The organism is Rheinheimera sediminis (genome assembly GCF_004005375.1).
Classification (GTDB): domain Bacteria; phylum Pseudomonadota; class Gammaproteobacteria; order Enterobacterales; family Alteromonadaceae; genus Pararheinheimera.
In genome coordinates, this window is record NZ_RZUF01000005.1 from 57,672 (window position 1) to 115,342 (window position 57,671).

The following is a 57,671-nucleotide window of genomic DNA, read 5'->3' on the forward strand; positions in this document are numbered from 1 at the left end:
GCTGCAACAGACAAGGTGATGCGTTTATCCCGTAACGTTTTATCTAATAAGCGAATTTTCTTGGTTCTATACCTATTAATTTCGGCGGTGATCACTGAAAGTTTTTCTCCCTGATAGACCAGCCTACCTGAGCGCCAGGCCAGCACATCATCAATATCAAAGGCTGTAGCGTTGCTAATGACACCTTGTTTGTCAGCCCGCACCATCTGCCCGGCGTTAATTTTTCTCAGAGCAAGCTGAGGCTCAGACTGAGCATTGGCGTACGATTTAACATCCACTATGCCATGAGTCACTGATACGGTAACTCCTTCATCATCAGAGTTCAGGTCAAACGCCGTGCCTACAGCTGTTGCTGTTGCGTTGCCAGCTCTGACCACAAATGGCCTGGATGGATCTGGGGACACATCAAAATAAGCTCGCCCTTTCAGTAAATTCAAGCTTCTGGCATGCTGATTAAATGATACTGTCAGACTGGAATCTGCAGACAATACGACTTTGGAGTTGTCCTCCAGAGTGATGGTGCGTGTTTGTGCGATATGGCTTACATAGCGAGTGGTAGCAAACTGTGTATCTTGTTCAAACCACCAGACTGCAGTGCTTGCGATCAAAACCAGACTTGCCGCCAGAGCTGCGAACCTATTGCGCATTGCGGCCCTTGGTTGAAGCTGAGGATGCTCCACCTCAGGTTCAGCATTCAATCCCGAGCTGAGCTCGACCTGTTCAGCCAGAGGTAGCGAACACAATCCGATATCACGCCATAGCTGTTCGGCATCTTTGTAGGCTTGCACATGCTCTGGTGACTGAGCTAACCAGGCACGAAAAGCAACTTTTCCAGCCTCGCTAACCTGACCTGAGTATAGATAGACTAACCATTCATCGGCAGCGTCAATTGGATCGGCACTATTCTCAGCGGGGAAAGGTAGTTCTTGTTGTAGAGTCATTCGAATTAACCTTCACCGACAGATTTTTTAGCCAACTCTTCACGTATGATTGAGAGCGATTTTTTCAATTGTCTGGATATGTCAGCCTGACTCCAGCCGGTTTGTTCTGTGATTTGCTCGTAACTTTTGCCTTCGATACGACTCAGGTAAAGTATCTTTTTCTGTTTCTCGGACAACAGTTCAATCCCTTTTATTAAATGCAGGCCACTTTTCTCTGCAGAATAGATGCGTTCAGGCGTCATTTCTTCCACATTTTCCGAAAATAAATGCAATTCTTGCTCAATAAACTTTTGACTAGTGGCATGAGCCCGCACATCCAGTAGCGCAAAATTGACCGCTACTGTATATAAAAAAGCTTTTAGGTTGAGGATAGAATCAAGGTTTTCCAGCTCCAATAGCCGCGCAAAAGCTTTGTGGGCAATTTCTTCAGCATCTGCTGCATGCTTGCCATAGCGGCGCATTAACCAGCCACACAAGCTATGATGATGCTCCCGATAGAGAGCTTCGAGTTGTTTTTTTCCGCGTATTTTAGCCAGGTCTGTCACAACCCCTGTGATACCAGAAGTGCTTTTATTGTCGATTAAAGCCCCTGAGCTATGGTATTCGCTGATGTATTTCATTGTATTCCACGGGGGTTAAGATTAGGTTTAGCCTTTCGGCTATTCGTTACCTTCTAAGTACTTGCCGCGCGCTTATCTTGCGCCGCAAATCTAATTCAAAAATCAATCCAGCTTAAGCACCTAACCATGACCGAGCGCTCCGCTAACAAGGCCGCACTATAAAAACTTTTACTTAACTTATTTATGAAGTTTTTGTGAAGCTTGTGCCACAACTGAAAAATCCGGGGGACTTAAACATCAAGAGCCTGACATACCAAGCCAGAGCTAAATTATTTCTGCGCCAGGCTTTGCGTATGGATACCGACATCAGGTTAATTTAAAGGTTTGGAAACACTAAATGAAACATAGAACAACAGCTAATTCAGCGCTGGCCACCACCAGACAGCTCTCGAAGATATTCAAACTCTCATTACTTGCATCGGTAGTTGCAGCCGTAAATACCTACGCAGCAGAGGCGAGTGCCACTGCCGGAGATGACAAGACTATTGAGAAAATATCAGTCACAAGCAGTCGCATTATTGATGACGAGTCTGGTGCACTATTAGATAAAAAGTTAAGTGTTGGTGTAAACGCCATCATGTCGGCTAAAGCCATTATGGAAAGGCCAGGCGGCAATATCACAGACATACTATCCACCTTACCTAGTGTGACGGCTTATTCGGATATGGGCAAAGGCCAGGCAGCCACAGGTGAATCTGAGTTTTTGTCAGTCCGGGGCATAGATTCAAGCTATAACGCCTATTTGATGAACGGCATGCGTATGCCTCAGGCTGACTCTTCTACCCGAGCCATTTCAATGAAAATGATTGCGCCTTACGGCTTAAGCTCAGCGCGCATTGCAAAAACGCCAATGGCAGAAGACCCAGCTGACGCTATTGGCGCCATAGTGGAAATTAACACGCCAACAGGTTTTGAAAAAGGAGACGACTATCGCAACTTTACCGGAGGACTGAACTATTCAGAATTAGCCAACGACAGGGACTTTGATGCTACAGGTCACGTCGCTCAGTTTGAATTTGCCAATCTATACGGCGATGACCAGGACACTGGCTTTTACGGCACTATCTATCATGAAACGCGTTATGCTGCAGGTGAGACACTGGAAGCCGTTTATACCCAAGCGCATCAATCAGAAAAAGATGTGACTGACTGGAGCACTCTGCAGCACGGCCTCGTCGCTAAAGAGCTAAGGTTGGATTTTTATGAAACTGCCATCGAACGCTTTGGTGGAAATTTTTCCCTCGATCAAAAGCTGGAAAATGGTGATTTGTATTTACGAGCCAACTACGGCCATTACACAGCGGAAGGCTCTGATTCACAGCGTAAACTTTATATAGATTCGTCAACATTTGATAATCAAACAGGATTTTACACAGGTAAAACTGCTGGCTCCAATGGCTACTTCCAGCTACGCGATCAGGAAGCTACATTGGCCAACGTCCAAACTGGCGGTAACTGGATAATTCAGGAAAATCTGAACTTAGCCTATAACCTCTCGTTCGGGGATAGCGAAGTAAAAACTCCAAACTATATTGAAGGTAGTTTGTACAGCCAGAAGTATGATGGTGCCTTGAGTTTTGATTTATCAGATCCAACAAATCCGCAAATCAATTACAGCTCTGAGCAATTAAGAGCACAACTTACAGACCGGGATGCAGCACGATTCCGCAAAACTCAGGGCGGCGATGCGGCGGCCAAAAACACCATGTATGGTGTAAAACTGGATTTAAGCTATACACCTGGTGGCTTTTTCGATGAAATCAAAACTGGTGTTGATTACAGTGTGTCTGACAGAGACCAATATGACCGTCCTCTGGTACATGACAATGGCAATTACTCTATCCCAACACCTGATGGGAAACCCGGTGGTAGCTCAAATCCACAGGGCCCTTACGCCTCGCAGATTGCAGGCCAGGACATTAATTTCGGTAACGGTGTTTTCAACAACTTCCGGGTTTATGACCGCAGCTACTTTGAAAATTACATGCTGCCTGTGGCATTCACTGACGTCTTTACTGAAACAGGAGCACCAAACCCGGGGGCTTACACCCAGGATGATTGGAACCGCAAGACAGTTTACGGCACAGAAACCATCAGCGCGTTTTATCTCCAATCTAAGCATGAGGTGATGAATTGGAGTTTCGCCACTGGTATACGCTACGAAAATACCGACTTTGAAGAGTCACATTGGTTATTGGATCGAGACAATCATCGTTTTATCAGCGACAGCAACAGCTACGGCCAGTATTCACCGAACTTAAACATCAGCTATCGTCCAACTGAAGATCTGGTCTATCGCTTTGCGGCCCGCCGCAGCTTCTCTCGGCCGGCCTTTTCGCTTATTGCCGGACCGGAAAGTTACAGTTATAACGACAATACAGACCAGATTAAAAAAGTCACCCGCTCCAATCCGGATCTGAAACCAACCACGGCGAATAACTACGATGCAAGCATAGAATGGTATCCAACAGATACATCTGTTATGGAAGTGGCTGTGTATCGTAAGGACTTCAACAACTTCATCTATACCGCCAGCACCACAGGAGGAGTTCCTCCGGCAGAATACGCTGATAACCTACAAGATGGCGTCACCTACGAAATGCCAGCGAATGGCAAAGGTGCAACATTAAAAGGCATAGAAACTCATACACGCTATAAGTTTCCGATGAATGGCAGCGTTTTTGATGGTTTTGGTATTGATGCAACTGCGACCTTTCAACATAGCACTGCCGAAAGCTCTGAAAGCAATAGACCAGGCGAAACCGCTTTACCCCGCTCGCCAAAACAAATGTACAACTTCCAGTTGTTCTACCAGGGTGATGAAATATCTACTGGTTTAACCTGGCAATATATTGGTCGTCAATTACTGAGCTTAACCAGTGATAAATTAGATAAATACTTACAAGCACACCAGCAATTAGACTTGAACGTGACTTACCGCCAGGACGACTGGTCAGTCACAGCACAAGTGCAAAATTTGCTTGATGATGAAGCCTTTTATAAAACTCTGGGGACAAGTAAAGACTATATGGGTAGTCAGGATGGTGGCGGTAACGGCTCCTATGTGGAAACAGGCCGCACCTTAAAAGTATTCGCCTCTTATCAATTCTAAAAGCAAAAAGGGAACAATGCTGCATTGTTCCCTTTTTTATGACTCAGAGAAACACAGCTGTTTCATAAGAAAACCAAAGAGGAACGAAAGTGAAAATGACCAAACTTAGCACCTACCTGCTATTCGGCTTGCTGCCCAATTTAATCAGCTGTGCCACACCTCAAGCACCTGCAGAACAAGGACACTGGATAAAGGGAGACATGCATATTCACACCGCTTTGTCCGCAGATGCAAAATCTTCGTTGTCTCAGGTATTGTCTGCAGGCTTTGAGCAATTTGATCTCGACTATATGGCCATCTCAAATCATCTGCGCAACAACAGCAGAGATAACTTTGGTCGGGAAAACATTCATTTGCTGTTTTCAGATGCGATCGCAACATATGAACTGCCAGAGCTCCAAGGTATGCAAAAAAACTTTGCCAACAAGCTCATCATCAGTTCATTTGAGTGGGATGCGCCTACCCATGAACATATGAATATAGGCAAACTGAGTTTTGGCGATGATTTCGAACAGACACTGGAGTTTACCCGCTATTTTGAATACCGCTTTGGAGCGAAAAACACCCTGCATGATTTTCCCGCCGAGGTCATTGAGGCCTTCGAAAAACAAGGAGTACCCAGGCAAAACAGGACCCATCAGGATGCCATAAGCGCACTTAGCTGGTTACAGCAACATCATCGTGATTCCAGCTACGCCACACTCAACCACCCAACACGTTATGCGACAAGTTACAAAATAAGCGATATCCGCGAATTTAATGACGCAGCGCCTGATGTTTTATTTTTAGTCGAAGGGATGGTGGGAAATCAGTTTAACGGTGAGCGAGGCGACTACAGTAGCGCAAGTCGATCGGGTTTACTTGGTGGCACAGATCCTTTCGTAGCTGAGCTTGGCGGTAATTGGGATGCTTTACTAGGTGAAGGGCGCCACCTCTGGACTATCGCCAATTCCGATCATCACTTCAAAATTTCACTGCCCTACAGCAGCGGCTACTTTCCGGGTGAGTATGCCAAAACCTATGTATGGTTGCCTGAAAATTCGCAGCAGCCCTTGCAAAAAAAAGCCTGGCTACAGGCCCTTAAAAGCGGCAACAGTTTCTCCGTTTTTGGCGACTTGATTAACGCGCTCGACTTTCATATTTCCAGCAAAACGAATAAGGCCACTATGGGGCAAAGCTTAACTATCCAACCACAACAACGCATCGAAATAACTATACGATTCAAGCAGCCTGGGCATAATAATCAAGAGACACAAGTGGGTAATGGTCGGTACGAGGGTACTGTACCTAAACTACACCATATTGACCTGATTGCCGGCGATCTTGGTGAAAAAGCGCAGCCAGAGACCCCAGCCTATAATCAGCCCTATAACCCTACTACAAAGGTCATTCATTCTTTCACTGCAGAAGAATGGCAGCTCGATAGCGAGGGGTACTACGTGATGCACTTTACCATGACAGCAACACGCGCTCAGTATTTCCGACTCAGAGGAACCAACCTTGATTACAACGAAAAAGGCCTGACTATTGATGGAGAGCCTCAACCTTCAGCGGTCATCAAACTCGACAACACAGGTGGACGCGCTTACTACCAGCGCATCAATGAGCGAAACTACAAGGACCTATGGTTTTACTCCAATCCTATTTTTACCCGTTTAGAGTAAAAGAATAATCAGAGTTCAAGGCCAAACTCTTGAGGTGAACAAAAGTCAGCCTAGGTTAACCAAATTAGATAGAGATTGCAGAGTTACGCACTACTAACTCAGGCTCAAATACGTTTTCTACTGCAATATCTTTGTTGTATAGATTTTTCAACAGCCACAAAGCGGCCATCTTGCCCATTTCATGAATAGGGTTATTGACTGTGGTCAATTTAGGCGATACGTAACGGGCAAAGGGAATATTGTCGTAACCGACAAAAGACAAGTCCTGCGGAATTTTCATACCCCGCTCCAGGCAAACCGAGATAGCGCCAGAGACCATTTGATCGTTGGCGCAGACCACTGCAGTAAATTTTTTGTCCAGACTGAGCAAGTAGTTCATGCCGTCTACACCGCTGTCTTCTTTGTAATCTCCCTCAAAACACAAAGCAGGATCAAAAGATACACCCACTTCGGCCAAAGCTCTTTTATGCCCCTCCAAACGCTCTATTGCATCGTGTTTTTTCGCAGGGCCGGAAATATAGGCGATATCGCGGTGCCCTAACTCAATCAGATGCCGGGTCGCCAAATAACCACCCAGTTCATTGTTCAGGTAAATACAGCAATCGCTGATTTCAGCTATGTATCTGTTGATTAGCACTATAGGAGTTGAGCTCTGGCTCAATTTAATCAGGTATTCGTCTGAGATAGCTTCAACATCGAGGATCAGTGCGTCGCAGCCTTTACTCAGCAGAAACTCCACACTATCAATTTCCTGTGCTGCATCACTATGACCCACAGCAATAATGACATGGCGGTTGTCCGCTCGCAGTGCAGCTTCAATTTCAGCCATCATAGGGCCGTAATAAGGACCATCTAGTTGGGAAACTAAAACCCCAACACTATTGGAGCAATTTGACGCTAAAGACTGAGCAAAAGTGTTGGGTCTGTAGCCCAGTTCAGCCATAGCGGCTAGCACTTTTTGTTTGGTCTTTTCACTGACATTGGTGTTTTTATTCATTACTCTGGATACAGTGGCCAGAGATACACCTGCAAGCTGAGAAACGTCGTAAATAGTCGCCATAAATAGTGCTGTCACTTCTGGTTAAGTCTAAGAAATTCGGGAGCTACAGAGTAATTCAGCAAAGACTAAATTGCTCTGTAGTCCGTCATATTATCAGCTTTTATTCTGCAGCTCTCTTCAATTCCAGGGTAATTTCATCAACTTTTTGCGTATTTAGCTTATAAGCACCCATGGCAAAAGCCACAATCAACGACCCTATGGCCGGATACAAACTAAAAGCCAGTAAGAGTCCTGCTTTGGTTTCTTCGGTTTGAGCCACATCCGCCTGATAGCCCATACCTGCCAGCAACCAACCGCCTAAAGCTCCACCTATGGCTATGCCCATTTTGATAAAGAAGATAATAGAGGAATAGACCATACCAGCACTACGAACCCCAGTAAGCCATTGGCCATAATCCACTGTGTCAGCCATTTTCGCCCAGAGCAGCGGTGTTCCAGTGTTGAATACTAAATTCCACAGTACATACAAACCTATGGCCACAGTGACATTGTCTGCTGCGATAAAATAGCTGCTGGCACAAAGGGCTGCGGCTAAAATCTGTATGCCAATATAAAGTTTCACCTTGCAGTAACGTTTGGCCAGAGGCTGCGCAATAATACAGCCCACCATACTGCCAAGCATACCCAAAGTGATAAACAAGGTGATGCTATCCGGCATGTCCAGATAGTACTTCACATAATAAATCGCCAGCGTGGTGCGAAGTACATAACCACTCAGCAGACATAAGGCTACTAGTGCAAGAACACGCCATTGATCGTTTTGCCATAGCTGACGAAAGTTATCCATGTAGCTGCGGCTGACCGCTTCTTGAGGTGGGTTGACTCGTTCTTTAGTGCCATAAAAACAAGCTAAAAACATCAGCACGCCTAAAACACTCATCGCCATTATCGTCAACTGATAACCTTTGGCTTTATCGCCCTGACCAAAAAACTCTACCAAAGGTAACGTTAAAGAGGTCACCATCAAACCACCTAGCATGGCAAAGACAAAACGATAGGACTGGACCGATACCCGCTCTTTAGGATCTGCGGTTAGTACAGCGCCTAAAGCGCAATAAGGGATATTAATGGCTGTATAGACCAGCATCAGTAAGGTGTAGGTGACAAAGGCATAGATCATTTTGCCTTCTTCGCCAAAATCAGGGGTGGTAAACGCCAATACACTGATCAAGCCAAAAGGCAAAGCAAACCAGAGTAAGTAAGGCCTGAACTTGCCATATTTACTTTGAGTACGGTCAGCAAGAGCCCCCATCAAGGGGTCTGTTACCGCATCAATTATACGGACCACCAGAAACATGGTGCCGACAAAGGCAGGCGAAATGCCGTAGATATCGGTATAAAAAAACGTCAAAAACAACATAACGGTCTGGAACACTATATTGCTTGCCGTATCCCCGAGGCCGTAAGCAATTTTCTCCTTTACACTAACCATGTCAGGCGCTTCCTATAAAGTGTTGATTTGAAATTATTGTTTTTTATAACTTAACGATTACTTATTAAATTTTTATACGCCAGACCGCTGTTTTTCACAGTTCTTTGCTGGCTGTTGTAGTCGACATAGACAATACCAAAACGCTTTAAGTAGCCTTCAGCCCACTCAAAGTTGTCCATTAAACTCCAGGCAAAATAGCCCTGAATATCGACACCTTGCTCAACCGCCTGATGCACTGCATTTAAATGCGTTTGGTAATAAGACAAGCGCAGTTGATCATCAACCTCACCATTGTCCAGTTGATCAGCAGCAGCAGCTCCATTTTCAGTAATATAAACCGGAGGCAGTTTATAGTTCTGATGCAAAGACACTAACAGATCGGTAAAAGCTTGAGGGTAAATTTCCCAGCCTATGTCTGTTTTAGGCGCGCCTACCATGTCGACTTCAATAAAGTCGCGGCCTTCAGCGGCTTTATACACAGTGCGGGTATAGAAATTAACGCCTAAAAAGTCTAGCGGCGCTTTAATAATGTCAAAGTCACCTGCTTCAATCACTGGCTTGTCTTCATCCGCCAGCAAAGCGAATGAATCCGGGTAAGCGCCATCAAATACCGGTTTGATATACCACTGGTTAAAGTATTCGTCGGCAAGCTGGGCCGCTCTTATATCTGCCGCGCTGTCGGTCAATGGATAAGCTGGAGTGAAGTTCAGCACTAAACCATTCATACTAGTTGGGCTATTTTTCTGCAGTACCTGCATAGCCAAACCATGCGCTAGTAGTAAATGATGTGCTGACTGACGGCCATAGGCTTTTTTAGTTAAACCAGGCGCATGAATACCAGCCTCATAACCTAAATAGGAGCTGCAAAACGGCTCATTTAAGGTGGCATATGAATAGACTCTGTCACCAAAGGCTTTACTTAACTTGTCAGCATAATCCTGAAACAAATAGGCCGTGTTGCGATTCAGCCAGCCTCCCTGATCTTCAATATGTTGAGGTAAATCCCAGTGGTACAAAGTGACAAAAGATTTAATATTTTTTGCTTTCAGTTCATCCAGTATACCTATGTAAAAATCTACACCTTGCTGATTCAGGCTGCCGTCTTGATTCATTACCCTTGCCCAGGCAATAGATAAACGATAGGCGTCGACACCTAAGGAGCTGATCAGAGCGATATCGTCACGCCACAAGTGATAGTGATCACAGGCCAGGTCGCCGTTGGAGCCATCTTTGACTTTACCTGGCGTGGCGCAAAAGGTATCCCAGATACAAGGCAGACGAGACTCAACTCCACCTTCAATCTGGAAGGACGATGTAGCCACACCATAAGTAAATTCTTTCTTTAACAATCTTGAGCCTTTTGGCAATTCATAGTTCATCGTTATCTTCTTTTCATCTTTAAAATAGGAGGGTAAAAGTGTTATCTGTGCGACTAAAACAGCAATGTAATCGCTTCCATCTTTATTTTTGTTAAAGCCATACTCAGTTCCTTTTCAGCTGGTGTCACACAGGTTCCGGATTTATACGAAATCGACAAACATATTGGCAGTTAAGCGCCCTGTGACAGCAGAGCTGTCTATATCTGTATTGATATCCACCAAAGTCGAATGCAGTAAATGACCTGGGTAAATGATCAGTCTGTTGGCCTGGTATGGGATCTGGTGGTACAACTCATAATGCTCATTCGTTTGCACCTGATAACGCTGAGGTGGCGCGCCATGATTATCAATAAACCGCTGAGCAGACTGAAAATATTCTTGCCGTCTTTGATCCGTAACCCGTTCAAACCCAGTGGGCTTATGGCGGAAAAAGCCAGTACTGCCATGAGGCGAATCATTCAGGTAATGCAACAGCGCAAAATAATAAGGGGCACTGGTATCAAAATGTGGCATACATTGCAGCGGAGCAAGACTATGTTCTGGCTGGGTAATCAGTGCATAAAACAGCATTTGCGGTTTTAAACGCAACTTTTCAGGCACCTGATACACCTGATAAATCAGCTGGTATAACGCATTTAAACTGGCTGCGACATAGGCTTTTGGTAAAACAGCACGCTGGCCGGGGTAATAAGTCTCGCTCTGCTGAGTAAAGCAACTCTTCAAGGCATACTGGCGCACAGCTGATAAATCCAATGCAAAATTATCTATCATAATCAATGGTGTTTTCTCCTGCCCAAGATAAATAATTTCGGGCCGGATGGCGGTATTGACCTGATAATTCAGCGCGTCCATCATCGCCTGCTCAGACCAAAGACGACTTGCAGTAATGCTGAATAAACTCCTGATGAGTCGGGAATTGACTCACGGTGCGTCTCACATTGTGTTTAATGCTCATCAGGAAATCGTTTAATTCAGAATCCGGCATTAAATCGACAATAGGGTGGTACTGCTGCGGCATTAAGCCCTGGCCAATCAGCACCTGCAACCAGGAACTTTCGCCAAACAATTCCTGTGCAAACTTGTAGACTTTACCAGATTGTTTAAATAGCTCCATCCGGTGAGTCAGCGTCTCAGGAATATCCATATTTTTGCAGTAACGCCAGAACCTGGTGTCTGTTCGCTCTGTGGCTTTGTAGTGCAGGATAATAAAATCGCGGATATTATCCATTTCAATTTTGGTTTGACGGTTAAACTCAGCCACATCAGCAGAGACTATGCCGTTTGATGGAAACATCTGCAGCAGACGAATAATACTGCGGTGGATCAGGTGGATACTGGTCGATTCTAAAGGCTCGAGAAAACCACTAGATAAACCAATGGCCACACAGTTTTTATTCCAATGCTGGCGGCGGGTGCCGGTTTTAAATTTAATCAGCCTTGGCTCAAACAGCATTTCCCCTTCGACATTGTCGATCAGAGTTTGTTTGGCTTCAGCTTCTGTCATAAATTTACTGCAAAACACCAGACCATTTCCCACCCGACTTTGCAGTGGGATTTTCCATTGCCAGCCTGCGCCGCGGGCAATGGCTCTGGTGTAAGCCAAAGGTTCCTGCGTGGTTTTGGTTTGTACTGCATAAGCACTGTCACAAGGCAGCCAGTGACTCCAATCTTCAAAACCAGTGTTCAGCGTTTGTTCGATCAACAAAGCCCGGAAACCAGTGCAATCGATAAATAAATCGCCTTCCACCAGCTCGCCGGACTCAAGCAATAACGCACTGATAGCGCCATCCATATGCTGCTGTACTTCACGAATTTTGCCTTCAATACGTTTGATTCCGTGCTGCTCGGACAAACGGCGTAAAAACCCGGCATACAATGAGGCATCCATATGATAGGCATGGTTCAGGTCTTGATTTGGCATCACCGCAAAACGGCCCTGACGAGCACCTAAATGCTCAACGCAATAGTCACCTATTTCAGTGGCTATGCCTTTTTGCCTGCCTTTGACCCAAAAATGCTGAAAACCACAAGCCCAGCAATCTTTGCCTAAAAAACCAAAGGAGTGAATATAGTCTTCGCCTAGTGTTTTCCAATTTTCAAACTGAATACCCAGTTTAAAAGTGGCATTGGTAGCGGCCATCACTTCGGATTCTTTGATGTTCAGTAAACGGTGAAAGATATGCAGCGTAGGGATAGTGGCCTCACCAACCCCCACAGTGCCAATATCATCAGACTCGACTAACACCACTTCGAGGTTTTTGCCAAGTAACTTGGTCAGGGCCACAGCCGTCATCCAGCCTGAAGTGCCACCTCCTGCTATCACTACTTTTTTAATTCTGTTCTGCTCGTTGTTCATAGACTTCCCCTGTTGCCTGACACTATTTTTGTTTTAGCTTGTGGTCAGCGTTTTAATTTATTCAATAAATCAGCTCTGATCTGACGGGCATTTAACTCATCCAGTGGCTTGGTCAGCATGTTTAAAGCCTCTGGCTGAATATGCTCCTGCGAGACATCGTCATGCTCAAAAATATAGTAATCAAAAATGGCTTTCCAGGCCTGGCGCTGGGCTTTTGGCAAACTACGTAAACTCAACACTGCCATAGATAACGCATTGTTTGGCCGACCTAAAAATGCAGGAGTATCACGCCACCAGTGGCTGATCAGCACATTAAAAGCATCCTGAGCTTCAACATGGTGCCACCACATACTCGGGATAAATAACAGATCACCAGGTTCAAGCTGAGCAATCTGAGCATGCTGTAAGGCTTCGGCAAACTTAGGAAAACGCTCAAAATCGGGCGCGGCAAAATCCACCATACTGACATCCTGCCCCCCTGGAGCAAACTCCATAGGACCAGGGTACAAGTTACCAATTTGCTCAGGAGGAAATAAGGTGAAAACGCGGTGCCCTACTGCATTACAGGCCAGATTTTGTGGGAAATCATAATGAGCTGCGATGCGGGATCTATTGCCAAGCCAGACACTGGTCAGTGGAGTAATACCCTCCAGCTGTAAAGAATTGTGCTGTGCTAAGCCCGGAAACCAGTTATTGATTTCGGTCGACCCCATGTAGTAGGTAGGCGCATTATCCTGGCTGTTTAATGCAAAAAGGCGGTCCAGCAACTGATTAAAATCAATTTTACCGCCTTGATAGTTAAAGCCATTTTGTGCTGCGTTATAGAATACTCTGCCCTGATGTTCTGGCTCTATATAACAGGCGCTGACAGGAAGGCCCTGGTAAAACTGTCGTAAATAATCTGCGGCAGAGGCGTCGGATAGCAAACCCGCTTTGACTAAAGGCCAATCTTTACACAAGCCTTTGAATATGATCGGGGAATCAGCAGCGTGAATAAAGCTCAATACATCAGCTAAGCTCAATCCCTGCAGAGTTTTTACTTGTGCTAATGACGTTGTGCTTTGCATTAGGATTCAGACCTTACTCAAACTGCTTGTTTTTTAACTGCAGTAAATGACGGATGTTCGCCTGAGAGGCTATCGCCATATAAATCGCCTGCAAATAGCCTTTTTGATGCAGCTGACTCAGAACTTCTGGCGATAATGCCGCCAGATTATCTTCATGGATAGTGTAGAAACCTGCCAGCTGTTGCTTCTGACCATTACTGAAGGTCAAATCCAAAGTGAAGGATTCAAGCAACTGATGCTCAAGTAACAAGCCGATAAAGGCTTTGCTATCGAGCATGCCAAAATGAATAGTTTCCAGCATGCTGGCTACTTCATCCAGATAAGGGCTATTACCACCAAAAGGTAAAAATAAGCTTTCGCCTTCAGTGCTGCTGACTCGTGGATTATTCAGGTCGATATGAATAACACGTTGTGTTCTTTCCATACCGTCTTCACGCACCTGCTGCTGACCAATCAAGAAAGGCTGGCGTCTGAGCATCAATGGTACATAGCAGCCCCGCCAGTTATCCTGCTGCAAAAACAGGTTTTCCTGATCCTGAAAACCAAAAAGGGTCACGGCAAAAAACTGATTACTCTGGCTGTCTTTATGAAAAAAAATCGGATAGTGGGCCTGAACTGTACGAAATTCTTGAGGAAAAGTGACGGCGAACCAGACCGCATCGCCATATTGTGCGCCTCTGGCTGTTATCACCTTCAGCTCTTTGTGTTCAACACTGTTTAGTAAAACATTGTGACTCATATTGTATCCCGGTCTGTTGTCTGTATTTTTTAGTTTTAGTTTGTCTGGAGCATGCGACCCGAAATCAGGACCGCACTTTATTACTTATTCATAGGGCAGAATTGATCAAGATATAGCATCTTCATCTAAGGTTGAAGATGCTGATGTAGCTATGGGCCATATCCTTATGGCCCAGTCTAAGTTTAGAAGCTGTAACGAGCCCCCAGACTGTAACGGGCGCCAGACTCAATCAGACTCAGTACCTGCTCTTTGGCACGACCATGCACACGAATATGTTCATCTGTGATGTTCAGCGCTTCGACAAAAACAGTTAAGCCTTCCACTTGTGGTAAGTCATAGCTGACTGACATATCAATTTGATGGTACGCCTCAGTGTATTTCGGATGAGCACCAGTATCATGACCTCTGGAATTCAGGAACTGATCACGCCAGTTATAGGCGATACGAGCCTGAAAACCATCCATCTCGTAAAACAGAATGGCGTTGGCGGTGTCACTTAAACCAATCAGAGCAGGCTGATCCTGTAACAGGAAGTTATTATATTGTGTTTCGCTGTCTACCATAGTGTAGTTCGCAATAGCACCAAAACCTGTTTCACCAAAAGCGTGCTGAACCGCAAATTCCCAGCCATCTATAACTTCAGAATCAGTACCGTTGGATGGAGTATTGATATCAAATATCAGGGCTTCATCTTCACCAGCAACACCATCAATAGTTTTGTTGGCTACATTGACACCAGGGGCATTTGGATAATTAGCAAAAATCCAGTTACGAATTGCACTTGCGTCATTACCAACGGCAGCTACAGCTTCATCATATTTTTTACCATCCACAGGGTTAGGAATGCTATAGATGGTCGATTTAACAATGGCGTTGCTGATAAAGTTACTGGTATCTTTGCGGAAATAACCTAAAGAAACGTAACTGGCTGGTGCGTAGTACCATTCAGCCGAAAGGTCGATATTTTTTGATTCTAAAGGCAACAAGCTAGGGTTACCTGAATTACCACCACCACCAGCGCGGTTGGCTATAGTGGCCACCACTGTCCCCCCCTGAATGGCAACGTAATCAGGACGACCTATGGTTTCGCTGTAGGCAGCACGTAACATTACATCATCCACTACCTCGATGTTGAAGTTCAGGCTAGGTAATAGATAGTCGTAATCACCGCTTTTTGTCTGGAATTCGCGCTGTCCACTGGCTTGCAGTACCACTTCAGTATCGGCAACCCAACGAGCACCGTTGTATGATGCCACTGCTGAAGTTGAAGTGACGTCTGTTTGCTCGTAACGCACGCCGACATGAAGATCGTACGGCATGCCAGAGATTTCATTTTCATAGTTGTACTGCACATAAGCAGAACGTGACTCTTCCTTAGTGTAACGGTTTACGTCGCTGTCATAGTCAGTGGAAGGGCAGAAGTTGGTGCCGCAGTCACCGGCGCCAACAAAACCAGCTGGTGTATACAACTGTTCAGCTCTGGCACGCACAGTATTGAAATCCCAGAAGAAAATAGTATCCAGAACTTCAAAATCACGATCAGGCATTAAGGAAAAATCACCTTTACCTGCATTAAATTTGTCATGGATGGTACCAGCAGGGAAGTAGGAATCATCAAAATCGCCCGCTTGACCAACGCCACCCCAATCGTTACGTTGTACATTGACAGATTTTGAGTGGTTGTCGACATTTGTGATAGCAATGCCAAAATCTATACTGCCCGCGTTTTCAAATACATATTCGCCATCAAACTGATACTGATCAATTTCAGACTTGTTGGTCGAATTACCGAACACGCTGCCTGTGACTATCATATCGGAAGGACGAACAGCATTACCGCCTTCCACCGCCAACAATGGTAAATCACCGGTAAAATCTGTAGCAGCACTCTGACGGATAAAAGCCGCAGTACTTAAAGTATTGCTTGAACCTAACTCATGGTTTGGCTTGAATTCAGCATCTGATTGGTGCGCATCAAAACTCAGTGTTAAGTTGTCTGTTGCTTGCCATTCCAGATTCAAACCCAAAGAACCACTTTGGTTACGCACACCATAATCACCAGCCCCCATAGACAAGTCTGCAGGACTATTACCATAGTCTTCTGAATAAATCAGCGGTGATGATACAGGGCCATCTGTCCAGACGCTTTGTGAAGGCACATAGGTATACCAGGCAGACACATCATTGTATTGAGTGTCTATATCATTGCGCATGTAGGTATAGTCTAAGGATGCGGTCAAATTGTCAGTAGGAGCATATTGCAGCACTAACTGGCCGTTGGTGCGGGCGCGTTGCTGCTCTTCAAATTTGTAAATGGTGGTTTGTGGCACAGAATACACATCACTGGCACCAGGACGATTTACCTGATTATCATTGGGGATACTACCCCACTGACCTGAAGTGATATCGACTGAACCTGGAAAACTGCGCCAGCCCGTACCTACGTTGGCCTGCTGGCTGCCACTTTCACGCTCCTGATAACTGGCAGATACTAACACGCCAAACTTATCATCATTAAAAGTGGTAGAGTACAAAGCTGCTAATTCCGGAGTAGCACTGCCTTCTTCGGTTGATCTGTCATCAACCATAGCCGCACTGAATACGGCTTTTTCGCCGCCAGCGTTTAAAGGTTTTAAGGTTTGAACATCAATAACAGAACCTATGCCACCAGTAGGATTCGCAGCAAAACTGGTTTTATTGACTTCAACACCGCTGATGGTGTCCGCAGAAATATTGGCGAAATCAAAAGAACGCGAGCCTGTAGTCACAGGCATTTGACGGCCGTTCAGCGTCACTAAGTTAAAATCCGGACCGAAACCACGGACAGAAACTCTGCTGCCTTCACCGTTGACACGGTCAATAGACACGCCGCTGATACGTTGCAGTGATTCTGCCAGGTTGGTATCAGGGAATTTACCTATATCTTCTGCTGAAATGGCATCCACAATACCAGTGGATGAACGTTTGGTATCCATAGATTTAATCAGACTACCGCGAATACCTGTGACGCTGATCACTTCAATTTTTTCTTCAGCTTTAGCGTTTTGCTCCTGAGCGTCATCCGCAAAAGCAGGCATAACAACGCCTACTCCAAGCACTAATGACAGACTGGTGGCGAGTCTGGTCTTTTTGAATGTTTTGGATTTCATCTTAGTTCCCTGTCGACTGTTTTTGGCTTTTTACTTTTTTAAGAAAATGATTGGTACGCCTGGCAGCTAGCTGAACTACTCCCCAAAACCAACTGTAAGCGCTTACACAAACTTAGGTGATTTTTTTTAACTCGTCAATACAGAAAAACTAATTCTTGCAATTTGGTTAAAAAACAGTTGGCAATAAGCGCGTTATCAGTTAAAAATGAAACCGCTTACAATTGCTTTATGGCAGGGTTGATCAAAGTGTTGTGCTTTCCTTGCTTGAGATAATGCAATGTGCATTTAAAACAATAATAAGCAAATCATAGATTTGCATTCCGGAGCTTTAGATAAAGCCCGGAGGACACGGGGATAAATCATCAAGCACTCATTAGGGCCTTTGTATGTTTTTACGGCTACAAGGTTCTGATTTGCCTGCCAAGCCCCGCCGATCAAAACGCTGCTGATACCTTTTAAAGCTCCGACTTTCAGGCGGACAAGGACACAAAGACAGACAGCGCTCAACAGGACGAACATTATGTTTAGATTTACACCATTGGCGTTGTTATGCAGTGCAGCCCTTGTGACAACCCTATCTGGTTGCGGCCAACAAAATACGGCTACTGAGAAAACGGCAGAAGTCAAAGTGGCTCCGGCTGAAGGTCTGGATCTGTGGCCAGAATTAAAAAGCCCTTTAGCCAACCACGAGTCAGAACAAAAAATACAACAACTGCTGTCCGCTATGACCATAGAGCAAAAAGTAGCTCAACTGATCCAGCCGGATATCCGCTGGATGACTGTAGAAGATATGCGTCAGTATGGTTTTGGCTCCTATTTAAATGGTGGTGGTGCTTATCCAAAGGACAATAAAAAATCCACTGCAGCAGATTGGGTAGCTTTAGCTCAGGCCTATTACGATGCAGGCGTGGACTCAAGTAAAGATGGCAGCTCTATTCCACCAATTTGGGGCACAGATGCTGTACATGGCCATAACAATGTATTTGGCGCTACCGTCTTTCCACACAATATAGGTTTAGGTGCCGCCAACAACACAGAATTAGTGGAAGCTATAGGCAAAGCCACAGCAGTGGAAGTGGCTGCCACTGGTATCAACTGGATATTTGCACCTACAGTGGCTGTAGCCAGGGATGACCGCTGGGGTCGCAGTTATGAAAGTTATTCGGAAGACCCAACTATTGTGAAAGAGTTAGGCGCAGCATTGGTCAAAGGTATTCAGGGCAATGTTGGCTCTGACTTTATGCACAACGGCCGCTTAATAGCCACAGCGAAGCATTATCTGGGGGATGGCGGCACTGAAAATGGTAAAGATCAGGGCAACAACCTGAACACCGAAGCCGATTTAGTCCGCTTACATGCTCAGGGTTATATCAGTAGCCTGAATGCAGGTGTGCAAACCGTGATGGCCACCTTTAACAGCTGGCATGGCGAGAAAATACATGGCAGTCACTATCTGCTTACTACTGTTTTAAAAGAGCGTATGGGGTTTGATGGTTTAGTGGTGGGAGACTGGAACGGTCACGGCCAGATTCCGGGCTGCACCAATAATAACTGCGCCGCGGCAGTCAATGCAGGTGTGGATATTTTAATGGCACCGGAAGACTGGAAGCTACTGTATCAAAATACTCTGGCTCAGGCCAAAGCCGGTGAAATATCTGCTGCTCGTTTGGATGACGCTGTCAGCCGTATTTTAAGAGTGAAAATCCGTGCGGGTTTATTTGAACGCGGCAATCCGGCGCAGTCGGAACTGGCTGGTAAATCAGAACTGATAGGCCATGCTGATCATCAGGCTATTGCAGCCCAGGCCGTGCGTGAATCTTTAGTAATGTTGAAAAACAACAATCAATTGCTGCCTTTAGCACCTCAGCAAAAAGTGCTGGTAACAGGCGATGGTGCCGACAATATTGGTAAACAAAGTGGTGGCTGGACTTTAACCTGGCAAGGTACAGGCAACACCAATGCCGATTTCCCGAATGGGCGCTCCATTTATTCAGGCATACAGCAACAGGTTGAAGCAGCTCAGGGCTATGTAGAATTAAGCGTCGATGGCAGTTATCAGCAAAAGCCTGACGTTGCTATTGTAGTGATAGGTGAAAACCCATATGCCGAATTTGACGGCGATATCCGTACTCTGGATTATCAGGCTGGTAAAAATACCGATCTGGAATTACTGAAAAAACTCAAAGCGGACGGCATTCCTGTAGTCACTGTATTTTTAACAGGTAGGCCTTTATGGGTGAACCCTGAATTAAATCAGTCCGATGCTTTTGTTGCGGCCTGGTTGCCGGGTACTGCAGGTCAAGCGGTGGCTGACGTTTTATTTAAAACTCAAGCTGGTGAAATTCAGTATGATTTTAAAGGAAAACTGCCATTCTCCTGGCCTAAAAATGCGGATCAATCCCCGTTAAATCAAGGAGATAGCAACTACGATCCGCTTTTTACCCTGGGTTATGGTCTGACCTATCAGGACAACACCACTATCGCCAATGATTTATCCGAACAAATCAACAGTGCAACCAGCGCCAGCAATGAGAGCTTAAGTTTATTTGAGCGCCGTCCGGCTTCAGGTTACAGCCTGTTGCTGCAGGATGAACAAGGTATGGTCACAGTCACAGGCAACAAAGCCAAGAGTACCGACCAAAGCCTGAGCTTAGCCGCAGTGAACTGGCAAAAGCAGGAAGATGCCTTATTGCTCGACTGGGCTGCGAATTCAAAAGCTAAGTTGGTGCTGCAGGCTGCAGTGCCACTGGATGCCAGTGCTTATGGTCAGTTGGTGGTGGATATGAAATGGAGTTCACCACCAACAGCAGCTGTGACTTTAGCTCAATCCTGTGGTTCAGGCTGTGGTGGCACTTTGGATTTGGCACCACTTATCAGCGGCAAAGCAGCTGGCCAGTGGCACAAAGTAGTGATTGATTTAAGCTGTTTTGCTGCCAAAGGCGCAGCACTGAATCATCTACAGCAGCCTTTTGTATTACACAGCGAAGCAGCTTATCAGTTAAGTATTTCCAATATCCGACTGACCCCTGCCACAGCAACGGCCGATCTGAGCTGCCCTGCGGCTCAATAGTTTTTAACCAGACCAAATAATAATAAAGGCCGTCAACCGACGGCCTGATGGGGAAGAGAATGCAAACGATTCACAACACAGAAATAAAGGGTTCCAGCGCACCAATCAGCAGCTGGGCTCTGCCAACCTTAACGTTTTTATTTTTTATCTGGGGCTTTATTACTTGTCTGAATGACATTTTAATTCCGCATTTAAAAGCCGTCTTCGACCTGACCTACACTCAGGCCATGTTGATCCAATTCTGCTTCTTTAGTGCTTATTTTGTGGTGTCTTTACCTGCAGGAGCCTTGATTAATAAGCTGGGTTATCAAAAAGGCATAGTGATAGGTTTAGCTATTGCTGGTTTTGGCACGCTGAACTTTATTCCGGCAGCAAGCTTTCACAGTTACGCCTGGTTTTTAGCGGCTTTATTTGTGCTGGCATCCGGCATTACTATTTTGCAAGTGGCCGCCAACCCTTATGTCACAGTACTGGGCAATCCAAAAACCGCCTCCAGCCGATTGACCATGACGCAAGCTTTTAACTCTTTAGGCACTACTGTCGCACCTATGATTGGCGCGGCCTTGATCCTCAGTCAGCTCGACAGCACCGAAGGCGCAGACGCAGTACAACTGCCTTATCTGGTGCTGACCATTGCCTTATTTGCGGTAGCTTTTATCTTTTCACGGCTGAACTTACCTGTAGTTGAAAACACCACTGCGGCAGAAAAAATTTCCATTAAAGCCCTGCTGCCATACAACCATTTATGGCTCGGTGCTTTAGGCATATTTATGTATGTTGGCGCTGAAGTGGCTATAGGTTCAGTGATGGTCAACTTTATTGCTCTGCCTGAAATTACCGGGCTGCCGATCGCCGAAGCAGCTCACTATGTAACCTGGTATTGGTTTGGCGCTATGATCGGCCGTTTTGCCGGTGCTGTGTTGATGCAACGTATTAACCCAGGTTTATTGCTGACCATTCACGCTGTTGCCGCCATACTGTTGCTGGTGCTGGTCATTACAGGTCAGGGTCAACTGGCGTTATTTGCACTACTGCTTGTAGGTGTTGCCAACTCCATTATGTTCCCAACCATCTTTAGTCTGGCGTTACATGGCTTAGGAAAATACACCAGTCAGGGTGCAGGTTTATTGTGTCTGGCGATAGTGGGCGGTGCTTTAGTACCGGTTGCTCAGGGCATGTTAGCCGACTCATTTGGTTTGGCTTTGTCTTTTATCTTGCCAGTATTTTGTTACTTCTATATCTGCTACTTCGGTTTACGTAGTCGCAAAGTAACCAGTTAAGGCGCAAGCCGGGGCAAGGCAGTTGTTTTCCCGGTTTGGCCTTGCCTGTTTTAACCTCTCAGGCTGAGCTAAACCTCAGCCTTTTTTTGATTACTATGCTCAGACATCAACAGGTCTTCTGCTGTTTTCCTGCGGAATTTACTTAATGCCAGATACACAGCTGGCGTGCTGTAGAGCGTCAGCAACTGACTGACCAGCAAGCCACCTACTATGGTAATTCCTAAAGGCTGGCGTAACTCTGAGCCTTCGCCCATACCAAAGAGCAGAGGCACAGCGCCCAACAAAGCCGCAAAGTTGGTCATTAAAATAGGACGCAAACGTTGCGCTGCCGCCAAAGCGACCGCCTCTTTCGGCGATAAGCCGAGATCTCGTTCAGCATGCAAGGCAAAATCGACCAGTAAGATAGCGTTTTTCATCACTATACCTATCAGTAAAAACAGCCCCAGCAAAGCTATCAGGTTAAAGTCGGTGTTACTGACATACAGCGCCAGCAGAGCCCCTAAACCAGCACAAGGTAAGGTCGATAAAATGGTGATCGGCTGGATGGTACTTTCATACAACACGCCAAGCAGCAGATAGACAGTGAGAATCACGCCAATAATCAACCACAGCTGATCGCCGGTTTTAAACATAGCGTTACGCTGATCTTCACCATTGATGGTATGAATACCGCTGGGCACCATAGCCAGAGCCAGCACCCGATCAATAGCAGCCGATGCCTGTTGTGCAGTCACTCCAGGAGCCAAACCATAACCTATGCCCACAGAAGCAAACTGACCATCGCGGCGAATACGATCATTGGCCAGACTGTACTGATAACTGGCAATACTGGATAAAGGCACCCTACTACCGTCTGCCGTCACTAATTGCAACTGCTTTAATACTTCAGGCTGAGCTGTGTAGCCTGGGCTAAGCTCCATCACCACCCGATATTGATTCATCTCATCGTATAAAGTGGCCACCTGCCGCTGCGAAAAAGAGTTATTCAGTAAGGTGGCAATAGTACGCATATCGACACCTAAGCGCTGCGCCGCTTCGCGGTCTATCGTCAGCGAGATTTGCTGTGCATCTTCACCACTGGGCGTGTCCACATCCACCAGCTCTGGCAGTTCCTGCATTTTTTCGGCGACTTGTTTGCTCCATTTGCGCAGCAATTGCAAATCACCGGATAACATCAATAGTTCATAGTCGCTGCGGCCAAAAGGCGAAGACAATCGAATATCCTGATCGACATTTAAAAACACCATGCCACCTGGCACTTTAGGCGCCGTAGCACGAATACGATCGACCACTTGCTGGGCTGATATTTTACGCTCTGCCAAAGGTTTTAACCGCACCCGCATCCAACTGTTGCTCAAACCTGTATCACCGCCACTGGAGCCAGTCACGTCGGCTATAGCAGGATCTTTTAAGATGTGCTGGCGAAAGGCTTTTATTTTCGGCTGCATAATCTGAAACGAAAAACCATCGTCACCACGGACAAAGCCGTTTAGCTGGCCAGTATCCTGATTCGGTAGCAAACCTGTAGGAACCTGTTTGTACAACCAGGCATTAGCAGCAAACAATAGCACCAAAGCAGCCAAAAACCAGCGGTAATGACTTAAGCTCCAATTCACACTCTGGTGATACTTGTACTGAAATCTCTGGAAAGCTCCGGCCTCTCTTTCTTCCGGCTTTTTAGCTTTAAGCAACAGCGCTGACAGACTCGGAGTCAGGGTTAACGACACCACCAGGCTAATGGTCATAGCAGCAGCCAGAGTGATGGAAAACTCACGGAATAAACGCTCGACCAAACCACCCATAAATAAAATCGACAGGAAAATAACCACTAAAGCCAGGTTCATCGCCAACAAGGTAAAACCCACTTCAGATGCGCCTAGTCTTGCCGCGGCTAAAGGCGTTAAACCGCGTTCTATATGGCGTTTTATATTTTCCACCACCACTATGGCGTCATCCACCACTAAACCTGTCGCAACAATGAGTGCCATCACAGACAAGTTATTCAGCGAAAAATCACAGAGATACATCACGGTAAAGGAGCCAACCAAAGACACAGGAATAGCCAGACTTGGGATCAAAGCGCTACGCAGGCTGCCTAAAAAGGCCCAAACGACCAGTACCACTAATACCACAGCAATCAACAAGCTGATTTGAGCTTCAGTTAAAGTGGCGCGTATCACCGGACTGCGGTCCATCACCACAGCTAAATCAGCGTCTGCCGGTATCAAGGCCCGCAGCAAAGGCATTTGCTGATAAATAGCATCTATGGTTTCAACAATATTGGCACCGGTGCGACGACTGACCAGCAATATCACCGCGTTTTTATCGTTATGAAAACCTGCGCTGTAGCGATTTTCGGTGGAGTCAGTCACCAAAGCCACATCAGATAAACGAATAGGAGCGCCGTTGACATACTTCACCACTAAAGACTGATAATCCGAAGCCTGACGCAAGGTTTGACTGGTTGCCAGTTGCCAGCGCTGATCGTTGCTTTCCAATACCCCCAAAGGCACAGCAGCGTTTGCACCGCTGATAGCAGCGCGCACCTCATCCAAAGCCACCCCATAGTGAGTCAACATGCCAGGATTGAGCTGCACCCGTACAGCAGGCAATGAAGCCCCTGTTACTTCCACTTCGCCCACACCGTTAATAGCGGCCAATTTTTGCGCCAATACAGTAGAAGCGGCATCGTATAAAGCGCTGGATGCGAGGTGCTCAGAACTCAACGCCAGCGCCATCACAGGAGCTTGTGACGGGTTAAATTTACGGTAACTTGGATTACGGGGCATACCGGATGGCAACTGGCTGCGGGCTGCATTAATAGCAGCCTGTACTTCCCGGGCCGCTTCATCTACATTGCGGTCCAAATCAAACTCCAGTCTGATCTGCGTTGAACCTTGATTACTGCTGGAGCTGATACGGTTGATACCTGCGATACTACCCAAAGCCCGCTCCAGCGGAGTCGCCACAGTAGAAGCCATACTTTCAGGGCTGGCACCTGGTAAACTGGCAGTGACCACTATCATAGGGAAATCGACAGCAGGCAGAGGCGATACCGGCAATAAACGCCAGCACAACATGCCCAGCAACAAAATAGCAGTGGCAATTAAGCCACTGGCGACAGGGCGCTGAATAAAAGGCTGAGCTAAATTCATAGCGTTTTCGCCTCAGCTTCGATCTGGTTTTCTTTGTGGCCTTCTTTGCTACCCTCTTTGCCACTGAAGTGACGGTCAAACCACAAATACACTACGGGTGTAGTAAATAGCGTCAGCACCTGACTGACCAATAAACCACCCACCATCACCAAACCTAAAGGCTGGCGTAATTCAGCACCTGAACCGCTGGCCAACAACAATGGCACTGCACCAAATAACGCCGCCAGAGTAGTCATTAAAATAGGTCGGAAACGCATTAAAGCCGCCTGATAAATAGCATCTCGTGGTGACAAGCCCTGATTACGCTGCGCATCCAGGGCAAAGTCGACCATCATAATGCCGTTTTTCTTCACTAACCCTATCAGCAGCACTATGCCGATCACCGCTATTAAATCCAGCGGCTGATTAGCAATCAGCAACGCCAGCAAAGCGCCCACAGTGGCTGAAGGCAAAGTCGACAATATGGTGACCGGATGAATTAAGCTCTCGTACAAAATGCCCAACACTATATACATAGTGACCACAGCGGCCAGCACCAGCCAAAGCGTATTACTCAGCGACGCCCTAAAGGCTTCAGCAGCGCCCTGGAAAGTCAGTTCCACTTCGGCAGGCAGTTGTAATTGCTGCTGCACTTCTTCAATAGCGGCTACTGCTTCACCCAGCGAATAACCTTCTGCCAGATTAAAAGACAAAGTCACGGACGGGAACTGGCCCTGATGGTTAATCAGTAACTTAGCAGGTCGTTGTGTCACTTTTGCCACAGCAGATAAAGGCACTGGAGTGCCAGAGCCTGAGCTGATGTAGAGTTTATTCAGCGCATCAACGCCCTTGATCTGATCCGGGTCTACTTCAAGAATGACCCGATATTGATTGGCCTGAGTAAATAAGGTCGTTACCTGCCGCTGGCTGTAAGCACTTTGCAGTACAGTACTGATTTGCGACACATTAATACCTAAACGGGCAGCGGCTGTGCGGTCTATGTCGATATAAGCCTGCAGGCCCTGTTGCTGTAAATCATGGGCGACTTCAGATAATTCAGGCCGTTGTTGCAAAGCTTCGACTAAATCCGGTAACCACTGATTCAGTACCTCCTGATCCGGCGTGGTTAAGCTGAATTGATACTGAGTCCGGCTGACTCTATCCTCGATACTCAATTCCTGCACCGGCTGAAACCAGCCTTTAATACCAGGTACAACCTGAACTTGTTGCTCCAGCTGGCGGATCACCTCCATAGCAGACAACTCTCGTTCACCATGTTGCTTCAGATTGATTTGAATACGGCCACTGTTAATGCTGGTATTGCTGCCATCCACCCCAATAAAAGACGACAAACTGCTGACATCCGGATGCTGCAGAATATTTTCTGCCAGTTCCTGCTGGCGTGAAGCCATAGCCTGAAACGAGATATCCTGAGGTGCTTCTGTCACTACCTGGATCACACCACTGTCTTGCAATGGGAAAAAGCCTTTGGGTACAGCAAGATACAACAGAGCTGTTAAAGCTACTGTCGCCAGCATACTGAACATAGCTAAGGTTTGATGACGTAACACCCACTGCAAACAACGGCCATAAGAGGCAATAATGCGGTCCATCAGGCCATTTTGATCATGATGTTCCGGCAGAGTTTTTAATAAACGCGCGCAGAGCATAGGGGTCAGCGTTAAAGACACCACTAACGAAATCAGAATGGCCACAGCGAGAGTTACAGCAAATTCAAAAAAGAGCCGGCCGACCACATCTGCCATAAAGAGCAGAGGGATCAGCACGGCAATCAGCGAAAAGGTTAGTGAAATCAGCGTAAAACCTATTTCTTTGGCACCTTTCAGTGCTGCTTCCATAGGTGAAGCACCCTGTTCACGGTGCCGCGCCACGTTTTCCAGCATGACAATGGCGTCATCCACCACAAAACCAGTGGCTATGGTCAGCGCCATTAAGGTCAGGTTATTGACGGAGAAATCCAGCAACACCATCACAGCGAAAGTACCAATCAGGGATAAAGGCACAGCCAGACTGGGGATAATAGTAGCGGGAATACTGCGCAAAAAAGCAAAAGTCACCAGTACTACCAGCACTATGGCAAATACCAGTTCTTTTTGTACATCACGCACCGAAGCTCTAATACTGTGGGTGCGGTCTGTTAAGACTTCAACTTTCACAGCCGCAGGCATAGTGGCGGTCAGTTGAGGTAACAGCTCCTGTACTCTGTCGGCTACATCAATGACGTTAGCACCCGGCTGGCGCTGAATGTTGACTAAGACTGCGGCTTGCTGATTGGCCCAGGCGGCAAGAAATCTATCTTCAGCACCATCTTCAATCTTCGCCACATCTTTTAAGCGGATAGGCGCACCTGCACGGTAAGCAATAATCAACTCTTCGTATTCGTCTGTGCTGCGAATTTGATCATTGGCCTCAAGCATAGTAGAGCGAAAATCACCATCAAAGCTGCCCTTAGGCTGATTGGTGTTGGCGGCAGCTATAGCACTACGCAAGCTTTCCACACTTAAATCCAGACTGGCTAAAGCAGCAGGATTGGCTTTGATCCTAATAGCAGGACGCTGACCGCCTGCCAGGCTGACCATCCCCACACCTGTCAGCTGTGCCAGCTTCTGAGCCATGCGGGTGTCCACTAAATCGTAAACCGCAGGCAAGGGCAGAGTATCAGAACTGACAGCTAAGGTCAGAATAGGTGCATCTGCCGGATTGACCTTACGGTAGATAGGGGGTGTAGGTAAATCACTGGGCAATAATGAGGATGCAGTATTGATAGCGGCTTGCACTTCCTGCTCTGCCACGCCCATATCCACCACTAAGGCAAACTGTAAGGTAATGACTGAGGCACCGGCTGAGCTGTTGGACGACATTTGTTTTAAGCCTGGAATTTGCCCCAAGCGCCGCTCCAAAGGTGCAGTAACAGTGCGAGCCATAATGTCCGGGCTGGCACCAGGGTTAAAGCTAAACACCTGAATAATAGGGTAATCGACCTGTGGCAAAGCAGCCACAGGTAACAAACGCCAGCTTAAAATACCGGCAATTAAAATCGCCAGCATTAATAACGACGTAGCGACAGGGCGTAAAATAAAAGGCTTGGACAGGTTCATCATTTACCCCTTAGGCGCGTCCTGGATCACCTCAACCTCACGGTCAGGGCGCAAACGGTCCAGACCTTCCAGCACCACTTTATCACCTGCCTTTAAACCTTCTTCCACTGCCACTAAGCCATTATCTACAGCACCTAATTTCAGCAAACGGATTTGCGCTTTATTGTTGTCATCGATCATATATACGTAAGTACCCTGGGAGCCATATTGCACAGCGTCCTGTGGAATAGTCACAGCGCCACTTTGTACCGCAACATTTAAACGCACATTGACAAATTGATTTGGAAATAGCTCTTCGTTTTGGTTAGCAAATTCGGCTTTGAGCTTCAAAGTGCCGGTCGATATATCGATCTGGTTATCTAAAGTCGTTAAAGTACCGCTGGCCAGAGGCATCTGCTCCGCCCTATCCCAGGCTTCTACCGATAAAGCAGCACCAGCGCGAAAAGCGGTGCGCACTTGCTGCAACTGAGTTTCGGGAATAGTGAATACGACTGCGATAGGCGAGCTCTGGGTAATAGTCACTAAACCTTCAGCACTATTGGCCTGTATTAAATTCCCCGGGTCGACCGCACGTAAGCCCAGGCGGCCACTGATAGGTGCTTTGATTTGGGTATAAGACAATTGCAAGGCTGCAGCATCAATAGCGGCCTGATTCGACTTAATAGCGCCTTTAAGTTGACTCACTAAGGCTTGCTGCGCATTTATTTGCTGTGCAGCTATGGTATTTTGTTCCTTCAGCTTGGTAAAACGTTCTAAATCCTGCTCCGCACTTTTTAGCAAAGCCACATTTTGTTCTTTTTGGCCCTGCACCTGCGCCAGTTCCGTTTTGTAATCGGCGGGATCAATCTGAGCCAGTAGTTGCCCAACTTCTACTTTTTCACCTTCTTTAAAATGCAACTGCTGGAGTGGGCCAGAGACGCGACTTTGCACCAACACAGTGTTCAAGGGGGTCACTGTGCCTATGGCTTTAATCTGCACTTTTAAATCTGTAGATCCGGCTTCAATCACCCTTACAGGCACAGGCATAGCCCAAGGATTAGTGACTGCACCAGCGCCTGCCGGGCGAGGGCCACCTGGTCTTTGTCCACCCGGTCTTTGCCCTGCCCCTGGTTTACCTGCTACTGCCTGACCTTCCACAGCAGCAGATTCGGCACCAGGCCAGAACCAATAGACAGCGGCGACGGCAACAGCCAAACCAGCAGCTAAAACAAAAGGCTTTTTCAGCAAAGACATAATCTATCCCTGTAACAAAATTTAGGTTAAGTAAAACGGCCCTACTCTAATTCAGCCGGTAAAGTGCCGCAATGAAGCAAGTGTCAAGATTGAGTAAAGATGGCCTGACTTTCGGTCAGACGTCTGTTTAAAGCGACAAAGGACCTCAGCCCAAATCAGATACAGAGACAAAAGACAAAAGGATCAACTGAACTCTCATTCGCCCAGTACCATCATCCCACTTTGACTTAGTGCAGCCGCCAAAGTAGCTGCTAACAGAAGTTTCATAAATTTTAATCCAAGACTGATGCCATAAGGCTCAGGTAAAATGGAGCACAGCTGAAGCAGCGAGACGTCGTTATTTTCAACAAAAGAATAGCCGGAATAACCAAAGCTCAGACCGATTCTATGAGATGGACGCCTCAGCTTTTGCTCAAGGCCAGCACTGAAACGCATGGGCATCCTGCCGGCATGGGCTGCAACAGCTGCAACGAAAATACCAGCGTCTGATGCAAGTACTGACGAAAGAGCACCATAAGTTCAACTTCCGCTGAATGCAGCGTCATTTATCTGCAGTCTTAGGCATAAGCCGTCAATCCTGAGCTGAAATCTCAGCAAACTGCTTTAATAAGTCCTGTTGTAGCTTAAGTTTTAACTGAGTTTTTATTCTGTGTTTTAAAGTCACAGCATTCACAGGTTTGATCACAAAATCAGCACCTCCAGCTTCCCAGCATAAAACCTCCTCCTCAGGGTTTTGTACACCACTGACAAAAATCACTGGTATATCCGCAAGGTCAGGTATTTGTTTTAATAAACGGCAGGTAGTTAAACCATCAGGTTCTGGCATTACCACATCTAATAAAATCAGGTCAGGTGGGTTGCTTTGACACAAAGTGAGTGCCTGAGACCCCGAGGTCGCCATAAACACCTGATAATCAGCGTTTAGCATCTGATGAATAATCTGAATATTTACCGGCTGATCGTCGACCACTAGTATCCTGGCTTTATCGGTATTCTGTAACGGGCTGACACTCATCAATAACTACCTTTTCAGTAGGGTTTGATACTGCTCTGTAAACAACAAAGCCTGTATAAAATTCAGTTGTTCTAAAGCACTCTCAAGTTGGCTCAGCCATTCAGGATTCAAACGATACAAAGCACCTTTCAACTCAGCAAACTGGTCCAGCGCATTCATATTAAAACTTTGCAGAGCAGAATGCAGTTGCTCAAGCTGCACAACTGTATCAGTGTCATCTGACGAAACAGATACAACCGGCTCAGCTGTAGGTGCTGTTCCGGCCAGCAGGAATGGTGCAAAAGCGGTGAAAGCTTGCGCATCAGCGACAAAACGCCCCAAAGATCTAGGTAAATCCAGCACTGTTTTTTGCTTAATGGAATGCTCGATAGCAGCAGCAGGTTCGGATAAACATACAATACCTAAAGAACTGGCTGAACCTTTGAGCGAATGCGCCAGCAGATAAAGTTCCTTTTCCGTCAAAACCATTGGAACTGCTTTTAACTTCAGCAGCGCATTATCCAACTCGACCAAAAAAGACTTCAGTGTTTTATGGTAGACAACCACAGAATTGCCTAAACGCTTTAATGCAGTGTTCAGTTGCACTCCATGGATCAACGCTTCCGCGACCAGCGTTGGGTTCAGCGCAGTCTGCCTGACTGTGGCCTGGAGCGACTTCGGATCATCAGGCGTTTTTGACCATTTCAGTATGGTTTGAACCAAAGCGTCTATGGCAAAAGGTTTCGCGACATGATCATTCATGCCTGCTTCCAGACAAGCTTGTTTATCTGACAACATCGCATTGGCTGTCATCGCTATTATAGGCAAAGCCAGCATAGATGCTTTACTGCGGATCCGTCTGGTGGTTTCATAACCATCCAAATCCGGCATCTGTATATCCATCAACACCATATCATATTTATCGGCTTCCTGTTCCAGCATAGCCAGAGCAAAAGTACCGCCAGGCGCTATATCTACTGAAGCCCCCTCATTCGCCAACAATTCGGATGCCACTATCTGATTGGTCGGATTATCTTCGACTAATAACAGTCGCAGACCGTGCAGCCTGCTTTGGCCCAAGGCTCTGTGTTGTTGACTGTTAGAAAGCATCTTTTTACCTGCCAGTACATCCAGGACCGCATCTAATAAGCGGCTGGGGGTAACAGGCTTAACAATAAAACCATTGAGTAGATGCTGGCGCTGATCTTCCTGTTGTTTTTGCGCCAGGCATTCCCGGCCATGTGCCGTTACCATAATCACTAGGGGCATTTCAGGCCCCTGCACCAACTGACGAATTTTTTCAGCGGTCTGCCACCCATCCAGACCTGGCATCAGCCAGTCAAGCAACACCAACTTATAGCTATTTTTCTGTTCAAGCAGTTGTAGTGCCTGTTCACCACTGCTGGCTAAATCAACCTGGCAACCGTAGTGAAGCATCACCTCAGATAAAATTTGCCTTGATTGCTGGTTATCATCTACCACCAGCACCTTCAGATCCTGCAATAAACTTAAATCGGCCTGAGCAGCGAAAAGATTGAGGAAATTAAACCAGAGCTCAAATTCAAAGCTACTGCCAAAGCCGAACTTACTCTCAACAGAGAGCTGCCCTCCCATAAGCTCAACCAAGCCTTTGCTGATCGCCAGGCCTAAACCTGTGCCCCCGTAACGACGGCTGATGGAAGATTCCGCCTGGCTGAAGCTTTGAAAAATAACAGCCAGTTGCTGCTCTGTCATGCCAATACCAGTATCCTTTACCCTGAACCTGATTTTGGCCGCCTCGGCAGTACGCTCTGTGACTTCAAGACTGACAACAACTTCACCTTTCTCAGTAAACTTAATGGCATTACCGGTCAGATTTAGCAGCACTTGCTTCAATCTCAAACTATCACCCACCACAAGCTGTGGCAAGTCATCGGCAAACTGATACAAAACTTCGACATCTTTACTGCCCAGATTTGCCGACAAAATAGTGCCTAAATCTTCCATCAGAGCAGAAAGCTCAAAACTATGGCTATCCATCTCCAACTTACCGGCTTCCACTTTAGAGAAATCCAAAATATCGTTCAGAATGGCTAACAAAGACTTGGCTGCCACTTCAGTCTGACGGATATAATCTTCTTGCCTGTTTGTCAGGCTTGTTTGCTGCACCAGTTGTAACATCCCCAGAATGGCATTCATTGGAGTGCGGATTTCATGACTCATATTGGCCAAAAATGATGACTTAGCGTCATTCGCCGCATCAGCCAATTGCCTTGCCTGTGCCAGTTCTTGCTCTCTCCTGTGTTGTTCTGACCTGTCCCTTGCCACCAGATAAAAATAACTGCGTTGCTCAAAACGGATCCAGCACAAATTCACAGAGAAGGGTATGACTCTGCCTTCTGAGTCTTCAAACTGACTTTCAAACTGCACGCTACGTTTTTTTTCTGGGTTTTGCATCAGCTGCGGCAATCTGTCACCAACCAACTGTAAGGCGATATCGGTCAGGCTTAAACTGCCTGCACAGCAGGCCAAAGCAGCGGGATTAGCTTTGATCACATCTGCGCTGTCCGTTAACCAGAACACGAGGTCCGGACTCTGCTCTGTAGACACTTTAGCTAGCGCCAGCTCAAACTCCAGCTCCTTTTGCAGGGTTAAGTCTCGGGCAATGCCTAAATAACCTACCACCAGTTTTTGCTGATCCAACAGCGCAGTGACTGCCAGTTGCACAGGGCAACGACTGCCATCTTTGCGGATATAAATCCATTCTCTGTTATCAGTTTTTCCCTGCTTGGGCTTAGCGACAAAAACAGAAAAATCAGGCTCTACCTGATAACCAAGCTGCTGAGAGAGTTGATCGGCATAGTCCGCCACTTCGGCCTGATCGTGGAAAATAGCAGTACTGTGACATCCAACCAATTCCTGCGCCTGATACCGCAACATAGTTTCAGCTGCCGGATTAAAAGACGTGATGACTCCATTTAAATCTGTGGTGATAATGGCGTAGTTGGCATTGCTCAGAATGCTGCGCTGCAAGGCTGAGACACGCTCAATTTCAGCAGTGCGCAATTCCACCTGATGCTCCAGCTCCTCATTGGCTTGTTGCAACTTTTGCTCTGCCTCTTTGATATGGCTAATGTCGTTTACCGTGAGAGCAGAACCGATAAACAGGCCTTTTTCATCCAGAATGGGCGACAAATTTAACGATACCGCATGCAGATCACCATACAGGTCCTGACGCTCTGTCTGCACATAACGTATTTTCTGACCACTACGAACCCTTTGCTCCAATTGTAACTGCTCTGGCTTTAAATCAGCCGGCACTATAAGTTCAGCAATAGTCCGCCCTAGAGCATCTTCTTCAGCGTAACCAAACATTTGTTCTGCAGCTGGGTTCCAACTGCTAATAAGGCCTGCTTGGTCAGACCCAATCACAGCTTCATTGGCGTTTTCTACTATGGCCGCCAAAACCGCCCTGTGTCTGGACAATTGCAAACGTCTGATTAACGCCAATTGGAAAGACGCGATAATTAAGATGATCAAAGCGCAGATCCCCAAAGAGGTATAAAACACCTGCTGTGGCTCCTGAAGCTGAAGTTGGGTTATAAACACTTGACCAGCTACCAGTCGGACCTGCCAGTTACGGCCAAAGAGGGGAAATTCAGTTTTTGCCTGCAATGCAGTTAACCTGGTATCCACTGCAGATCGGATAAAAAATGGCTGCTGAGGTGCGGCATCTAAATCAACTACCTCAAGCTGGATGCCTTCATCCGCGCTATGAATACTGAACAAAATTTCATCAATCAATAAGGGGGCATAAGCAAAACCATACAAGGCTTGATACCGCGCTTCAGCTAATTCAGAAGCAGGAGTTTGCTGGTAAATTGGCATCAGCAATAGAAATCCATGGGATTTTTTATTTTGCGCCTGCACCAGTGTAATAGGCTCGGTTAACACAGCTTTATTCTGCAAAGCAGCAGACATTGCTGCTTCATAGCGTATTTTTTCTGATGAAATATCCAACCCAACAGCACTGGCGTTATCAGCCAGAGGCTCAATATATTGAATCACAAACAAGTCATGCTGATGAGGACTGTACTGACTTAAGTTAAACTCCTGACCTCTGTCTGCTGCGCTCTTTTGTAAGAAATCCTGCAATTGATTCTGGGTCACTTTACGAATAACGCCAAAACCGCGCGCCCCTGGGAACTCCAGGCTCAAATCGCGGCTCTGGCTATAAGCCAACATGTTTCTATAACTGAAGTTCTCTGGTCCGGCGCTTAACACTGCACCGCGCATACCACGTAAACCATATTGATAAATAGTCATTTTTTCGGCAATAGCCGTAGCAAGCTGAGTGGCTTTTGCATCAAGACTTTGCTGAATACGTTGCTCGTTTTGCTGTTGCTGCTGTTGCTCAAAATGCAGAGATAAATAAAAACTGAGGACTACCAACACCAGAGCAGGAACCACTATAAATGCTAGATCCTGCAGATTACGTTTCAGCCACTCCATTATTCAGCCTCCTTTACGTGCCTGTTCAGACTCTGCTTCAGACGAGCCGCTACAGCCACAAAATTTAACATCAGCATGTCCTGCTCCATCAGCACAAAATCTTCAGGCCCCAAATAGGCTATCCAGCCAGCTCTTTGTAACTGAAATAAGCTATAGGCTTGCATGTCATTATTTTCAAGGTACTGAATAAACAGGGGAACATCGGGCAAATTGGAATTTGAGCTGACATTGAACTGACTCAACCATAACTCCAGAGCAAGAGCTGTTTGGTTAAGGCATTCCAGATAAAGCTCAAAGTCAGCAGTGGCAGGCAATTGCCCTTGTTGCTGCAGCCTTTGCTCCAAAATACGGGACAATTCAGGCAAAGCCAGGGCACCCAAAGTAGCGTAGCTGCCCCGTAACTTGTGTAATAACTGCTCAAGAGCTTTGTGATCCTGTCGCTGATAACACAGAGTCAACTGCTGAATTTCAGATTGCGTGGATGCAATCAATTGAGCTATGGCAGGGGACAGGTGTGCAAATGCTTCAGGGGAAAAGCCTATTAACTGCTCAAGTACTTTAAAATTAAACAACATAACTCGTCACCCTAATGATTTGTCTCAGCATAATTGGCTTTGACTGAAAAATCCCCTGCTTTGTCTGGTTATTTTTTCGACTACACTAGACTTGGGACATACAGAAAACAGGGAATAATCTGATGCAAAGTACTCAGTCGGACGGGCTGGCCGCAAAAATTTTGTTGGTTGATGACCAAACATCTTCTTTGCTGCTGTTACGAGAGCTCTTACACAATTTGGCCACGTTGTATTTTGCTACAAATGGCCCTCATGCCCTCGAACTGGCTCGTCAGCATCGCCCTGAACTGATAGTACTGGATATTGAAATGCCTGGTATGGATGGTTTTGCTGTATGCAGGGCCTTAAAGGCAGATCCAATCACCAGTGACATAGCAATTGTATTCATGACATCCCATATCGATATAGAACATGAAATCACCTCTCTATCTGAAGGTGGCATAGACTTTTTACGTAAGCCTTTGCATGCGGTATCCAGCCGGATCCGAATTAAGAATTTATTGGATTTAAGCCGCTACAGCCGTCAAGTGGTGGCAGAAAAAGAGTGGTTAAAAGTCACACTGGATTCCATTGGTGATGCCGTGATAGCCACAGATCTGGATGGCAAAATCAGCTTTATGAACCCTATTGCTGAACGTATGACAGGCTGGTTAGCCAGAGAAGTATTAGGCAGGCCTATAGAAGAAGTAATGCAACTGCGGGATGCTCATACTTTAGAGCCACACTGGAATCCGATTTATTTTGCGTTAAAAGAACAACGGGTAGTGGCCATGGCATTAAATTGCCAGCTGGTGTCACGTTCAGGACAACTGTTTCAGGTGGAAGATTCTGCAGCTCCTATTATAGATCGCAATGGCCAGTGCCATGGCAGTATAGTGGTATTCCATGATGTCAGTGAAAGTATGGCGCTGGCATTAAAAATGAGCCATCTAGCCAATCATGATCCTTTGACAAACTTACCGAACAGAGTGCTGCTTTACGATCGCATAGAGCAAGCTCTAAAAAGAGCAGAGCAGCTACACCACAAATCGGCGTTACTGTTGATTGATCTGGATAACTTTAAATACATCAATGACTCCATAGGTCACAATCTGGGTGATTTACTGATAAAACATGTCTCTGAGCGTTTGAGTTCGATTTGCGCTGCAGGCACTACACTGGCTCGTTTAGGAGGTGATGAATTTGTGCTGGTGCTACAGGAGCTGTGGTCCGTGGAGGAGGTGAGTTTGTTTGCCAGCCAGGTACATAGTCAGTTTCAGCAGGCTTTTGTATGGGAAGATAAAAAATACCAGATGACGGTCAGTATTGGCGTCAGCATTTTTCCGGACGACGCCCAAACCATCGAAATGTTAATGCGCCATGCCGATGTGGCTATGTTTAAAGCAAAATCTGAGGGCCGCAACAGAACCAGTTTTTTCTCCGAAGAGCTGGAACAACATATGATTCATCGTCATCAGCTTGAACTGCTGCTGCGCGATACCTTAGCTAACCAACAACTCCAGGTGCATTACCAGCCCAAACTTTGTTTAAAAACAGGAAAGTTGTTAGGTGCTGAAGCTTTGGCACGCCTGAAAAATCAGCAGGGGCACTGGGTATCACCTGTTGAATTTATTCCACTAGCCGAAGAGACAGGTTTAATCACTGAACTAGGGCTACAAGTGCTGCGCCGCGCTTGTAAAGAGTGTCTGAGCTGGCGGCAACTAGGTTTTCAGGTTCCTGTATCTGTCAATATTGCTGCACCTCAGTTTGCTAACCCCCAACTGGTGAGGCAAATTTTAAACTTGCTGACAGAATTACAATTACCAGCCAGTATGCTAGAGCTGGAAGTCACTGAAAGTGCACTGATGCTTGATGTCAGTAAAACCCAAAACATACTGAGCCAGCTCAAGGCAGCCGGTATTTGTATTTCGATAGACGACTTTGGCACTGGCTACTCAAGCTTGTCTTATTTGAAAAAATTTCAGGTAGATGTCCTGAAAATAGACAAATCCTTTGTGCATGAAATGTTAACCGACAAAGGTGATATGGAAATAGTTAAAGCCGTGATCTCTCTGGCTCAGTCGATGAATTTACAGCTCGTAGCCGAAGGCATCGAACTCGAAGCGCAAACACACAAACTGCTGGAACTGGGCTGCCAGGTTGGACAAGGCTTCTTTTACAGCAAACCTCTGTCGGCGAAAGATTTTAAAGCCTATTTGCAGCAAAAAACCACAGCATAGGCTCTTCGGGCTAGCTGCTTATCTCTGATGTTTTAACTGTCTGAGTACTTGTCTTGTTAAGAGGCTCACAAGTAATGCAGCGACAACAGCTACAGGCGTTAACCAAGCTCCAAGTAATTCCTGTTCAGCCGGATAAGGCTTAGCCAAGAAACCAATAGCCATACTGTTGCCATTGCCAGCAGACCAAACCCCTACCGAATCCGGCATAAACACCTCAGCTCCGGCAACAAAAATCAGCGCAACAGCAATGCTGAAACCAAATACGGCCATGGCGTAGAACAAAGTCGCGGTCACTCCCTGTTTTACTTTTTGAATGGCTTTAAAACCAGCAGGAGGTGGCGCGCCATCCGTGATATGAGCGACATAGGCAAAGGCCAACTGACGAGGCTCACCAAAACCCCGCAAAATTGTGCTGGCATCCTCAACCTGGTCTGAACTTTGTTGCTGCTCCAGCGCATCAAAAATATGACTTTCAATTTCCTTTAGGACTTCCTGCGCTTGTGCCTTCTCCAATCTGGCCAGGTAACGCTCCAGCTCTTTCAGGTACTTATAAATGAGATCTCGTTGTTCCATTGTTATTCTCCTTGAACAGGTAAAATGGCAGGGCCCGGATGAGCCAATAAGAATTCAATATCAAGCACGGACTGACGCCATAAAGTAACCAAGTCAGCCAGTTTATGGTGGCCAGTGGCGGTCAGACTGTAGTACTTACGTGGTCTGGTATCGCCGTCCTGCACCCACTGTGCATCCACAATGCCTTCACGTTTCAGCCTGTCTAACAGCGGATATAAAGTGCCTTCGGTAATGGCGGCACTTTTGAAACTTTGCAGCAGCTTTAACAGCTCCAGACCATACAAAGTACGGTGTTGCAGGGCAGCTAAAATCACCAGCTCCAGCGTGCCTTTACGCAACTGTACTTCCCACTTTTCCTGAATTTTTTCTTCTTTCTCTTCTGTTGTCATAAAGTAACCATGCGATAAAGCATACCTTGCAATACATAGTAATATGTATAACAGATCATATTAGAGGTTAGCAAGCGGAAATTTTGAACACTTTTGAGAGGATATATGCTGCAGATCACTATACGAATGAAGCCGCACTAATGCGGCTTCATTTCTTTATACTCAAGACACTTGAAGGTTCGGCGAGGCGACAAGCCAGTGAGACCCCAGGAGCATAGTAAACCTATGTGAGTGGGGCGAGAGGGCGTAGTCAACAAAGCAGCAACTTCAAGGACGACGGGTATAGGTGTATTGCGACAGAGCTATAAGGTGAAACTGACTGTTTAACTCAGTCTGGCCTGTACGACATCTGCCAACCGAAAACCAATCAACATAAAAACGACAAAAATTAGCCCCTCTATAGCTCCTGAACCTGCCAATACCAGAGCAGGGCCAGGGCACAGACCCACTAAGCCCCAGCCTAAACCAAATAAGGTGCTGCCGATCAGCAAAGGTCGGGTAATAGCAGTCGCATCAGGCCAGTTGAACTTAGTTTGTAACAGACTTTGCGGCATTTTTTTGCTGATGGTAAAAGCGATAAAAGTCACTACTATGCCGCCAACCATCACCAACGCCAAAGACGGATCCCATAAGCCTGCGATATCTAAAAACCCCAGCACTTTGGCAGGATTTGCCATGCCAGCCATGAGTAAACCCAAACCAAACAGCAGACCGCAGATAAAAGCGCTCGCGGATATAAACCAGTTTTTTCGCATAGATTTTTCCTTAGACGACATGCCGCACAACAAAAACTGTGCCCATAGCCACTGTCATAAAAGTCACAGTAGCAACCAAAGAACGTCCTGACAGACGGGATAAACCACAGACGCCGTGACCGCTGGTACAGCCAGAGCCTAAACGAGCACCAAAGCCAACCAACAAACCCGCCAAAGCTAATAGCTGGTAATTAGACGTGACCACCACTTCAGGCAAGGGAGCCAGCATTAACCAAATCCAGGAAGACGATACCAGGCCCAAAACAAAAGCCAGCCGCCACTGTCGCTCAGCGCCAACAGAAGTCAAAGCTCCGGCCGCAATACCGCTAATTCCGGCAATACGACCATTTAGCAACCAAAGCAGAGCGGTCGCAAAGCCAATAATCAGTCCACCTGATAAAGCCGACTGCGGTGTAAAATGCGTCCAATCAATCATAAGTCCCCTCTCGTGCTACTAGTGGTCTCAATAAATAGTGGTCGCAACAAAAGACCTGCTCATTTTACAACCAAACCCCAAACTTATAGATATAAGCATATACCACTTTGATATATTAGTGAACACTAAATAAATAAGTTAAAAGCTGCGAAAAAAGCCGGCTTTGTATTGAGTCATATACATTTTATTTTCTAGCCAATAAAAAAGCCCGAACAAGCCGGGCCTTAAAACAAATGAAAAACTTCCTTTACTCTACAGTCACCGACTTGGCCAAGTTACGTGGCTGGTCTACGTCTGTGCCTTTGATAATGGCAACGTAGTAGCTTAATAACTGCAGCGGGATAGTGTAGATGATTGGTGCAATAAGCGGGTGCACGTGTGGCACGCTGATCACACGCTGCGTCGCGTCTGATTTAAAGTGCGCATCCACATCAGCGAAGATGTACATAATACCGCCACGGGCGCGCACTTCTTCCACGTTTGACTGCAGCTTTTCCAGCAGTTCGTTGTTTGGCGCTACCACAATAATTGGCATATCGGCGTCTATCAGCGCTAACGGGCCGTGTTTCAGCTCGCCTGCGGCATAAGCTTCAGCGTGAATGTAAGAAATTTCTTTCAGTTTCAGCGCGCCTTCCATAGCGATAGGGTACTGATCGCCACGGCCTAAGAACAAAGAGTGGTGCTTGTCAGCGAACTCTGTCGCCAAAGCTTCGATTTTTGGCGCCAGCGTTAAGGTTTCTTCCAGTTTGGCTGGCAGAGTTTTTAAGGCCTGTACCATGTCCTGTTGCTGCTCAACCGTTAAACCATTGTATTTACCAATAGCCAAAGTCAGCATAGACAAACCAACCAGCTGAGTGGTGAAGGCTTTAGTGGAAGCCACACCAATTTCAGCACCAGCACGGGTCATAAAAGCCAGATCAGATTCACGTACCAGCGAAGAACCCGCTACGTTACAAATAGTTAAGCTGCCGATATAACCTGCTTCTTTGGCTAAACGTAAGGCTGCTAAGGTATCTGCAGTTTCACCTGACTGGGAAATGCTGACCAACAGGCTGCCAGGCTGGACAAAAGATTTGCGGTAACGGAATTCAGAGGCAATTTCGACGTTACAGGAAATGCCAGCTAAAGATTCCAGCCAGTAACGGGCCACCATACCTGAGTGATACGAAGTACCGCAGGCGACGATTTGCACATGACGTACTTTTTTGAACAATTCAGCAGCGCCGTTACCAAAGGTTTCATCCAATACTGAATCAGAACCTAAACGACCTTCCAGCGTGTTATTAATGGCGTGTGGCTGTTCGTAGATTTCTTTCAGCATAAAGTGGCGATACTGACCTTTATCACCGGCATCATAGCTGGCGGTGGATTCAGTGATAGTGCGCTCTACTTGTTTGCCGTTTTTGTCGAACACAGTGACGCCAAAGCGGGTAATTTCGGCCACATCGCCTTCTTCTAAAAACATAAAACGACGAGTCACTGGCAACAGCGCTAACTGATCCGAAGCGATAAAGTTTTCGCCGATACCAAAGCCAATCACCAATGGGCTGCCTGAACGGGCGACAACTAAATGGCTTGGGTCGTTTTGGTCCATCAATACAGTGCCGTACGCGCCGTTAAATTGTTTTACCGCAGTTTGTACTGCAGCTAACAAAGAACCCGCAGTTTTCATTTCTTCAGCCACTAAGTGCGCTATGACTTCGGTGTCAGTGTCTGAATTAAACACATAACCTTTGGCTTTTAACATTTCACGCAGCGGGCCGTGGTTTTCGATAATGCCGTTGTGCACTACAGAGATATTGCCTGAAACGTGTGGGTGAGCGTTACGCTCTGAAGGTTCGCCATGCGTAGCCCAGCGGGTGTGCGCAATACCAGTGCCGCCAACAACAGGGGTTAATTTTACCGCGTCAGACAGTTCTTTTACTTTACCTAAGCGGCGGATACGTTGTAATTCGCCTGTTGGGCTTATCACAGCCACACCAGCTGAGTCATAACCGCGGTATTCCAGACGGCGTAAGCCTTCTACCAGAATGTCTACTACGTCACGTTGCGCTACAGCACCTACTATTCCACACATAAAGTCTTACTCCACTGAGCCAAGGGGGGCGCAAATCACCTTCACGCCTTGTTGTTCTATTTGTTGTTTTGCGCTGGCGGGTAACTTGTCGTCTGTTACCAGTATTTTAATAGACGACCAGGGCAATTCTAAGTTATGGATTTTCCGACCTATTTTGTCGGATTCCACCATCACCACCACTTCACGCGCCACCTCGGCCATGACACGGCTTAAGTTGGTCAGCTCATTAAAAGTAGTAGTACCACGCTGCAGATCAATGCCATCGGCACCAATAAACAGCTGATCAAAATCGTATGCACGTAACACCTGCTCCGCCAGCTGGCCCTGAAAAGCCTCAGACTGCGGATCCCAACTGCCACCTGTCATCAACAGCGTAGGCTCGTTTTCAAGTTCACGTAAGGCATTGGCAATAGACAAGGAGTTGGTCATCACCACTAAACCTTGTTTATGTGACAATTCAGGCAATAAAGCGGCCGTGGTGCTGCCGCTGTCGAGAATAATGCGGTTGTGGTCGCGAATCAGCTCTGCCGCTGCTTTCGCCAGAATTTGCTTTCGTTCCGAAACCTTTTCGACCGCAGCTTCCTGGATTAATTCTTGTGGTACCTGCACAGCACCACCGTAGCGCCGCAATAGTAGACCATTGTCTTCCAGCGCAGATAAGTCTTTACGAATAGTCACTTCAGAGGTTTCAAAATGATGAGCCAACTGATCCACACTGACTTCGCCCTGCTGGTTGAGCAGGTCAAGAATAGCGCGGCGACGTTGTTGGGTGTTTCGTTTGTTCATCTGCAAACCACTTAAGTTTCGTTTCGAAAGGCATTTTACAGAAACGAAAGGTAAGTGCAAGAGTGAAAGTTAAATTCAACTATTGTGGGTTAGATTTTTGGTGAAGAAGGTATCGGGGCATATTAAATAAAAAATGCAGGGGCGGTTCTTGTACCCGCACGTCTAATGATACCGCGGTGCAGATGGACGGGCCGGGACAAGCCACGGCCCCTACAACCCGCCCGGTTAATGATACCGAGGTGCGCATGGCAAGGCAGGAGCAAGCCTGCGCCCCTATTACAACTTAATGGTGATGTGAGGCTTCAGGACCGAGAAGCAACAGCATTAATAGCACTCCAAAACCCATCATCAAGCTATGTAACCAAAATGGTTGATCGACATTTTTACGTAATAGTGGCATTAAGTCTGCACTGGCTAAATAAATAAAAGCGCCAGCAGTAATAGCCAATAAGATATTTAAATTAGGGGTTAACCAATGACTAATGGTTAAAGTGGCCACAGCACCTAAAACACAAGCGCTGGCCGATAGCAGGTTATACAACAGAGCTTTTTTGCGGTTAAAACCAGCGTGCAGCAATACAGCGACATCAGCAATTTCCTGTGGAATTTCGTGGATCAGAATAGCCACAGTGGTCGTCACCCCCAATAAAGGGTCGACCAAAAAACTGCCTGCTATCAATACACCATCAATAAAATTATGAACTCCATCAGCCACCAGATTCACTTTACCGTAACTGGCTGTGCTTATTGCCTGATCAGGGAGTTGCGGATGACCATGTTGCAGCGCACGCTCCAGAAAATAAAAACCTAATAAACCAGCTAACACCCAGCCAAAGAGTTCGCGCGGTGAGTCCTGATGGTGCAGGGCATCAGGCAACAAATGCAAAAAGGCATTCGATAGCAATACACCTACGGCCAGGCTTAAAATCAGTGGTAAAAAACGTTGGAGTTTGCTTTGCGGCAGCAGAAATAACACGGCCCCGGACAGGGATACCAGCATCACCAAAAAGGCAGCCAGCAGGATAAACAAAGTTAACATATACAATCCTGTCCTATGGGTAATAACAGCAGATAAAGATGATCAGGGCCAGGCAGCCAAAGCCAAGCTAAAAACCTGTGACATTATAACGTTTTTTCCCCGATATAATCTTTGTTTTTTAAAGAAAAAATCGTCAGGAACGATTTTTAACAATGCCAAGCATTGGCCCGAAGGGCGAAGCCGGAAATAGCATTGCCAACAGTTTGGCAATGTCCGGATGAGCGCCAGTGGCTCAGTCCACTGGCCGGAATGCGCCACGGATGGCTGCGAATAAAAAAACCACCTGTCTTCCCAGCAGGTGGTTGAGCATCTCTCAAAAGACCAGGGTAATGTAGGGGCGCGGTTTATCCGCGCCCGTCTGGAGCTTTCATCCAATATCAGCAAAGATTTAGAAACTATAACTGACACTCAACTTGGCATAACGGCCTGGTTCGCTATACCTCTGGATACCATCGGCACTAATATTGTTCCGTGTGCTGGCGGCATAACGAATACGCTCCCAGCGGTAGTATTCTTTATCCAGCAGGTTATAAACACCAAGATTCAGTAACCAGTTGTCGCCAAACTCCATAGTGCTGACGACATCCACTACCGTGGCACTATTTGGTAGGTAGGTGACTAATTGGGTTTGAGTGCCGTCTTCTTCAGTTTCATACGCATCTTTGGCTTTGACTTCAGAGCTGTAGCTTAAATTAGTCGCAAGACTCCACCAGTCGGTGGCGCGGTAGCTAACACCAGCAACCAGTTTGTCTGGGCTTATAGTGATCAGCGGGTCGCCATTTTCTTTTTCACCTTCATGATGGCTATAAGAGAACTGAGCACTCCAGTTTTGATTAAAGCGCCAGGCGCCTTGCAGCTCGACTCCTGCCACATCTACATCACCGACGTTTTCGTTGATGGTATAAGGGTTGCCTTGAGTGACAGTACAGCCGAAGCTGGTGCAGCTTTCATACACTGTGTCTGGGTTTTGTACTTTGGTGACATTTTCAATCATATCGCGGTAGTTATCTTTAAACACCGCCACTTTGATCCTGCTATTGTTACCTTGCCACTGATAAGCCAGTTCCAGATTAGTACTGTACTCAGCTTCTAAATTGGGGTTAGATAAAGAACCATATAAACCTGTCACTACTTTACCAGTGGCTTGTTCAGTGCGGCTGACGGATGAGGTCTGGAAATACATTTCTTCTGTACTTGGTGCACGGAAGCCACGGCCTAACTGCAGCGCTACACTTTGCTGATCTGTCAGCTGATAGTGACCCACTATCTGACCTGTCACTGCGCTGAAGCTACTGTCCTGCACTGTGCCTGTCGCATCGGTAAAACCAGTATTTAACTGAGGTTTGTATGACAGATGATCGTAACGCAGGCCACTAGTTAAGCTAAAAGCACTGTTATTAAATTTAATACTGTCGCGTACATACAGGTGCCATAAGTCAGCATCAGTCTCTGGTACAAAATCCGGATCTATATCTTGCCGGGCAATTTCCATAGTTTGGCCAACGTAGCTAGTATCAATGGCAGAGAAATCAACCGACTTTTGCTCCAAAGCACCGCCGTACACCAGTTGATGGCTGCTACCCTGAGTTTGCAGTTCTTTATCCAAGGCAAAAGCCCACTTCAGCAAGTCCTGCTGGTAATCCCGGTCTTCACTGCGGTAACAAGGGCCGGTAGTACATAAACGGGCTACACTGGCAGGGGCAAGCATCAGGGTGAAAGCGTCATTGTTGGTTTTCTGATAATCCAGGCTGGTTGCCAACCCATCAAAAAGTGGATGACCGGCTAACCAATTGTATTTCAGACCAATACGGCTGCGTTCCTGCTGGTCGTCACTGGTACGGGTCAGGTAACTGCGGCTTAACCAGGATAAGTTGTTGGTATCTATATCTGCTTTAAATAACTCAGCGGTCAGGCCAATATCCTGAGCCTCTGTCAGTTGGTACTTTAATTTGGTCAGTATATTGTGGCTGTTATTGTCCTGAGGATCTGCAACAGGGCGGCCAGAGCCTGTAATGGCCTGGCGTTCGGCTGAGTCGGCATAGTTTTCCATTTCGTGACCTTCACGCTTGGTCAGCACGGCCAAAGCTTCCAGTTTACCACTACGGTTTGCCACAGTCACAGTGCCCTGAGTTTCATCATTGGCGCCACTGTAAGCCGCTTTTAACCGGACAAAAGTGTCGTTGCCTTCTGGTTCTAAGTAGTCTGCTGCATCTTTAGTGACGAAAAGCACGGCGCCACCTAAAGAGCCACTGCCTGCAGCTATGGCATCAGCACCTTTGACGATTTCAATTTGTTTTACCGCATCCGGGTCTATACCACCACGGCCGGCCGCAAAGAAATCATAAAAGGCATAAGTGGGCGGGTTTAAGGTTTCACCGACTGACAAACCGTCGACCGTAATTGCGACCTGATTGCCTTCCAGGCCACGGATGTTAAAGCCAGCAGAACCAAAACGGCCCTGGTCAGTTAAGCTGACGCCCGGGATATAACGCACCATGTCTTCTAAACGCTGTACCTGCTGCTGTTCCAGCTGCTTGGCTTTGAGCACTGTGCTATTGGCTGTGGTCGATTTTTTATCTTCAAGTGCTGTAGCTGTAACTGTCACAGCATCCAGTTGCGACAAATCTTTTGCGGCCTCTTCTGCTGCAACTTCTGCCAACAGGGAAGTGGAAAATAAGCTGCTAATAGCAACAGCAATTACAGTTTTAGAACAGGGCATGGCGCTCTCCTTGACGAGCTAAACAGTTGTGGTAAGTCCACAGGATGGCGTCATGCTAGATCAAATGAGAACTATTCTCAACAATAAAAATGAAATTATTTTTATATTTTTCAACAGCTTAAAATTAAAAATACAAAAAGCTCCCTACTCAAAGAATAGGGAGAACAACAGGAGTTGGCAGGCAACTCGACAGGAATAGCGACTACAAACTTAGCCGTCTTTACTGTGCAATTGCAGGCGCACCACGCCCAGTTCAGCTGCACCTTGCCGCTGCACAGGCTGCAGATCGGCTTGCCAGTTCAAAGGCAGAGTTAAATGTTCATGACCACCATGTTCACGCGCCACTTCCAGATGCAATTGATACTGGCCCCAGGGCACCACAGCACCTTGTTGATCACGGCCATCCCACTGCAACTGGTAAGTACCGGGCTTTTGGGTAGCACCAGCGATCTGATCTATTTGTTCAGGGTTTTTCCGACCCAACCTACGCCACCAGTGATTCAGCTCCTGATACCAGCGACTTTGCTGGCCGACCAAACTAAGCTGGCGCACAGGTTTTTTCTGCTGATCGGTCAGCCAAACCGAAACATAAGGTCTTTTGTAATTACCATCAGTGAATTTGGGTAACTGATAGCTAATCTCTAGCCTCTGGTGCTGGCTTTGGTTTTTATCCGCCAGATAGCCATACCAGGAATTGGACGCATACCAGTTGGCTGAATCAGTTCTAATTAAAGCTGCGGCTTGCTGTTGTTCAGTAAGCTGCAGGCCTTGCTTCAGATCGAGCACCGCCAAACTTTGCGCCAGTAAATAGGCTGTGACAGCATCTTTAGCCAGCACAGTGGCTGTTGGGCTGTATTCGACAGGCCAGCCTTCTGCCGGGTTCAGCAGCGGGCTAAAAGTCCGGTACGATACTTTGTAGCCCTGCTGTGTTTTGGCGGTTTCGGTCTGAGCTAAAGCAATCGAACTTAGCTGCAGTTGCTGTAACAACGGTTGTTCAGTGCCCAGACTCAGCTTTGTGCTGAGCGCATCAGACCATAACACCCGGCTGACACCAGATTGTAAATCTATCTGCTTTAACGCTGGGAACCAGCTTTTTAGCAGTGTAGTAACATCGTCCAGCAAGCGGGCATTGGCTAAGCCGTCTAGCTGCCATACTTGCGTATTGTAATTAGCAGCTGAAACAGCTTGCTGTTCTATGGCTCTGGTTTGACGGCGTAGCTCCACTCTGTCTGGTAATACCTGGTTTTTTACCGCTTGTTGCCATTGCTGGGCTATAGCGCCCAGCCGGCAGCTATAGCTATGCTGGCTTAGTGTGCGCCATTCTTCGCAGAGCTGAATTAACTCGTGCTGTTTTGGTTGAGCAGCGGCTAACCAGTGCTGAAACTGGGGTAGTCTGGCCTGCCAGTCCTTTTGGCTGACGCCTTCCAGTTGCAGTTTCAGCTGCTTCCCTGCAACATCCTGTTGGAAGCTGACAGGGGTTGCCAGCACCATCAAAGGAACCAAGGTTAATAGCGTCAAAGGCCAGACAAAACTCTTCATTACTCAGCCGTACCTTTGGTTTGTTCGTTGTTAATAACAGGCAAAGCTTCAGCCATAGTCACTTGCTGGTTTAGATCTGTATCCCAGCGTTTGAACATACGCTCACCTGAAGCATTAAACTCGGCACTGCTGACTTGCTGATTATTGTCTTTGTCCAAAGCTTTAAAGCGCACTGCAGCCTGCTTTAACTGGGCGGTTCGGGTTTTCGCGATTTGGCGATCCAGACGGTCTACAAACTCGCTCAGGTATTCATCGCTGCTCAGCTCGTCGTTTTTGTCCAGATCGGTACGGGCGAAAGCGGCATCACGTTGTTGCTGGTATTCAACTTTGTCGACTTGACCGTCGCCATTCTGGTCATACATAGCCAGCATACCGTCCACACTGTGTGTCGTTGGCATCACTAAGGCCGGGCGGGCTCGTACTCTTTGGTTGGCGTCGGGTTTACGCTCGCGCTCTGGCAGCGGATCGGCTTTGCTGATTACCCCATCTTTATTGGTGTCGATGTAGGCAAAAGCTTTATCACCTGAGGCATTGTATTCGTCCTGCCCTATGGCTTTGCTTTTGTTGGTATCAAGCGCTTCAATCCGCACCAGCGTTTGTTTAATTTGGCCTGTGCGTTCGGTCTCGAGTTTTTTATCCAAGCGACCGGCGTATTCATTAACGTATTCGTCCACTGACACCTGACCATCCTGATTTTCATCCATGGCGCCGTAACGTTGCTGCCGTACCTGCTCAAATTCGGCCTGACTGACAGTGCCGTCTTTATTCAAATCATAATCCTGAATAAAACTGGCTTTGCCCTGAGCTGTAGGCTGATGAGCCGGTTTTTTTGGCGCTTTTTCATCAGCAGCTAAATAACAGCTGCTGATGGCTAAAAATAAAGTGAGGGCTGTGCTTCTTCGTTGCATCATCTACTCCTGTTATTCAGTCACTTCAACTACAGCGCTATAGCTGTAACTGTAGGTTGGGGCTTTGGCACCTGCTGGTGCATCGGTACGAAAACGGGTCAGCAGCAAATAGGTACCGGCTTTATCCAATTCAAAATTCAGCTGACCTTCTTTGTCCGTCATCAGTTCTTTGGAAGCTTTGGTTTCAGCTTCTGGCGAGTCGGCTGGATACACCTGCACTTTTTGTTCAGCCAAAGCTTTGCCGTTATAAAGCACAGTGGCTTTGATCGGGCTTTGGATATACAAATCGTTTGGATGACTTTGGAATACCAGCTCCAGCCCTTGATTGCTTGGTTTTAATGCAGTTTGACTTGGCGCACCTTTGCTGACATAAGTTTCAGACAAGGTCACCGACTGGAAATGCGCCGTTAATTTCGCACCAGCAGGAATTTGTTCCTTTGGATCTCTGCTATTGTGGGTTTTGCCGTCTTGTTGCCAGCTACGAAATACAGCACCAAAACGTTGGCCTGTGCTGAATTTATAAGTGCCGTCTTGCTCCAACTGATGAGCCACCGCAGTGCGGGTTTTACCTACAAACAGCTCTTTTGGGGTAACAGCTTTGCCATCGGGTTGCAGCACTTGAAATTCGCTTTGATCAAAGGCTACTTCGGGTACAAAAAACTTCTCAGCAAAAGCAGCGTCCAGCGTGACCCAGCCAGCCAAAGGCTCAAAGCTGGCTGGTGCCAGATAGGGTGTGTGTGCTGTCGCAGTAAAAGCCAACAACAAAGGGGCTGAACAAAGCAGGGGTTTTAGTTTAAACATAGGGCGCTCCAGTTAATGAGAATAGATCTCATTTAATTCATAGGCGCCACTCTAAATCAAATGAGAATCATTTGCAACTGGATCGGTTTATCTTTACGCTGAACAGGCTAAAAGGCCCTCCAATTGGGGCCTTGCTGGTAAAGCAGTGGTTACTGAGCAGAGTAGTTAGGCTTTAACAGCAGCTCGCCCGGTTGCAACACTAAAGTTAAAGGCATGCCACATAAGACTTTTTCTGTCACTTTGCTGCAATCGAGCTTATAAATCGGCTGGCGGTTCAGTACTTCGCTCAGTATGGCTTTGGCTTCGTTGCTTAATGGGGCAAGTTTGAGCTGAGAACTGCCACTACCAACACTGGAATCCAAAATGTTTAAATTTTTCAGATAAATGGCGTTTTTTTCATCGTCAAAATAGGGTAAAGCCGATAAGTGTAATTTCAGATCCGTATGCAAGGGTTTAAATAAGGCGTCCACCTCAGCCCCAAGCGCCAGTTTTAATTCGATCTGCTGCTTATTGTCCGGAGCCAAATGCAACTCCAGTTGCTGGACTGTTAAGGTCAAAGGCAAACCCAGCATTTTACCTTTGCCTTGTTGTTGCTCTAACTGTTCCAAGATTACAGTCTGCAATTCCTGTTGTTTCAGACTGAACATATCGATGCGATTTAATTGGGTACAGGAGGCTAAGAGCAGCAGCGCAAGCGTCAAAATCTTTTGTTTTTTCAAGGTGATGTTATCCATTTTATGCAGCTTTGGCGCGAACTCTAGCAAGTTCGGCTGAACCTATGCTGATTTTTTTTCGTATAGCTTCCAACTATTGTCGTCACAAGTCCGACTTAGTATCAGAACATCAGGGAAACGGCAGGCACAGCATGAAAACACCAGAACAAATCAAGTTACCAGGTCTACGGCAACTTACTACGGCATTTATCGTGCTGGTGCTGGTTCTATTGGTTTTTGATTCGGTATTGCAGTGGCTAAGTTTCAATTTACATCAGCAGCCTCTGGTCGCTCCGTATTTATTGTTCCCCATCCGCTGGCTGGAGATTTTATTTTAAATTTTTGTTAAATAGTTGGATTAACTTGATTTTCCTGTGTATTTTTATCCGGCTGAGTGTAACAGAAAACAGGAAGTAATGGATGACATTTAAACAAATATTGGCAGATAAAAAGGCAAAGCGCTGGGCTTTTTTAAGTTGGAGTGGAAGTGCTCTGCTGTTGCTAAGTATGTTTTACGTTGAGCTGGGTCAACTCTGGTTTACTCCTTTTGTGTATTCGATTCTGCTTGCTGTACTGCCTTTTAGCAACAACAACAAAAATCACCAGCTGTTTCCAGAATTTTTTGACGACCCGTTCAGCCAATTGCGGCTGGAAGGCGAAATGCTTCACGTGAAACAACATCAGGTGGAAGCTGTAAATGTCAAAAAAGTTGCCATTGATAAACTGGATGACACCAAAGCTTTTATAGATTTTCCCTACACTATGTATGGTAAGTTGAAATTCAGTTTTCCGCTGGAGCAGCTACCGGCAGTGAAAGCTTTTTTTCATCAGCGCTGCCCTCAAATTGAAATTATCAGCTAAAAAGTAAAATGCCCAAAACGCAAAACCCGCCAGAAAGACGGGTTTTTGTTTTGCTCAACAGCTCATTTTTTGCTAATTTTCAGAGGTCTTTTCCAACCACTAATATGACGCTGTTTAGAACGAGCAACGACCAGCTCATCGGCAGCGACACTGGCTGTAACTACAGAACCTGCACCAACAGTAGAGTTTTGTCCTAAAGTGACAGGAGCCACTAAAGAGCTGTTGGAGCCGACAAAAACACCGTCTTCAATAGTGGTAACAAACTTGTTGGCGCCATCGTAGTTACAGGTAATAGTGCCAGCGCCCACGTTTACTTTGCTGCCAATTACTGCATCACCTAAATAGGTTAAATGGTTGGCCTTAGAACCCACACCTAAAGTAGTTTTTTTCAGTTCAACAAAGTTACCTACATGGCTGTCGTCGGCTAATACTGAATCCGGACGGATACGCGCATAAGGACCGACAGAGCAGCCAACTCCAACAGTGGATTTTTCAATCATACTGTTGGCTTTCACTTCAGTGTTATCTCCTATCACTGCATCTTTTATCACGCAGTTAGGGCCAATAATAACGCCATTGCCCAGCACCACTTTGCCTTCAAAAATCACGTTGATGTCGATCATTACGTCGTTGCCGACTGTGACGTCACCCCGTATATCAATACGGGCAGGATCACGCAGGTTAGCGCCGTTTAACATCAGCTCTTCTGCTTTACGCGCCTGATATGCCCGTTCCAACTGTGCCAGTTGCACACGGTTATTGGCGCCTTCAGTTTCAATGGCAGTGGCAGGATGAGCCGTTGTAATGTCCACGCCTTCTTTATGCGCCATAGCGATAATATCGGTCAGGTAAAATTCGCCCTGAGCATTGTTGTTCTGTAACTGGCTTAACCACTTTTTCAGTTGTTTGCCAGGTACAGCCATAATACCGCTGTTTACTTCAGTAATTTTCAGCTGTTCGGCGTTGGCATCTTTTTGCTCGACAATACCCACCACTTTACCGTTTTCACGCACCATACGGCCATAACCTGTAGGGTTTGCCAGATGCACAGTCAGCACAGCTAAACCATCGGCAGATTTCGCGGCCAGCAGTTGCTCTAAAGTTTCTTTACGGGTTAAAGGCACATCACCGTACAGCACCAGCACAGTGTCGTTATCTGCGATATGAGGCACAGCCTGCTGCACCGCATGGCCAGTACCTAATTGTTCGGCTTGTAATACCCAGTGTAAATCCTGTTCACCTAAAGCAGATTTCAGCTGGTCTGCGCCATAGCCATAGACCAGGTTAACAGACTCTGCGCCCAATGAACGGGCCGTGTCGATCACATGCTGCACCATAGAGCGTTCAGCCACCTTGTGCAGTACTTTAGGTAAAGCAGATTTCATCCGCGTGCCTTTACCGGCCGCTAGGATCACAACATTTAAAGCCATAAAAAAATCCATGTAATTTCGATGCGGTTATTCTAATAGATAATGCAGCAGATTACAGGAGCAGGGTGAAATTTAGCTGAACGACAGGGCTGACTGTCTAAGCAAAAAACATCAGGCTGTGTAATAAGCCTAAATTCGCAACCATCCAGACAGTCAACCATATACCACTGATAATAAACATGTTTTTGTATTCTTGCACTGACTTAGTGCGGCATAGCAACACATTACTCATAGACACCAACCTATCAATCCAGTGCAGAGAATCATAACCCCCACTCACGTCTAATGCGGCTCATGGGGGATACTAACTGCTAAAATTTTGCTAACTCTGCCCCAAAAAAACCTACAAGCTGAGCTGCTCCAACTTGTAACCAGCCTGCTGCAATAATGTCAATACACTGTGCTCACCCGCCAAATGGCCACCTCCAACCAGCACCAACTCTTTACTGCTGTTGCCAAACATCTGTTCAATCTGTGGCAACCAGTTTTGATTACGCTGAACAAATAAAGCCTGATATAGCTTTGGATCCAACTGCCGGGCGGGTTCAACTGCAAGAGTGTTCAATTCAGCCATATCTCCGGCTCGCCAGGCGTCGATCATTGCGGAGAAATACTGCTTAAAGTCGCTAAACTGTTCCAGATTCATTTTCATAAAGGCATCTTCATACCCTTCGCCCATATTCGCCAACAAATTAATCTGACTCTCTACGGTCTCAAGATACAGTATTGATTTACCGTCAGTTTGTGCCAGCTTATCAAAGTAACTATCAACCCCTTCACCCGCCATCTGTGCTTTCATCATTTCCAGCGCCAACATCTGAATCATAATAAAGCTGGGTTTATAACCATCAAGTTGCTGTAGCTGCACACCGTAAGGTGCGAAGTAGTCACTCACCTGCTTGTAGACTTCAGGCGACAACACTTTAGATAAGCTTCTGCTATCGCTGTAAGACATAGCCTTTAACATCACAGTTTGAAATTCGGTATCTGTGGGTTCTGGTATTTTAGTCTCTAACACCAGAGTGTCGGAGTCTGCATAAGCTTTGCCAAATTCCGCCGGCAATGGAAAAGCTGACTCAGGTAACAGGTGCACTGTGCCGCCAAGATACAGATAATCATTACCTTTACTCACCTTCCAGACGGAAGTTTCAGCCAGAGCTGAGGGCGATGCCAAAGCTGACGTCAGTACAAATGCGCTTAAACTTGTTTTAAATAACCTTGTTAGTTTCATAGTAATAGTCCTGAAAGTGTATGTTGAACTTATACAGGCCGATTGACAGCCTTTTGGTTTTTGGTATTAACGCAACGAGGGCTGAATCGACTCAACTGAATGACTCAAGGCCATGTTTACTTGATGCTTAATGTTGTGATTCAATTGAGCTCTAAGGTCCTGAACAACTGACTCACTTATTGTATTGAACCGAACCATAGCTTCAGGTTGAGGTTGAGGTTGAACCACCTCAGTTGTCTGCTCTGAGCCCTGAGCCAGTGCCGCAGCGCTGATGAATAATGTAGCCATGATAAAGACACGTATGCTTGCTTGTTTGATTTTTTTCATCTTGTTAGCCCTTCTATTGCTTCAGTAAGTGACATTTTGTCTGCTGACAACACCGGACTTACTGCCTGTCCGTCAGGTTGTTGAGCTCAATCTAGCCAACAAATCTAAGAAAGTCTCTTATCTGGATCTAAGCAATTTATTGGTAAGAAAAAACAACGTAAGCAATTGTTTTTAATTAACTTAATAAAACCTTATGAAAATCTTATGGCGAAATAATAAGGTTTTTCAGGACCCCGCTTATTTCACTTGAATCAGAAGTTGCATCTGTTAAAGTTACATCTGGTTAAAAAATGGAAGAATAATTAACAGATGGATAAGATGCAGCTGGGACCATGGACTTTTACACCAGACGATTACAGCATTCATGACAAGGCTCAACGGATAGAGCTGGAACCTCTGTTATCTAAACTACTGCATTATTTTACTGAACATCCCGGCAAAATAATCTCCCGCCAACAGCTTGTCGACGCTATATGGCAGCAAAGTTATGTGGATGACAACGCGATCAACCGCGCCATATCAGAACTTCGAAAAGCGTTGCAACATCCTGAAGTACCGCAGTCACTGATTAAAACTCACCATCGCAAAGGGTATAGCCTGCAGTTACCGCATCAAACAAACATCAACATTGAACAAGTCACTAACGATGGAAGCATTGTCTTAGATCAAGCCACACCATATAGACGACGCTTCCCGCTTTGGTTTATTGCACTAACCACTTTGCTACTAGCCACAACAGCAGTCATTTTTTATTTTTTTAACCCAAAGCCAGCTTTACCCCTTGAGAGTTCAAAGCAGGATGACAAACCCCGGCTAGTCGAAATGGAACTTGTCACCAGACAAAAAGTGACCTGGTTTAAAGGCATTGAATCGCGGCCTTTGTTGTCCCCGGATAAACAACTACTAGCCTACAGCCACTCACAACCGGATGGCACTTTGCGAGTCGTAGTACGTAAGTTGGGTATAGGCACAGGCAGCGCTTTGCAAGAAGTTGTGATTGAAGGGAACAACAATCTGTATAACATTCAAAACTGGCAACCATTAAGCCGCAATTTGTTAATTCAGGTCATAGGCAAAGATGGCCAGGATTGTAAATACCAGAATTATGATTTCAGCAAGTACCCGCAGTATCAGGTCACCACATTAACCTCTTGCTCAGGCCTTAACTTTGGCACAGCACAACAAAGTGCAGATGGACAATGGCTGTATTACAGTAAAAGCAATGGCGGCTTGTATTCCAGCAATGCCCTGCTGGCTGAAAATCTGGCTAGTGGCACAGTACAAACCTTGCTAGCGGCTCCCTCAGCTGGTCTTGGCGTTACTATAGTGGCTTTGTCTGCGGATGGCAGCAAACTGGCCTATATTCTGATGCCAGAATCCAATAAACCCGATATCTACATCTATGAGCCCAGCACCAGAGAACATACCAGAGTAGCGAGCTTACCCTTTCCTTTGATTCTATTAGGTTTAGATTGGAGCATTGATCAGGCTAGTCTCATTTTACCTGGTGGCGATGGCATATTGCAGCTGAATATAACAGATAAAAGTAAGAGCCTGATTAAGCTTCCTGAGGGCGTAACTCTGGGAGAGTTGACTATGCTCGCAGAAGATCAAGCTTATATATCTGGCTTTACCGCAGGCAACGCCACCCAAAATTCTATGCAACTGATTAAAATAGAGCGGCCTTTTGATGCTACAGAGCGGAAAATCACCTTGCTTGATGATGTTGCAGGAAGTGCTGCAGATCTGGCTGTCTCACCAGTAGATAGCAGCAGCTATGCATTCTCCGCCAATTGGACAGGTAGCTGGCAGCTATGGCTGCATAAAAAGGGGCAGAATGTGCAACTGACAGAGTTTGCTCCGGACGATCAGCGTCTTGGCGGTATCAACTGGTCGGGTGATGGTCGCTATATTGCTTTCCATAAACAAGGTAACTTGCATTTATATGACAACCAGCGCCAGCAATTAATCAACAAACTGGAAAGTAATGACGTTGGCCAGGCGGTATGGCTGCCTGATAACAGCGGTCTGGTACTGACCAGACTCCAAGACAACAGCCAGAATCTGTGGCAATTGGATTTAATCAGCAACGAGTTAACGCAATTGACCTTTTCTGCAGGCACTTTTGCGCAGTTCGATGCTCACGGACAATTGCATTATCACCGTGACGGCAAGTTGATACGTTATATTGATGGTGGAAAAAGTGACATAGAACTCAAAACATCAAGTGATGCAAACCTGGTAGCTCTTTGGTTATTACAGGGACAGCAACACTATCGTTTCGGCATGTTGGGGCATCTTGAGCGACATAATATTGTCACAGGTGAAACACAATTGAGCCAACTGCCTTATCAATTATTAGGCATACATCTGGATCCACATAATCCAGACCAGCTCTATGCAACAGTATTTGTCACGCCAGAGCTGGCGCTGGAATTTATTCAGTGGAAACACAAGCCCTGATACTTATTCTTAAATGGCTGTATCTTTTGGATCTAGCCACACAGCCTGAGTTTTTAGGGTCTGATTGTGATTGTTGTGTCCTTTAATGATACCGCGTGACATGCCAGTGTAAAAGCTCTGCATGCGGTATTACTCATTACGCAAAGCTTTGATCGGATCGCCCAACAACACCCTCCGTAATGGCACAAAGCTACACAACAGAGTGGCAATGGCCAACAGCAACAACACCGCAAAAACCAGCCTCCAATCGGCTTGATACATCAGCTCAGGCTGAATCCGGCTTATTCCTGTTACAAAATAAAAGCAAGAAAACCCCAGTAGCAGCGCCCCCGCCAGCGGTTGGACTAGCTTTAGCAAGTTATCACGCAGCAACTGATGGATACTGGCCCCCATTGCCATCTCTACACCCAACTGATAGCGACGAGCCTGCACCAGATAGCTGACAATACCAGCCACTCCAGCCAGCACAGTGAGTAAACTCATCAGTGCCAAGGTGGCCGATAACGCAGCAGCCAAACGGTGGGCCAGTGAAAAATGGGCAAATGCGGCATTTAACGTGGTCAACTGCTGCAAATCCAGCCTTGGGTCTTGCTGTCTCAACAGCTCCAGCACGGCGGCATCAGTCAGTACAGCTCCAGAGCTTAGTTTCAGCAAATAACTGTATTCACGACGACCAGTGTTTTCAACCGGGTAAAACACTTCATCAACTTCAAAATCGGGGGCTCCAGGAAAGTTAGTATTGGCAACCACACCTATAATCTGCCGCTGAATGCTGCTGTCACTCAAAGCTATGCTTTGCCCCAAAGCGGGTTTTCCGTTCAACCGGGCAATGCGATCAGCCAAGCGCTGGTTTACGATCACAGGATGATGCTCCAACCCGACCTGCTCAGCGCTAAAGTCCTGCCCCGAAAGCTCTAATCCATACAATTGAAAGTACCCTGGCAACACACCAATTTGTCGTGCTGCAGAGATCACCTCTCCTTGTGTATT

Annotated in this window: 42 protein-coding genes (2 of these 42 cut by a window edge); 8 read left to right on the forward strand and 34 right to left on the reverse strand. The window is 46.5% G+C overall.

Translation table 11 applies throughout. From position 1 onward, the window contains the following. Positions 1-941, reverse strand: the 5' portion of a protein-coding gene (locus EMM73_RS04500) for a FecR family protein (RefSeq protein WP_127685265.1). The gene continues 103 nt to the left of window position 1, outside the view; only the first 941 of its 1,044 coding nucleotides appear in the window; the start codon lies at positions 939-941; its stop codon lies off the left edge, out of view. Positions 942-946: 5 nt separating this feature from the next. After that, the gene (locus tag EMM73_RS04505; RefSeq protein ID WP_127685266.1) at positions 947-1,561 is read right to left on the reverse strand and encodes an RNA polymerase sigma factor; all 615 of its coding nucleotides are present in this window, start codon (positions 1,559-1,561) and stop codon (positions 947-949) included. Positions 1,562-1,898: 337 nt separating this feature from the next. On the opposite strand from EMM73_RS04505, the gene EMM73_RS04510 reads away from it, so the two are divergent. Continuing rightward, entirely contained in the window at positions 1,899-4,673 is a 2,775-nt protein-coding gene (locus EMM73_RS04510; protein WP_127685267.1) for a TonB-dependent receptor, read from the forward strand. A gap of 95 nt (positions 4,674-4,768) precedes the next feature. After that, positions 4,769-6,337, forward strand: coding sequence for a CehA/McbA family metallohydrolase domain-containing protein (locus tag EMM73_RS04515; RefSeq protein WP_127685268.1), 1,569 nt, complete (start codon positions 4,769-4,771; stop codon positions 6,335-6,337). Between the two features lie 64 nt (positions 6,338-6,401). Here EMM73_RS04515 and EMM73_RS04520 read toward each other — a convergent pair whose 3' ends face one another. From EMM73_RS04520 to EMM73_RS04555, 8 genes are all read right to left on the reverse strand, one after another. Continuing rightward, entirely contained in the window at positions 6,402-7,397 is a 996-nt protein-coding gene (locus EMM73_RS04520; RefSeq protein ID WP_127685269.1) for a LacI family DNA-binding transcriptional regulator, read from the reverse strand. Positions 7,398-7,497: 100 nt separating this feature from the next. Further along, entirely contained in the window at positions 7,498-8,829 is a 1,332-nt protein-coding gene (locus tag EMM73_RS04525; protein WP_127685270.1) for a glycoside-pentoside-hexuronide (GPH):cation symporter, read from the reverse strand. Between the two features lie 50 nt (positions 8,830-8,879). Then, positions 8,880-10,208, reverse strand: coding sequence for a GH1 family beta-glucosidase (locus EMM73_RS04530; RefSeq protein ID WP_127685271.1), 1,329 nt, complete (start codon positions 10,206-10,208; stop codon positions 8,880-8,882). Positions 10,209-10,349: 141 nt separating this feature from the next. Next, positions 10,350-11,060, reverse strand: coding sequence for a DUF6445 family protein (locus EMM73_RS04535; protein WP_261373327.1), 711 nt, complete (start codon positions 11,058-11,060; stop codon positions 10,350-10,352). A 10-nt stretch (positions 11,061-11,070) separates the two neighbouring features. Then, positions 11,071-12,564, reverse strand: a complete 1,494-nt coding sequence (locus EMM73_RS04540; protein WP_127685273.1) for a tryptophan halogenase family protein — start codon at positions 12,562-12,564, stop codon at positions 11,071-11,073. A 44-nt stretch (positions 12,565-12,608) separates the two neighbouring features. After that, the gene (locus EMM73_RS04545) at positions 12,609-13,631 is read right to left on the reverse strand and encodes a cupin-like domain-containing protein (protein WP_127685274.1); all 1,023 of its coding nucleotides are present in this window, start codon (positions 13,629-13,631) and stop codon (positions 12,609-12,611) included. A gap of 13 nt (positions 13,632-13,644) precedes the next feature. Next, positions 13,645-14,370, reverse strand: a complete 726-nt coding sequence (locus EMM73_RS04550) for a SapC family protein (RefSeq protein ID WP_127685275.1) — start codon at positions 14,368-14,370, stop codon at positions 13,645-13,647. A gap of 182 nt (positions 14,371-14,552) precedes the next feature. Beyond that, entirely contained in the window at positions 14,553-17,519 is a 2,967-nt protein-coding gene (locus tag EMM73_RS04555; protein ID WP_127685276.1) for a TonB-dependent receptor, read from the reverse strand. 520 nt (positions 17,520-18,039) lie between these two features. On the opposite strand from EMM73_RS04555, the gene EMM73_RS04560 reads away from it, so the two are divergent. Then, a complete protein-coding gene (locus tag EMM73_RS04560; RefSeq protein ID WP_127685277.1) occupies positions 18,040-20,589 on the forward strand; it encodes a glycoside hydrolase family 3 protein in 2,550 nt (849 codons plus the stop codon). Between the two features lie 59 nt (positions 20,590-20,648). Next, positions 20,649-21,869: a sugar MFS transporter gene (locus tag EMM73_RS04565; protein ID WP_186435127.1), complete on the forward strand. Its 1,221-nt coding sequence runs from the start codon at positions 20,649-20,651 to the stop codon at positions 21,867-21,869. A 68-nt stretch (positions 21,870-21,937) separates the two neighbouring features. On the opposite strand, the gene EMM73_RS04570 is transcribed toward EMM73_RS04565, so the two are convergent. The 7 genes from EMM73_RS04570 to EMM73_RS04600 all read right to left on the reverse strand — a co-directional run bounded on the left by EMM73_RS04570 (position 21,938) and on the right by EMM73_RS04600 (position 35,415). Continuing rightward, positions 21,938-25,024: an efflux RND transporter permease subunit gene (locus EMM73_RS04570; protein ID WP_127685279.1), complete on the reverse strand. Its 3,087-nt coding sequence runs from the start codon at positions 25,022-25,024 to the stop codon at positions 21,938-21,940. Further along, positions 25,021-28,122, reverse strand: a complete 3,102-nt coding sequence (locus EMM73_RS04575) for a multidrug efflux RND transporter permease subunit (protein WP_127685280.1) — start codon at positions 28,120-28,122, stop codon at positions 25,021-25,023. The genes EMM73_RS04570 and EMM73_RS04575 overlap by 4 nt, the downstream gene beginning before the upstream one ends. Positions 28,123-28,125: 3 nt before the next feature. Beyond that, positions 28,126-29,355, reverse strand: coding sequence for an efflux RND transporter periplasmic adaptor subunit (locus EMM73_RS04580; RefSeq protein ID WP_127685281.1), 1,230 nt, complete (start codon positions 29,353-29,355; stop codon positions 28,126-28,128). A gap of 195 nt (positions 29,356-29,550) precedes the next feature. Beyond that, on the reverse strand, positions 29,551-29,790 hold the full coding sequence (locus EMM73_RS04585) for a hypothetical protein (protein WP_127685282.1): 240 nt from the start codon (positions 29,788-29,790) through the stop codon (positions 29,551-29,553). Positions 29,791-29,926: 136 nt separating this feature from the next. Further along, positions 29,927-30,370 carry a response regulator gene (locus EMM73_RS04590; RefSeq protein WP_127685283.1) on the reverse strand — a complete coding sequence of 148 codons (444 nt, stop codon included), beginning with the start codon at positions 30,368-30,370 and terminating at the stop codon, positions 29,927-29,929. A 6-nt stretch (positions 30,371-30,376) separates the two neighbouring features. Continuing rightward, positions 30,377-34,840 (reverse strand): CHASE domain-containing hybrid sensor histidine kinase/response regulator, encoded by a 4,464-nt coding sequence (locus EMM73_RS04595; protein ID WP_127685284.1) that lies wholly within the window; start codon positions 34,838-34,840, stop codon positions 30,377-30,379. Next, complete coding sequence (locus EMM73_RS04600; RefSeq protein ID WP_127685285.1) at positions 34,840-35,415, reverse strand: Hpt domain-containing protein; 576 nt, start codon at positions 35,413-35,415, stop codon at positions 34,840-34,842. The genes EMM73_RS04595 and EMM73_RS04600 overlap by 1 nt, the downstream gene beginning before the upstream one ends. A gap of 122 nt (positions 35,416-35,537) precedes the next feature. Between EMM73_RS04600 and EMM73_RS04605 the strand changes: the two genes are divergently transcribed. After that, complete coding sequence (locus tag EMM73_RS04605; RefSeq protein WP_127685286.1) at positions 35,538-37,634, forward strand: putative bifunctional diguanylate cyclase/phosphodiesterase; 2,097 nt, start codon at positions 35,538-35,540, stop codon at positions 37,632-37,634. 18 nt (positions 37,635-37,652) lie between these two features. On the opposite strand, the gene EMM73_RS04610 is transcribed toward EMM73_RS04605, so the two are convergent. From EMM73_RS04610 to EMM73_RS04665, 12 genes are all read right to left on the reverse strand, one after another. Next, a complete protein-coding gene (locus EMM73_RS04610) occupies positions 37,653-38,207 on the reverse strand; it encodes an HAAS signaling domain-containing protein (protein ID WP_127685287.1) in 555 nt (184 codons plus the stop codon). Between the two features lie 2 nt (positions 38,208-38,209). Beyond that, positions 38,210-38,596, reverse strand: coding sequence for a PadR family transcriptional regulator (locus tag EMM73_RS04615; protein WP_127685288.1), 387 nt, complete (start codon positions 38,594-38,596; stop codon positions 38,210-38,212). A gap of 323 nt (positions 38,597-38,919) precedes the next feature. Then, a complete protein-coding gene (locus tag EMM73_RS04620; protein ID WP_127685289.1) occupies positions 38,920-39,351 on the reverse strand; it encodes a DUF6691 family protein in 432 nt (143 codons plus the stop codon). 10 nt (positions 39,352-39,361) lie between these two features. Then, complete coding sequence (locus EMM73_RS04625) at positions 39,362-39,787, reverse strand: YeeE/YedE family protein (RefSeq protein WP_127685290.1); 426 nt, start codon at positions 39,785-39,787, stop codon at positions 39,362-39,364. Positions 39,788-40,034: 247 nt separating this feature from the next. Next, the gene (gene glmS, locus EMM73_RS04630) at positions 40,035-41,864 is read right to left on the reverse strand and encodes a glutamine--fructose-6-phosphate transaminase (isomerizing) (protein WP_127685291.1); all 1,830 of its coding nucleotides are present in this window, start codon (positions 41,862-41,864) and stop codon (positions 40,035-40,037) included. A gap of 6 nt (positions 41,865-41,870) precedes the next feature. Beyond that, positions 41,871-42,650: a DeoR/GlpR family DNA-binding transcription regulator gene (locus EMM73_RS04635; protein WP_127685292.1), complete on the reverse strand. Its 780-nt coding sequence runs from the start codon at positions 42,648-42,650 to the stop codon at positions 41,871-41,873. Between the two features lie 283 nt (positions 42,651-42,933). Beyond that, complete coding sequence (locus tag EMM73_RS04640) at positions 42,934-43,689, reverse strand: ZIP family metal transporter (RefSeq protein WP_127685293.1); 756 nt, start codon at positions 43,687-43,689, stop codon at positions 42,934-42,936. 388 nt (positions 43,690-44,077) lie between these two features. Next, complete coding sequence (locus EMM73_RS04645; protein WP_127685294.1) at positions 44,078-46,408, reverse strand: TonB-dependent hemoglobin/transferrin/lactoferrin family receptor; 2,331 nt, start codon at positions 46,406-46,408, stop codon at positions 44,078-44,080. Between the two features lie 210 nt (positions 46,409-46,618). Beyond that, positions 46,619-47,947: a DUF2271 domain-containing protein gene (locus EMM73_RS04650; protein ID WP_127685295.1), complete on the reverse strand. Its 1,329-nt coding sequence runs from the start codon at positions 47,945-47,947 to the stop codon at positions 46,619-46,621. After that, entirely contained in the window at positions 47,947-48,855 is a 909-nt protein-coding gene (locus EMM73_RS04655) for an EF-hand domain-containing protein (RefSeq protein ID WP_186435128.1), read from the reverse strand. The genes EMM73_RS04650 and EMM73_RS04655 overlap by 1 nt, the downstream gene beginning before the upstream one ends. A 12-nt stretch (positions 48,856-48,867) precedes the next feature. After that, entirely contained in the window at positions 48,868-49,656 is a 789-nt protein-coding gene (locus EMM73_RS04660; protein ID WP_127685297.1) for a DUF4198 domain-containing protein, read from the reverse strand. 149 nt (positions 49,657-49,805) lie between these two features. Continuing rightward, positions 49,806-50,390 carry a DUF1439 domain-containing protein gene (locus EMM73_RS04665; protein ID WP_127685298.1) on the reverse strand — a complete coding sequence of 195 codons (585 nt, stop codon included), beginning with the start codon at positions 50,388-50,390 and terminating at the stop codon, positions 49,806-49,808. Positions 50,391-50,434: 44 nt separating this feature from the next. On the opposite strand from EMM73_RS04665, the gene EMM73_RS04670 reads away from it, so the two are divergent. Further along, positions 50,435-50,707, forward strand: coding sequence for a hypothetical protein (locus tag EMM73_RS04670; protein WP_127685299.1), 273 nt, complete (start codon positions 50,435-50,437; stop codon positions 50,705-50,707). Between the two features lie 82 nt (positions 50,708-50,789). After that, on the forward strand, positions 50,790-51,230 hold the full coding sequence (locus tag EMM73_RS04675) for a hypothetical protein (protein WP_127685300.1): 441 nt from the start codon (positions 50,790-50,792) through the stop codon (positions 51,228-51,230). 62 nt (positions 51,231-51,292) lie between these two features. Here EMM73_RS04675 and glmU read toward each other — a convergent pair whose 3' ends face one another. The 4 genes from glmU to EMM73_RS04690 form a co-directional block, all read right to left on the reverse strand. Continuing rightward, a complete protein-coding gene (gene glmU / locus EMM73_RS04680; RefSeq protein ID WP_127685301.1) occupies positions 51,293-52,660 on the reverse strand; it encodes a bifunctional UDP-N-acetylglucosamine diphosphorylase/glucosamine-1-phosphate N-acetyltransferase GlmU in 1,368 nt (455 codons plus the stop codon). A 97-nt stretch (positions 52,661-52,757) separates the two neighbouring features. Further along, positions 52,758-52,892: a hypothetical protein gene (locus EMM73_RS20290; protein ID WP_261373328.1), complete on the reverse strand. Its 135-nt coding sequence runs from the start codon at positions 52,890-52,892 to the stop codon at positions 52,758-52,760. Between the two features lie 111 nt (positions 52,893-53,003). Beyond that, complete coding sequence (locus EMM73_RS04685; RefSeq protein WP_127685302.1) at positions 53,004-53,891, reverse strand: TraB/GumN family protein; 888 nt, start codon at positions 53,889-53,891, stop codon at positions 53,004-53,006. Positions 53,892-53,957: 66 nt separating this feature from the next. Next, complete coding sequence (locus EMM73_RS04690; protein WP_127685303.1) at positions 53,958-54,218, reverse strand: hypothetical protein; 261 nt, start codon at positions 54,216-54,218, stop codon at positions 53,958-53,960. A 309-nt stretch (positions 54,219-54,527) separates the two neighbouring features. Between EMM73_RS04690 and EMM73_RS04695 the strand changes: the two genes are divergently transcribed. Continuing rightward, the gene (locus tag EMM73_RS04695) at positions 54,528-56,681 is read left to right on the forward strand and encodes a winged helix-turn-helix domain-containing protein (RefSeq protein WP_261373329.1); all 2,154 of its coding nucleotides are present in this window, start codon (positions 54,528-54,530) and stop codon (positions 56,679-56,681) included. A 129-nt stretch (positions 56,682-56,810) separates the two neighbouring features. Here the strand turns inward: EMM73_RS04695 and EMM73_RS04700 are convergent, their stop codons facing one another. After that, positions 56,811-57,671, reverse strand: partial view of an ABC transporter permease gene (locus tag EMM73_RS04700; RefSeq protein ID WP_127685304.1) — the 3' end only. The gene runs 1,548 nt beyond the window's last position; 861 of the gene's 2,409 nt are visible here — the last part of the coding sequence; the start codon falls outside the window, past its right edge; its stop codon occupies positions 56,811-56,813.

Coding starts and splice junctions, on each gene's coding strand:
- EMM73_RS04505 (WP_127685266.1), bottom strand. CDS start 1,561: ATGAAATACATCAGCGAATACCATAGCTCAGGGGCTTTAATCGACAAT.
- EMM73_RS04510 (WP_127685267.1), top strand. CDS start 1,899: ATGAAACATAGAACAACAGCTAATTCAGCGCTGGCCACCACCAGACAG.
- EMM73_RS04515 (WP_127685268.1), top strand. CDS start 4,769: ATGACCAAACTTAGCACCTACCTGCTATTCGGCTTGCTGCCCAATTTA.
- EMM73_RS04520 (WP_127685269.1), bottom strand. CDS start 7,397: ATGGCGACTATTTACGACGTTTCTCAGCTTGCAGGTGTATCTCTGGCC.
- EMM73_RS04525 (WP_127685270.1), bottom strand. CDS start 8,829: ATGGTTAGTGTAAAGGAGAAAATTGCTTACGGCCTCGGGGATACGGCA.
- EMM73_RS04530 (WP_127685271.1), bottom strand. CDS start 10,208: ATGAACTATGAATTGCCAAAAGGCTCAAGATTGTTAAAGAAAGAATTT.
- EMM73_RS04535 (WP_261373327.1), bottom strand. CDS start 11,060: ATGGACGCGCTGAATTATCAGGTCAATACCGCCATCCGGCCCGAAATT.
- EMM73_RS04540 (WP_127685273.1), bottom strand. CDS start 12,564: ATGAACAACGAGCAGAACAGAATTAAAAAAGTAGTGATAGCAGGAGGT.
- EMM73_RS04545 (WP_127685274.1), bottom strand. CDS start 13,631: ATGCAAAGCACAACGTCATTAGCACAAGTAAAAACTCTGCAGGGATTG.
- EMM73_RS04550 (WP_127685275.1), bottom strand. CDS start 14,370: ATGAGTCACAATGTTTTACTAAACAGTGTTGAACACAAAGAGCTGAAG.
- EMM73_RS04555 (WP_127685276.1), bottom strand. CDS start 17,519: ATGAAATCCAAAACATTCAAAAAGACCAGACTCGCCACCAGTCTGTCA.
- EMM73_RS04560 (WP_127685277.1), top strand. CDS start 18,040: ATGTTTAGATTTACACCATTGGCGTTGTTATGCAGTGCAGCCCTTGTG.
- EMM73_RS04565 (WP_186435127.1), top strand. CDS start 20,649: ATGCAAACGATTCACAACACAGAAATAAAGGGTTCCAGCGCACCAATC.
- EMM73_RS04570 (WP_127685279.1), bottom strand. CDS start 25,024: ATGAATTTAGCTCAGCCTTTTATTCAGCGCCCTGTCGCCAGTGGCTTA.
- EMM73_RS04575 (WP_127685280.1), bottom strand. CDS start 28,122: ATGAACCTGTCCAAGCCTTTTATTTTACGCCCTGTCGCTACGTCGTTA.
- EMM73_RS04580 (WP_127685281.1), bottom strand. CDS start 29,355: ATGTCTTTGCTGAAAAAGCCTTTTGTTTTAGCTGCTGGTTTGGCTGTT.
- EMM73_RS04585 (WP_127685282.1), bottom strand. CDS start 29,790: ATGCGTTTCAGTGCTGGCCTTGAGCAAAAGCTGAGGCGTCCATCTCAT.
- EMM73_RS04590 (WP_127685283.1), bottom strand. CDS start 30,370: ATGAGTGTCAGCCCGTTACAGAATACCGATAAAGCCAGGATACTAGTG.
- EMM73_RS04595 (WP_127685284.1), bottom strand. CDS start 34,840: ATGGAGTGGCTGAAACGTAATCTGCAGGATCTAGCATTTATAGTGGTT.
- EMM73_RS04600 (WP_127685285.1), bottom strand. CDS start 35,415: ATGTTGTTTAATTTTAAAGTACTTGAGCAGTTAATAGGCTTTTCCCCT.
- EMM73_RS04605 (WP_127685286.1), top strand. CDS start 35,538: ATGCAAAGTACTCAGTCGGACGGGCTGGCCGCAAAAATTTTGTTGGTT.
- EMM73_RS04610 (WP_127685287.1), bottom strand. CDS start 38,207: ATGGAACAACGAGATCTCATTTATAAGTACCTGAAAGAGCTGGAGCGT.
- EMM73_RS04615 (WP_127685288.1), bottom strand. CDS start 38,596: ATGACAACAGAAGAGAAAGAAGAAAAAATTCAGGAAAAGTGGGAAGTA.
- EMM73_RS04620 (WP_127685289.1), bottom strand. CDS start 39,351: ATGCGAAAAAACTGGTTTATATCCGCGAGCGCTTTTATCTGCGGTCTG.
- EMM73_RS04625 (WP_127685290.1), bottom strand. CDS start 39,787: ATGATTGATTGGACGCATTTTACACCGCAGTCGGCTTTATCAGGTGGA.
- glmS (WP_127685291.1), bottom strand. CDS start 41,864: ATGTGTGGAATAGTAGGTGCTGTAGCGCAACGTGACGTAGTAGACATT.
- EMM73_RS04635 (WP_127685292.1), bottom strand. CDS start 42,650: ATGAACAAACGAAACACCCAACAACGTCGCCGCGCTATTCTTGACCTG.
- EMM73_RS04640 (WP_127685293.1), bottom strand. CDS start 43,689: ATGTTAACTTTGTTTATCCTGCTGGCTGCCTTTTTGGTGATGCTGGTA.
- EMM73_RS04645 (WP_127685294.1), bottom strand. CDS start 46,408: ATGCCCTGTTCTAAAACTGTAATTGCTGTTGCTATTAGCAGCTTATTT.
- EMM73_RS04650 (WP_127685295.1), bottom strand. CDS start 47,947: ATGAAGAGTTTTGTCTGGCCTTTGACGCTATTAACCTTGGTTCCTTTG.
- EMM73_RS04655 (WP_186435128.1), bottom strand. CDS start 48,855: ATGCAACGAAGAAGCACAGCCCTCACTTTATTTTTAGCCATCAGCAGC.
- EMM73_RS04660 (WP_127685297.1), bottom strand. CDS start 49,656: ATGTTTAAACTAAAACCCCTGCTTTGTTCAGCCCCTTTGTTGTTGGCT.
- EMM73_RS04665 (WP_127685298.1), bottom strand. CDS start 50,390: ATGGATAACATCACCTTGAAAAAACAAAAGATTTTGACGCTTGCGCTG.
- EMM73_RS04670 (WP_127685299.1), top strand. CDS start 50,435: ATGCTGATTTTTTTTCGTATAGCTTCCAACTATTGTCGTCACAAGTCC.
- EMM73_RS04675 (WP_127685300.1), top strand. CDS start 50,790: ATGACATTTAAACAAATATTGGCAGATAAAAAGGCAAAGCGCTGGGCT.
- glmU (WP_127685301.1), bottom strand. CDS start 52,660: ATGGCTTTAAATGTTGTGATCCTAGCGGCCGGTAAAGGCACGCGGATG.
- EMM73_RS20290 (WP_261373328.1), bottom strand. CDS start 52,892: ATGAGTAATGTGTTGCTATGCCGCACTAAGTCAGTGCAAGAATACAAA.
- EMM73_RS04685 (WP_127685302.1), bottom strand. CDS start 53,891: ATGAAACTAACAAGGTTATTTAAAACAAGTTTAAGCGCATTTGTACTG.
- EMM73_RS04690 (WP_127685303.1), bottom strand. CDS start 54,218: ATGAAAAAAATCAAACAAGCAAGCATACGTGTCTTTATCATGGCTACA.
- EMM73_RS04695 (WP_261373329.1), top strand. CDS start 54,528: ATGGATAAGATGCAGCTGGGACCATGGACTTTTACACCAGACGATTAC.